This is a genomic window from Nocardioides coralli, from assembly GCF_019880385.1.
Classification (GTDB): domain Bacteria; phylum Actinomycetota; class Actinomycetes; order Propionibacteriales; family Nocardioidaceae; genus Nocardioides; species Nocardioides coralli.
In genome coordinates this window covers 1,800,972-1,856,427 of record NZ_CP082273.1, presented here as the reverse complement: position 1 = coordinate 1,856,427, position 55,456 = coordinate 1,800,972, and the positions used below count along the sequence as shown (strand labels likewise).

Annotated in this window: 56 protein-coding genes and 1 tRNA gene (2 of these 57 only partly in view); 18 read left to right on the top strand and 39 right to left on the bottom strand. The window is 72.1% G+C overall.

Annotation, left to right across the window (positions count from 1 at the left end; translation table 11 throughout):
* Nucleotides 1-25, top strand: the 3' portion of a protein-coding gene (locus tag K6T13_RS09090) for a hypothetical protein (protein WP_222894278.1). Its footprint begins 317 nt before the window's first position; 25 of the gene's 342 nt are visible here — the last part of the coding sequence; the start codon falls outside the window, past its left edge; it ends in the stop codon at nt 23-25.
* On the opposite strand, the gene K6T13_RS09085 is transcribed toward K6T13_RS09090, so the two are convergent.
* The 13 genes from K6T13_RS09085 to dop all read right to left on the bottom strand — a co-directional run bounded on the left by K6T13_RS09085 (nt 4) and on the right by dop (nt 13,117).
* Nucleotides 4-2,790 carry a DEAD/DEAH box helicase gene (locus K6T13_RS09085; RefSeq protein WP_222894277.1) on the bottom strand — a complete coding sequence of 929 codons (2,787 nt, stop codon included), beginning with the start codon at nt 2,788-2,790 and terminating at the stop codon, nt 4-6. The two genes, K6T13_RS09090 and K6T13_RS09085, sit on opposite strands and share 22 nt — an antisense overlap.
* Complete coding sequence (locus K6T13_RS09080; RefSeq protein ID WP_222894276.1) at nt 2,783-3,655, bottom strand: diacylglycerol/lipid kinase family protein; 873 nt, start codon at nt 3,653-3,655, stop codon at nt 2,783-2,785. The genes K6T13_RS09085 and K6T13_RS09080 overlap by 8 nt, the downstream gene beginning before the upstream one ends.
* Nucleotides 3,656-3,664: 9 nt before the next feature.
* Nucleotides 3,665-4,063: a hypothetical protein gene (locus K6T13_RS09075; RefSeq protein WP_222894275.1), complete on the bottom strand. Its 399-nt coding sequence runs from the start codon at nt 4,061-4,063 to the stop codon at nt 3,665-3,667.
* A complete protein-coding gene (gene tatC, locus K6T13_RS09070; RefSeq protein ID WP_222894274.1) occupies nt 4,060-4,896 on the bottom strand; it encodes a twin-arginine translocase subunit TatC in 837 nt (278 codons plus the stop codon). Before tatC ends, K6T13_RS09075 begins: the two co-directional genes overlap by 4 nt.
* Nucleotides 4,897-4,905: 9 nt before the next feature.
* Nucleotides 4,906-5,178, bottom strand: a complete 273-nt coding sequence (gene tatA / locus K6T13_RS09065) for a twin-arginine translocase TatA/TatE family subunit (protein ID WP_222894273.1) — start codon at nt 5,176-5,178, stop codon at nt 4,906-4,908.
* Nucleotides 5,179-5,213: 35 nt separating this feature from the next.
* Nucleotides 5,214-6,212, bottom strand: a complete 999-nt coding sequence (locus K6T13_RS09060) for a helix-turn-helix transcriptional regulator (protein WP_222894272.1) — start codon at nt 6,210-6,212, stop codon at nt 5,214-5,216.
* Nucleotides 6,209-7,180, bottom strand: coding sequence for a helix-turn-helix transcriptional regulator (locus tag K6T13_RS09055; protein ID WP_222894271.1), 972 nt, complete (start codon nt 7,178-7,180; stop codon nt 6,209-6,211). The genes K6T13_RS09060 and K6T13_RS09055 overlap by 4 nt, the downstream gene beginning before the upstream one ends.
* 27 nt (nt 7,181-7,207) lie before the next feature.
* On the bottom strand, nt 7,208-8,134 hold the full coding sequence (locus K6T13_RS09050) for an FKBP-type peptidyl-prolyl cis-trans isomerase (protein ID WP_222894270.1): 927 nt from the start codon (nt 8,132-8,134) through the stop codon (nt 7,208-7,210).
* Nucleotides 8,135-8,208: 74 nt separating this feature from the next.
* Nucleotides 8,209-9,570 (bottom strand): Pup--protein ligase, encoded by a 1,362-nt coding sequence (gene pafA, locus K6T13_RS09045; protein ID WP_222894269.1) that lies wholly within the window; start codon nt 9,568-9,570, stop codon nt 8,209-8,211.
* Between the two features lie 58 nt (nt 9,571-9,628).
* Nucleotides 9,629-10,531, bottom strand: a complete 903-nt coding sequence (prcA, locus tag K6T13_RS09040; protein WP_222894268.1) for a proteasome subunit alpha — start codon at nt 10,529-10,531, stop codon at nt 9,629-9,631.
* Nucleotides 10,528-11,382, bottom strand: coding sequence for a proteasome subunit beta (gene prcB, locus K6T13_RS09035; RefSeq protein ID WP_222894267.1), 855 nt, complete (start codon nt 11,380-11,382; stop codon nt 10,528-10,530). The genes prcA and prcB overlap by 4 nt, the downstream gene beginning before the upstream one ends.
* A complete protein-coding gene (locus K6T13_RS09030; protein ID WP_222894266.1) occupies nt 11,379-11,582 on the bottom strand; it encodes a ubiquitin-like protein Pup in 204 nt (67 codons plus the stop codon). Before K6T13_RS09030 ends, prcB begins: the two co-directional genes overlap by 4 nt.
* A gap of 26 nt (nt 11,583-11,608) precedes the next feature.
* Nucleotides 11,609-13,117, bottom strand: coding sequence for a depupylase/deamidase Dop (gene dop, locus K6T13_RS09025; RefSeq protein ID WP_222894265.1), 1,509 nt, complete (start codon nt 13,115-13,117; stop codon nt 11,609-11,611).
* A 145-nt stretch (nt 13,118-13,262) separates the two neighbouring features.
* On the opposite strand from dop, the gene K6T13_RS09020 reads away from it, so the two are divergent.
* On the top strand, nt 13,263-14,009 hold the full coding sequence (locus K6T13_RS09020; protein ID WP_222894264.1) for a sulfotransferase: 747 nt from the start codon (nt 13,263-13,265) through the stop codon (nt 14,007-14,009).
* A gap of 83 nt (nt 14,010-14,092) precedes the next feature.
* Here the strand turns inward: K6T13_RS09020 and K6T13_RS09015 are convergent, their stop codons facing one another.
* The 4 genes from K6T13_RS09015 to K6T13_RS09000 form a co-directional block, all read right to left on the bottom strand.
* The gene (locus K6T13_RS09015; RefSeq protein WP_222894263.1) at nt 14,093-14,458 is read right to left on the bottom strand and encodes a hypothetical protein; all 366 of its coding nucleotides are present in this window, start codon (nt 14,456-14,458) and stop codon (nt 14,093-14,095) included.
* A gap of 7 nt (nt 14,459-14,465) precedes the next feature.
* Nucleotides 14,466-16,232 (bottom strand): proteasome ATPase, encoded by a 1,767-nt coding sequence (arc, locus tag K6T13_RS09010; RefSeq protein WP_222894262.1) that lies wholly within the window; start codon nt 16,230-16,232, stop codon nt 14,466-14,468.
* Nucleotides 16,233-16,327: 95 nt separating this feature from the next.
* Complete coding sequence (locus K6T13_RS09005) at nt 16,328-17,296, bottom strand: tRNA (adenine-N1)-methyltransferase (protein WP_283247915.1); 969 nt, start codon at nt 17,294-17,296, stop codon at nt 16,328-16,330.
* Nucleotides 17,289-18,458: a site-2 protease family protein gene (locus K6T13_RS09000; protein WP_249423688.1), complete on the bottom strand. Its 1,170-nt coding sequence runs from the start codon at nt 18,456-18,458 to the stop codon at nt 17,289-17,291. Before K6T13_RS09000 ends, K6T13_RS09005 begins: the two co-directional genes overlap by 8 nt.
* A 70-nt stretch (nt 18,459-18,528) precedes the next feature.
* Here K6T13_RS09000 and K6T13_RS08995 point away from each other — a divergent pair, with 70 nt between their 5' ends.
* Entirely contained in the window at nt 18,529-19,416 is an 888-nt protein-coding gene (locus K6T13_RS08995) for a RecB family exonuclease (RefSeq protein WP_222894261.1), read from the top strand.
* Between the two features lie 8 nt (nt 19,417-19,424).
* On the opposite strand, the gene K6T13_RS08990 is transcribed toward K6T13_RS08995, so the two are convergent.
* Nucleotides 19,425-20,051 (bottom strand): HAD family hydrolase, encoded by a 627-nt coding sequence (locus tag K6T13_RS08990; protein WP_283247959.1) that lies wholly within the window; start codon nt 20,049-20,051, stop codon nt 19,425-19,427.
* Between the two features lie 44 nt (nt 20,052-20,095).
* The gene (gene metH / locus K6T13_RS08985) at nt 20,096-23,839 is read right to left on the bottom strand and encodes a methionine synthase (protein WP_222894259.1); all 3,744 of its coding nucleotides are present in this window, start codon (nt 23,837-23,839) and stop codon (nt 20,096-20,098) included.
* Between the two features lie 193 nt (nt 23,840-24,032).
* On the opposite strand from metH, the gene K6T13_RS08980 reads away from it, so the two are divergent.
* Nucleotides 24,033-24,884, top strand: a complete 852-nt coding sequence (locus K6T13_RS08980) for a PAC2 family protein (RefSeq protein ID WP_222894258.1) — start codon at nt 24,033-24,035, stop codon at nt 24,882-24,884.
* Nucleotides 24,885-25,032: 148 nt separating this feature from the next.
* On the opposite strand, the gene mshC is transcribed toward K6T13_RS08980, so the two are convergent.
* From mshC to K6T13_RS08960, 4 genes are read right to left on the bottom strand one after another with little or no spacing between them, the layout of a single operon-like run.
* Nucleotides 25,033-26,274 (bottom strand): cysteine--1-D-myo-inosityl 2-amino-2-deoxy-alpha-D-glucopyranoside ligase, encoded by a 1,242-nt coding sequence (mshC, locus tag K6T13_RS08975; protein WP_222894257.1) that lies wholly within the window; start codon nt 26,272-26,274, stop codon nt 25,033-25,035.
* A 23-nt stretch (nt 26,275-26,297) separates the two neighbouring features.
* Complete coding sequence (locus tag K6T13_RS08970; protein WP_249423687.1) at nt 26,298-27,053, bottom strand: SCO1664 family protein; 756 nt, start codon at nt 27,051-27,053, stop codon at nt 26,298-26,300.
* Nucleotides 27,050-27,622 carry a DUF3090 domain-containing protein gene (locus tag K6T13_RS08965; protein WP_222894256.1) on the bottom strand — a complete coding sequence of 191 codons (573 nt, stop codon included), beginning with the start codon at nt 27,620-27,622 and terminating at the stop codon, nt 27,050-27,052. The genes K6T13_RS08970 and K6T13_RS08965 overlap by 4 nt, the downstream gene beginning before the upstream one ends.
* Before the next feature lie 9 nt (nt 27,623-27,631).
* Nucleotides 27,632-28,342 carry an MSMEG_4193 family putative phosphomutase gene (locus K6T13_RS08960; protein WP_222894255.1) on the bottom strand — a complete coding sequence of 237 codons (711 nt, stop codon included), beginning with the start codon at nt 28,340-28,342 and terminating at the stop codon, nt 27,632-27,634.
* A gap of 32 nt (nt 28,343-28,374) precedes the next feature.
* Between K6T13_RS08960 and corA the strand changes: the two genes are divergently transcribed.
* Nucleotides 28,375-29,355, top strand: a complete 981-nt coding sequence (gene corA / locus K6T13_RS08955) for a magnesium/cobalt transporter CorA (protein WP_222894254.1) — start codon at nt 28,375-28,377, stop codon at nt 29,353-29,355.
* A gap of 3 nt (nt 29,356-29,358) precedes the next feature.
* Here corA and K6T13_RS08950 read toward each other — a convergent pair whose 3' ends face one another.
* Nucleotides 29,359-30,183, bottom strand: a complete 825-nt coding sequence (locus K6T13_RS08950) for an undecaprenyl-diphosphate phosphatase (RefSeq protein ID WP_222894253.1) — start codon at nt 30,181-30,183, stop codon at nt 29,359-29,361.
* A 31-nt stretch (nt 30,184-30,214) separates the two neighbouring features.
* Between K6T13_RS08950 and K6T13_RS08945 the strand changes: the two genes are divergently transcribed.
* Together K6T13_RS08945 and K6T13_RS08940 are read left to right on the top strand one after the other, a co-directional pair.
* The gene (locus K6T13_RS08945; protein WP_222894252.1) at nt 30,215-31,168 is read left to right on the top strand and encodes an aldo/keto reductase; all 954 of its coding nucleotides are present in this window, start codon (nt 30,215-30,217) and stop codon (nt 31,166-31,168) included.
* A 35-nt stretch (nt 31,169-31,203) separates the two neighbouring features.
* Complete coding sequence (locus tag K6T13_RS08940) at nt 31,204-31,404, top strand: DUF5703 family protein (RefSeq protein WP_222894251.1); 201 nt, start codon at nt 31,204-31,206, stop codon at nt 31,402-31,404.
* Nucleotides 31,405-31,414: 10 nt separating this feature from the next.
* Here K6T13_RS08940 and K6T13_RS08935 read toward each other — a convergent pair whose 3' ends face one another.
* Complete coding sequence (locus K6T13_RS08935) at nt 31,415-32,746, bottom strand: M20/M25/M40 family metallo-hydrolase (protein ID WP_222894250.1); 1,332 nt, start codon at nt 32,744-32,746, stop codon at nt 31,415-31,417.
* Between the two features lie 79 nt (nt 32,747-32,825).
* On the opposite strand from K6T13_RS08935, the gene K6T13_RS08930 reads away from it, so the two are divergent.
* From K6T13_RS08930 to K6T13_RS17435, 3 genes are all read left to right on the top strand, one after another.
* Nucleotides 32,826-32,915 (top strand) — tRNA-Leu (locus K6T13_RS08930).
* Between the two features lie 161 nt (nt 32,916-33,076).
* Nucleotides 33,077-34,102 carry a sodium:calcium antiporter gene (locus tag K6T13_RS08925; protein WP_222894249.1) on the top strand — a complete coding sequence of 342 codons (1,026 nt, stop codon included), beginning with the start codon at nt 33,077-33,079 and terminating at the stop codon, nt 34,100-34,102.
* Between the two features lie 31 nt (nt 34,103-34,133).
* On the top strand, nt 34,134-34,928 hold the full coding sequence (locus K6T13_RS17435; RefSeq protein ID WP_249423686.1) for a hypothetical protein: 795 nt from the start codon (nt 34,134-34,136) through the stop codon (nt 34,926-34,928).
* 18 nt (nt 34,929-34,946) lie between these two features.
* Here the strand turns inward: K6T13_RS17435 and K6T13_RS08915 are convergent, their stop codons facing one another.
* From K6T13_RS08915 to K6T13_RS08905, 3 genes are all read right to left on the bottom strand, one after another.
* Complete coding sequence (locus K6T13_RS08915) at nt 34,947-36,269, bottom strand: DUF2254 domain-containing protein (protein WP_222894248.1); 1,323 nt, start codon at nt 36,267-36,269, stop codon at nt 34,947-34,949.
* A 65-nt stretch (nt 36,270-36,334) separates the two neighbouring features.
* Entirely contained in the window at nt 36,335-38,017 is a 1,683-nt protein-coding gene (locus K6T13_RS08910) for a sulfatase family protein (protein WP_222894247.1), read from the bottom strand.
* Nucleotides 38,018-38,082: 65 nt separating this feature from the next.
* Nucleotides 38,083-39,780: a sulfatase family protein gene (locus K6T13_RS08905; RefSeq protein WP_222894246.1), complete on the bottom strand. Its 1,698-nt coding sequence runs from the start codon at nt 39,778-39,780 to the stop codon at nt 38,083-38,085.
* 106 nt (nt 39,781-39,886) lie between these two features.
* Between K6T13_RS08905 and K6T13_RS08900 the strand changes: the two genes are divergently transcribed.
* Complete coding sequence (locus K6T13_RS08900) at nt 39,887-40,465, top strand: LysR substrate-binding domain-containing protein (RefSeq protein ID WP_222894245.1); 579 nt, start codon at nt 39,887-39,889, stop codon at nt 40,463-40,465.
* Between the two features lie 10 nt (nt 40,466-40,475).
* Here the strand turns inward: K6T13_RS08900 and K6T13_RS08895 are convergent, their stop codons facing one another.
* Nucleotides 40,476-41,789, bottom strand: coding sequence for a DUF2252 domain-containing protein (locus K6T13_RS08895; protein WP_222894244.1), 1,314 nt, complete (start codon nt 41,787-41,789; stop codon nt 40,476-40,478).
* A 98-nt stretch (nt 41,790-41,887) separates the two neighbouring features.
* On the opposite strand from K6T13_RS08895, the gene K6T13_RS08890 reads away from it, so the two are divergent.
* Entirely contained in the window at nt 41,888-42,175 is a 288-nt protein-coding gene (locus K6T13_RS08890; protein ID WP_222894243.1) for a YiaA/YiaB family inner membrane protein, read from the top strand.
* A 104-nt stretch (nt 42,176-42,279) separates the two neighbouring features.
* Nucleotides 42,280-42,669, top strand: coding sequence for a hypothetical protein (locus K6T13_RS08885; RefSeq protein WP_222894242.1), 390 nt, complete (start codon nt 42,280-42,282; stop codon nt 42,667-42,669).
* A 7-nt stretch (nt 42,670-42,676) separates the two neighbouring features.
* On the opposite strand, the gene K6T13_RS08880 is transcribed toward K6T13_RS08885, so the two are convergent.
* Both K6T13_RS08880 and K6T13_RS08875 read right to left on the bottom strand, forming a co-directional pair.
* Nucleotides 42,677-43,891, bottom strand: coding sequence for an acyl-CoA dehydrogenase family protein (locus tag K6T13_RS08880; RefSeq protein ID WP_222894241.1), 1,215 nt, complete (start codon nt 43,889-43,891; stop codon nt 42,677-42,679).
* Nucleotides 43,891-45,255 (bottom strand): acyl-CoA dehydrogenase family protein, encoded by a 1,365-nt coding sequence (locus K6T13_RS08875; protein WP_222894240.1) that lies wholly within the window; start codon nt 45,253-45,255, stop codon nt 43,891-43,893. Before K6T13_RS08875 ends, K6T13_RS08880 begins: the two co-directional genes overlap by 1 nt.
* A gap of 91 nt (nt 45,256-45,346) precedes the next feature.
* On the opposite strand from K6T13_RS08875, the gene def reads away from it, so the two are divergent.
* Complete coding sequence (def, locus tag K6T13_RS08870) at nt 45,347-45,946, top strand: peptide deformylase (RefSeq protein WP_222894239.1); 600 nt, start codon at nt 45,347-45,349, stop codon at nt 45,944-45,946.
* Here def and K6T13_RS08865 read toward each other — a convergent pair.
* Genes K6T13_RS08865 through cobA form a run of 3 tightly spaced genes read right to left on the bottom strand, consistent with a single transcriptional unit; the run spans nt 45,922 to nt 48,607 of the window.
* The gene (locus K6T13_RS08865) at nt 45,922-46,560 is read right to left on the bottom strand and encodes a hypothetical protein (protein ID WP_222894238.1); all 639 of its coding nucleotides are present in this window, start codon (nt 46,558-46,560) and stop codon (nt 45,922-45,924) included. The two genes, def and K6T13_RS08865, sit on opposite strands and share 25 nt — an antisense overlap.
* Before the next feature lie 10 nt (nt 46,561-46,570).
* Nucleotides 46,571-47,374 (bottom strand): TrmH family RNA methyltransferase, encoded by an 804-nt coding sequence (locus tag K6T13_RS08860; RefSeq protein WP_222894237.1) that lies wholly within the window; start codon nt 47,372-47,374, stop codon nt 46,571-46,573.
* Complete coding sequence (gene cobA, locus K6T13_RS08855; protein ID WP_249423685.1) at nt 47,375-48,607, bottom strand: uroporphyrinogen-III C-methyltransferase; 1,233 nt, start codon at nt 48,605-48,607, stop codon at nt 47,375-47,377.
* A gap of 44 nt (nt 48,608-48,651) precedes the next feature.
* Between cobA and K6T13_RS08850 the strand changes: the two genes are divergently transcribed.
* Complete coding sequence (locus tag K6T13_RS08850) at nt 48,652-49,191, top strand: YbhB/YbcL family Raf kinase inhibitor-like protein (RefSeq protein ID WP_222894235.1); 540 nt, start codon at nt 48,652-48,654, stop codon at nt 49,189-49,191.
* Nucleotides 49,192-49,209: 18 nt separating this feature from the next.
* Here K6T13_RS08850 and K6T13_RS08845 read toward each other — a convergent pair whose 3' ends face one another.
* Nucleotides 49,210-49,845 carry a class F sortase gene (locus tag K6T13_RS08845; RefSeq protein WP_222894234.1) on the bottom strand — a complete coding sequence of 212 codons (636 nt, stop codon included), beginning with the start codon at nt 49,843-49,845 and terminating at the stop codon, nt 49,210-49,212.
* A 279-nt stretch (nt 49,846-50,124) separates the two neighbouring features.
* Here K6T13_RS08845 and K6T13_RS08840 point away from each other — a divergent pair, with 279 nt between their 5' ends.
* Entirely contained in the window at nt 50,125-50,634 is a 510-nt protein-coding gene (locus K6T13_RS08840; protein ID WP_222894233.1) for a CAP domain-containing protein, read from the top strand.
* A gap of 188 nt (nt 50,635-50,822) precedes the next feature.
* Nucleotides 50,823-51,794 (top strand): alpha/beta hydrolase, encoded by a 972-nt coding sequence (locus tag K6T13_RS08835; RefSeq protein ID WP_222894232.1) that lies wholly within the window; start codon nt 50,823-50,825, stop codon nt 51,792-51,794.
* A 12-nt stretch (nt 51,795-51,806) separates the two neighbouring features.
* Here the strand turns inward: K6T13_RS08835 and K6T13_RS08830 are convergent, their stop codons facing one another.
* From K6T13_RS08830 to K6T13_RS08815, 4 genes are read right to left on the bottom strand one after another with little or no spacing between them, the layout of a single operon-like run.
* Complete coding sequence (locus K6T13_RS08830) at nt 51,807-52,571, bottom strand: sulfite exporter TauE/SafE family protein (RefSeq protein ID WP_222894231.1); 765 nt, start codon at nt 52,569-52,571, stop codon at nt 51,807-51,809.
* Nucleotides 52,568-53,686 (bottom strand): SPFH domain-containing protein, encoded by a 1,119-nt coding sequence (locus tag K6T13_RS08825; protein ID WP_222894230.1) that lies wholly within the window; start codon nt 53,684-53,686, stop codon nt 52,568-52,570. Before K6T13_RS08825 ends, K6T13_RS08830 begins: the two co-directional genes overlap by 4 nt.
* 31 nt (nt 53,687-53,717) lie before the next feature.
* Entirely contained in the window at nt 53,718-54,179 is a 462-nt protein-coding gene (locus K6T13_RS08820) for an NfeD family protein (RefSeq protein ID WP_222894229.1), read from the bottom strand.
* Nucleotides 54,180-54,220: 41 nt separating this feature from the next.
* The gene (locus tag K6T13_RS08815) at nt 54,221-55,021 is read right to left on the bottom strand and encodes an ABC transporter ATP-binding protein (RefSeq protein WP_222894228.1); all 801 of its coding nucleotides are present in this window, start codon (nt 55,019-55,021) and stop codon (nt 54,221-54,223) included.
* Between the two features lie 54 nt (nt 55,022-55,075).
* On the opposite strand from K6T13_RS08815, the gene K6T13_RS08810 reads away from it, so the two are divergent.
* Nucleotides 55,076-55,456: the 5' portion of a hypothetical protein gene (locus K6T13_RS08810; RefSeq protein ID WP_222894227.1), read on the top strand. 333 nt of this gene lie beyond the right edge of the window; the window shows 381 of its 714 coding nt (coding positions 1-381); its start codon is at nt 55,076-55,078; the stop codon falls past the right edge of the window.

The window sequence follows — 55,456 nt, the reverse complement described above, 5'->3', positions numbered from 1 at the left end:
GCTTCAGTCGTTGACGCTCGAGTAGGCCACGACGCCCCGCTTCAGGCGCCGCCCCGCCTCACGGGCGGTCTCGCGCAGCGGCCCCGGACCGGCGGCGTCCGCCACCTGCCCCGTCAGGTCGAGCAGCTGCTTCATCCACCGCACGAAGTCACCCGCGGCCAGGTCGGTCACCGTGAGGATGCCGTCGAGCTCGTCGCCCTCGGCCCACCGGTGCGCGGCCCACGCGAACCCGAGGTCGGGCTGCCGCAGCAGGTCGAGCCGGTGGTCGCGCTCGAGGCTGTCGAGCTCGCCCCAGAGCCGGACCATGCCGCCGATGGCCTCGCGGGTGCGGCCACCCGGCAGTCGCGGTGAGCTGGCGTCGTCCGGGCGTCGGGCCTCGAAGGCCAGCACGGACAGCGCGGCCGCGAGCTCGGAGGCGTCGAGGTCGTCCCAGAGGCCGCGACGCAGCGACTCGGCGGCCAGCAGGTCGGTGTCGGAGTAGAGGACGCGCAGGTGGGAGCCGCGCTCGGTGACGGTGTCGCCGTCCAGGTAGCCCAGGGCCGTGAGCACCTCGCAGACCCGGTCGAACTGCCGGGCCACGGTGTTGGTGCGCCGCTCGATGCGTTGGCGCAGGGTGGCGGCGTCGCGGTCGAGCTTGAACCACCGCTCCGCCCACCGGGCGTGGTCCTCCCGTTCCGGACAGTCGTGGCACGGGTGCTCCCGGAGCCGCTGCCGGAGCTCGGCGACCCGGTCGTCGACGTCCTCGGGACGCGCGCCCTTGCCGCGCTTGGAGGGGGGCGGGGGCGCCAGGTCGTGGGTCCGGGTCCGGAGCGCGGAGGCGAGGTCGCGCCGCATCTGCGGGTTGCGCCCGTTGAAGCCGCGGGGCACCTTGAGGCGGGCCGCCGGCTCCACCGGTTGCGGGAAGTCGATCATCGCCAGTCGACGTGCCTGCCGCTCCGCGGTCACGACGTAGGGGCGGGGCTCCTCGGTCGGCGACCCGGGGTCGACCACCACCGCCCAGCCGGCGAACTTGCCGGCCGGCACCCGGATCACGTCGCCGGGCCGCAGCCGCCGCACCGACTCGGCCGCCTCTGCGCGCTGGTCGGCCTTCCGCTCCCGGGCGGCTGCCTTCTCGACCTCGGAGATCCGGCGGCGCAGCCCGGCGTACTCCATGAAGTCGCCGAGGTGGCAGGTGGCGGCCTCGGCGTAGCCGCTGAGGGCGTCGTCGCTCTTCCTCAGCTTGCGGGCGAGCCCCACCACGGCGCGGTCGGCCTGGAACTGGGCGAACGACTGCTCCAGCAGCTCCCGCGACCGCTCCCGGCCGAACTGGTGCACGAGATTGGCGGCCATGTTGTAGGACGGCGCGAAGCTCGACCGGAGCGGGTAGGTGCGGGTGGAGGCGAGCCCGGCGAGCTCTCGGGGGTTCATGCCCGGCTGCCACAGCACGACCGCGTGCCCCTCGACGTCGAGCCCACGCCGGCCGGCACGTCCGGTGAGCTGGGTGTACTGCCCCGGCGTGATGTCGGCGTGGGTCTCGCCGTCCCACTTCGTCAGCTTCTCGATCACGACGGTGCGGGCGGGCATGTTGATGCCCAGCGCCAGGGTCTCGGTCGCGAACACCACTTTGCACAGCCCCCGCACGAAGAGCTGCTCGACGATCTCCTTGAACGTCGGCAGCAGCCCGGCGTGGTGGGCCGCCACGCCACGGGTGAGCCCGTCGAGGAAGTCGTGGTAGCCGAGGACGTGGAGGTCCTCCTCCGGCAGGTGCCGGCAGGAATCCTCGACGAACGCGAAGATGGCGTCGCGCTCCTCGGGCGTGGTGAGCCTGACCCCCGCCGCGAGGCACTGGGTCACTGCCGCGTCGCAGCCGACCCGGCTGAAGATGAAGTTGATGGCCGGCAGCAGTCCCTCGCGCTCGAGGCGGTCGACGACGTCCACCCGACTCGGCACCCAGACCCGGCGGCCGTTGCCGACCGGGCGGCGGTTGTCGCTCCCGCGGCCCCGCGACTGCTTGGGCGAGCGCCGGTCGCGCACCCGGTGGCTGGCCCAGTCGTCGCGAGCGAGCCGTTCCAGCTCCCGGTTGACCGGCGTGCCCTCCCGCACGAAGCCGGCCGCGGCGTCGACGTCGGAGGCGGCAAACAGGTCGAGCAGCTTCCGACCCGCCATCACGTGCTGGTAGAGCGGGACCGGCCGCCGCTCCTCGACGATGGTCGTGACCTCGCCGCGGACCTCGGTCAGCCACTCCCCGAACTCCTCGGCGTTGGAGACCGTGGCGGACAGCGACACCAGGGCCACCGACTCGGGGACGTGGATGATGATCTCCTCCCACACCGCTCCCCGGGCCCGGTCGGCGAGGTAGTGCACCTCGTCCATCACCACGAACCCGAGGCCCAGCAAGGTGCGGGAGCCGGCGTAGATCATGTTGCGCAGCACCTCGGTCGTCATCACGACCACCGGCGCCTCCCCGTTGACGGTGTGGTCACCGGTGAGCAGCCCGACCTGGTCCTCGCCGTAGCGCGCGACGAGGTCGTGGAACTTCTGGTTGGACAGCGCCTTGATCGGGGTCGTGTAGAAGCACTTGCGCCCGGTCGCGAGCGCCAGGTGGATGGCGAACTCGCCGACGATGGTCTTGCCCGACCCGGTCGGAGCCGCGACGAGGACGCCGCGGCCGTCCTCGATCTCGTGGCAGGCGCGGACCTGGAAGTCGTCGAGGCCGAAGGAGTAGAGGCCGGAGAACTCGTGGAAGACCGGGTAGGCCCGGCGGCGCCGGTCGGCGGCGTACGCCGCGGCCGGTCCGTGGTCGTCAGGCAAGGACGCTCAGTGCTCCTGGTTCGCAGGTGATGGTCAGCGGCAGCGCCCCGAAGCGCTCGCCGTCGGCGTAGGACACGATGCCCGGGGCCGCGACGGTGACGGTGCGCACCCGGTGGTGCTCGTACTGCGGGTGGGTCACGTGGGTGCCCCGGAACAGCTTGGGATAGGTGCGCACCAGGGCCGGTTTGCTCATGGGCTTGATGATCACGACGTCGAGGAGCCCGTCGTCGAGCAGCGCCCCCTCGGTGATCCGCAGGCCGCCGCCGAAGGACGGTCCGTTGCCGACGGCGACCAGCATCGCGTCCGTACGCCGCGACTGGCCGTCGAGCTCGATCTCGTAGGGCAGCGGCTCAAAGGTGCGCAGCTCTGCCAGCGTGGCCAGGTTGTAGCGCATCTGCCCCTTGGGCCACGTCATCCGGTTGGCACGCTCGTTGACGATCGCGTCGAAGCCGGCCGCCAGGACGGTCACGAAGTAGCGCGAACCGCTGCGCGCCAGGTCGATCCGTCGCGGCGTCGCGGCGACGACCCGGTCAGCGGCCGCCGCCGGGTCCTTGCGCGGCAGGTCGAGGTAGCGAGCGACGTCGTTGCCGGTGCCGGTCGGCACGATGCCGAGGTGGGTGTCGGTCCCGGCCACCGCCTGCACGCCCAGGTGGACCATCCCGTCGCCGCCGCACACCACGAGCGCCCACACCCCGTCGGCGACCGCGGACCGGGCGAGGTCGAGGGCCACGTCGACATCGGTCCCCTGCAGGTCGCGGACCCGGAAGCCGGCGGCCTCCAGCCGCGGCAGCACCACGCCGCGCGCCGCGGCTCCCCTCCCCTTGCCCGCGGTGGGGTTGGTGAGGAGGGCGATCTCGCGGGGCACACCCGGAGCCTAGCGGCGGTCGCGTCCGATCCGGAGGCGCGCCGCGTAGTGCTCCGGAGAAGCGCCCACCGCCTTGGCGAGCCGCTCGAGGGCGTCGAGCACCAGCTCGGCGTCGAAGTCGCGGGCGGGTACGGCGAGGGTGAGCCGGTCGCCCTCGGCCACCAGCAGGATCTGGCCGTGCTGCCACGCCTGGTGGGCCCGGCTGCGCACGTCGTCGGCGGCGACCGGCGCGGGGTAGGCCTCGTCGATGGCGAGCAGGTCGCACGGCACCTCCTGCCCGGCGCCGCAGAGCCGGCCCGTCACGTGGTGCCCGCTGCGCAGGCCCGCCGTGGTCTCCCACGTGACATCGCCCTCGCCCAGCCACTCGGGCAGGTCGAAGGGGTCGACGTCGGTGAGGTCGTGGGTCACAGCGGCGACATCTCGTCGTCGGCGAGGCCCGCGGCCGGGTCGGCCTGGGCACGACGCCGGTCGAGCATCCGGGCGATCACCTCGGAGATGAAGAACAGCAGCACCATGGGGATCGCGAGGAACAGCATCGTGAAGGGGTCGGTCGACGGGGTCGCCACGGCGGCGAAGACGAAGGACCCGATGACGATCCAAGGGCGGTAGCGGCCCAGGGCGGCGCCCCGCAGGACGCCCGCGAGGTTGAGCAGGATGACGAAGACCGGGATCTCGAAGGCGATGCCGAAGACCAGCAAGGTGCGGATCAGGAAGCTGAGGTAGTCGCCGAACTCGACGAGGTTGGTGAGGTCACCGGGGGTCAGCCCGATGAGGAGCTCCAGCCCCTTCGGCAGGGTGTAGTAGCCCAGCACGACACCGGCAAGGAACAGCGGGCCGGCGATGGCCGCGAAGACCCGCGTCCAGCGCTTCTCCTTGTCGTGGAGCCCGGGCAGGATGAAGGCCCAGACCTGGTAGAGCCAGAACGGGCTCGTCGCGATCACCGACACCAGCGAGCACAGCTTGAGGTAGAGCAGCAGCGGCCCACCCGCGCCGGCGATGGTCGCCTGGGTGTCGACGTCCGGCAGTCCCGTCTGGGCCTCCCGGTAGGGCGTCAGGACGAGCTGGAAGATCGGGTCGAAGAAGAACAGTGAGACGACGAGCGCGACCAGGAAGACGGCTGCGATCTTGAGGATGCGGGCGCGCAGCTCCCGGAGGTGGTCCGAGAGCGCCATCCGACCGTCGGGTCCGACGGGGTGGTGCGGCCTGCCGGCGAAGAGGCCGAGGACGCCGGAGAACGACACCGCCGTCGGTCAGCTGGTGGTGCCGTCGTGCCGCTCGCGCACGATCGGGTCGTCGGTGGTCGTCGGCTCCTGCTCGGGCGCGCGGGACTCGATCTCCTTCTGCTCCGGAGTCGTCGCCTCGTCGTCGTCGCCGAGACCCTTGGTCTCGGCCTTGAAGATGCGCAGCGCCCGGCCGCTCCCCCGAGCGAGCTCCGGCAGCTTGGCCGCGCCGAAGAAGAGCACGATCACGAGCACGATGAGGATGAGCTCCCAGCCGCCCGGGACGGCGATGTCTGCGTGCATGGTGGATTCCTCACATCCTGCTTCGGGGTCGGTTCCTACTGTACGTCGTCGGCGCCGTAGAGGCGCATCGTCTCCCGCGCGGTATCGGCCAGCTCGGCCTGCCACGCAGCGGGCGACACGATCCGGGCGTGGGGCGCCAGCCGCAGCAGCAGCCGCTGCAGCCACCGACGGTCGGCCACGTCGAGATCCACCTCGAGGCTGCCGTCGGGCTGCCGGCGTACGTCGCCGACCTGGTAGTACTCCACGACCCAGCTCGCCCCGGGCGCCAGGCGGAGGGTGACCCGCTCGGCCTGGTCGCCGAAGTCGAAGAGGTCGCGTCCCAGGTCACGGGGCTCCTGCTGCCGGGTCACGGGCGCGTCGAGCACCTCGGCGGCGTGGATCCGGTCGAGGCGGAACATCCGGCCGTCCTCGGCGCTGTGGCACCAGGCGTCGAGGTAGGTGGCGCCCCGCACGTCGACCACCGCCCGCGGGTCCACCACGCGCTCGGTCTCCTCGTCCCGGGCCGGCACCCAGTAGGTCAGCCGCACCTGCCGCCCCTCGTGGACCGCCCGGTCGAGGTCGGCCCGGAGACCCGCGAGCGAGTCCGGGTCGTCCGCGCCGCCCGGCTCGACGGCCACCGGTGCCGTGCCCGCAGCGGCCGCCTGCAGCTTGCCGAGCACCCGGTCGACGATGGCCCGGGTCTCGTCGGAGGCACCCCCGCGGACGGCCAGCAGCGCGACCATCACGGCCGTGGCCTCGGCTGCCGTGAGCCGCAGCGGGCGAGCCAGGTAGTCGGCGTTGGACACCCGGATGACCCCGTCGGCCTCGGGCCCCTCCAGGGCGTCGAGGTCCACGTCGATCAGGTCGTCGGGGTAGCCGCCGGGCAGCCCGCACATGAAGAGCACCTTGAGGTCCTTCACCACCTGCTGCGGGCTCACCCCGAGCACGGCCGCGGCCTCGTCGACCCGGGCCTCGCCCCGGGCGTGGAGGTAGGGCACGAGCGTCAGCAACCGGCCCAGCTGCTCGCGCGCGCCGCCCTGCACCGGTGCACTCACGGTGACGGCTCCCCGACCAGGGAACGCAGCCGCGCCACGACCTCGGACCGCAGCTCCGGCGGGGACTCGAGCACGGCGTCCGCGCCGTGCGCGAGCACCGCCGACACCACGTCGGGGCCGCCGCGGTCGAGCACCACCCGGTCCCACTCGTCAGCACCGTCGGGGCCGACCACGCCCGTCTCGCGCAGCTCGCCGGCCCGGCGCAGGGAGTGGCCGGTGCCGGCTCGCAGCAGCAGCGTGACCACCGTGGCGGGCGGGGCCGGCACCAGTCGCCGGGCGACCTCGCGGATGTCGACACCCGCCGGCACGTCGTACGCCGCCGCCTCCCCCACCGCCTGGGCCTCCCCCTCGACCCGGGAGAGCCGGAAGACCCGCTCGTCGTCGCGGTCGAGATCGTGGCCCACGACGTACCACCGCCCGGAGTAGCGGACCACTCCCCACGGCTGCAGCCGCCGCAGCGCGGGCTCTCCCCCGGGTCGCCGGTAGGCGAACTCGACGACCCGCCGTTCGCGCACGGCCTCCCAGAACACGTCGAAGGCGGGTTCGTCGGCGTTGAGGCGCGGCGCCACGAGGTCGAGCGCACCCACGTCGATGGGGACACCGGCCGCGGTGAGCTTGCGCACCGCCCCCGTGGTCGCCTCCGCGAGCCGCGCGTGCTCCCAGACCTTGCTCGCGAGGCCGATGACCTGCGCCTCGTCCGCGCTCAGCTCGATGTCGGGCAGCTGCAGCTCGTCGGACCGAACCCGGTAGCCGGGCTCGTCGTCGAAGTAGGCGTCGAGCTGGCCGACCTCGATGGGGACGCCGAGCGAGCGCAGGTCGTCCTTGTCGCGCTCGAACATCCGCTCGAAGGCCTCGTCGGAGGAGTCCGGGTAGAGGAGCGCCCGCACCCGGTCCTTGGCGATGTAGCGGCGCTGGATGAGCAGCATGATGAGCAGGTTGAGCAGCCGCTCGGTCTTCTCCGCCGCCATGCGCCTCCCCTCGGTCCGCGGGCCACCCTACTTCGCGGAGACGATGTCGATCACGAAGTAGAGGGTGCTGTCGGCGGGGATGCCCGGCTGCTTCTGGCCGCCGTAGCCGAGGTCAGGCGGGATCTGCAGCAGGACCCGGCTGCCGACCGGCACTCCCTCCAGCCCGTAGGTCCAGCCGTCGACCACGCTGGTCAGCTCGAACGGCACCGGCTTGGCCGAGAAGCTCTCGTCGAAGGGCTTCTTGCCGCCGTACACGGCGCCCAGGTAGTCGGCCGTGACCTTCATGTCCGTGGTCACCGGCTCGCCGTCGCCCTCGTCCAGCACGGCGCGCAGCAGCTCGCCGTCGGCCGCCGGCTTGGGGACGCCCGAGAAGTCGAGGCCGACCGGGTCGCCCTTCTCCTCCACGACGCTCGGCAGCTGCGAGGCCGGCACGTCCTTGGGCTTCGGCGGGGTGTACATCTCCATCAGGTCGAGGACGAGGACCACCGCGTCCTGGTTGCCGATGCCCAGCTGGGGGTTGCCGGTCTCGCCGAAGAACTCGTCGGCACGCGCCACGACGGCCACCCGGGAACCGATCGTGCGCCCCTCCAGCCCCTCGAGGAAGGGCTCGCCGAGCTGCTTCTCGTTCACCGTCAGCTGCTGCGGCTGCGTCTCGTAGGAGCTGTAGGCCTCCTCCTGGGTGAAGCCGTTGCCGAGCCAGATGTGGGCCAGGACCTGGTCCCCGCTCCCCACCTGCTCGCCGTCGCCCTCCTCGAGCACCTCGCTGGTGATCTTGCCGGCCTCGAGCCGGCCGTCCCACGTCACCTCGGGCTTCTCCCCGAACTCGCCCTCGATCTGGATCTCCTCCAGCGGGGCCGAGGCCCCAGACGACGAGTCGTCGGACTCCTCGCCGCACGCGACCAGGACGGCGCCGAGCAGCGGCACCAGGAGCAGCACGATCAGACGACGCAACACAGGGGGGATCCTCCGGGCTCGTGGATGGGCCGCGGACACCCTAGCCGGGGACCCTGAGAGTCCCCGGCACCGGCTCACATCCCGTCGATCAGTCGCTGCACCCGCTCGTCGTAGGCACGGAAGGGGTCCTTGCACAGGACCGTGCGCTGCGCCTGGTCGTTGAGCTTGAGGTGCACCCAGTCGACGGTGAAGTCGCGCCGCCGCTCCTGCGCCTTGCGGATGAACTCGCCGCGCAAGCGGGCCCGCGTCGTCTGGGGCGGGACGGACTTGGCCTGGAAGACGGTCAGGTCGTTGGTCACGCGGGCGACCGCTCCCCGCTTCTCCAGCAGGTAGTAGAGGCCGCGGTCGCGGTGGATGTCGTGGTAGGCGAGGTCCAGCTGGGCGATGCGCGGGTGGCCGAGCGGCAGCCCGTGCTTTGCGCGGTAGCGCTCGATCAGCTTCCACTTGATGACCCAGTCGATCTCGCGGTCGACCAGTCCGAGGTCGTCGGCCTCGATCGCCTTCAGGCCCCGTTCCCACAGGTCGAGGGTGCGCTCGATCACCGGCGTGGAGATCTGGCGGCGGTCGACGAAGTCACGGGCCTTGCCGAGGTACTCCTGCTGGATGTCGAGGGCGCTCGCCTCCCGCCCGTTGGCCAGACGCACCTTGCGCCGACCGGTCACGTCGTGGCTGATCTCGCGGATCGCGCGGATCGGGTTCTCGAGGGTGAGGTCGCGCATGACCACGCCCTCCTCGATCATCCGCAGCACGAGGTCGCAGCTCGCGACCTTGAGCAGCGTCGTGGTCTCACTCATGTTGGAGTCGCCGACGATGACGTGGAGCCGCCGGTAGCGCTCGGCGTCGGCGTGCGGCTCGTCGCGGGTGTTGATGATCGGCCGGCTCCGGGTGGTCGCGCTGCTGACCCCCTCCCAGATGTGCTCGGCACGCTGGCTGACCGCGTAGGAGGCGCCCCGCGGGGTCTGGGTGACCTTGCCCGCCCCTACGACGACCTGCCGCGTCACCAGGAACGGGATGAGCACGTCGGCGAGCCGCCCGAACTCCCCGGCCCGGCTCACCAGGTAGTTCTCGTGGCAGCCGTAGGAGTTGCCGGCGGAGTCGGTGTTGTTCTTGAACAAGTAGATCTCGCCAGCGATCCCCTCGTCGTGGAGCCGCTGCTCGGCGTCGAGCAGCAGTCCCTCGAGGACCCGCTCCCCCGCCTTGTCGTGCGCCACGAGCTCGGCGACGTCGTCGCACTCAGGGGTGGCGTACTCCGGGTGGCTGCCCACGTCGAGGTAGAGCCGCGCCCCGTTGCGGAGGAAGACGTTGCTGGAGCGACCCCAGCTCACGACCTTGCGGAACAGGTAGCGGGCGACCTCGTCGGGGCTCAGGCGGCGCTGACCGCGGAACGTGCACGTGACGCCGTACTCGTTCTCGATGCCGAAGATCCGCCGGTCCACCCCCTCAGCCTAGTGGCGCAGGCAACGCCCCCACCGGCAATCGACCGGTGTGGGGCCGTCAGCTCAGCGGGTCGCCCGGATCGGTCGGTGGCCCGTCGGGGTCGGGCGGCGCGATCGGCGGCTCGGCGTCGTCGCGGGGCGGCGCGACCGGTGCGTCGTCGCCGGACGGGCCCAGCGGGGGCGGCGCGACCGCCTCACCCGGCGCCGCACCAGCCGCCTCACCGCCAGTGTCGGGACTCGTCGGCGGCCGCTGCTCCTCGGGACCGCGGTCGGCGAGGAGGGAGCGGAGTCGGTCCGGTCGCAGCCGCGAGAACTTCCGCGGCTGGCTGCGGGTGCGGTCGAGCACCGCGACCTCCAGGTCGTCGACCGGCACCACCCGGTCGCCGGACTCGGAGTGGCCCAGCGCCGCGACGGCGGCGTGCAGGGCGTCGTCGAGCGAGGCACCGTCGCGGTAGTGGTCGGCGAGGTAGCCAGCCACCGTCTCGGCGTCGCCACCCATGACGGCGTAGCCGTGCTCGTCGGCGACCTGGCCGTCGTAGGTGAGCCGGTAGATCTGGTCGTCGGCGGGGCCCTCCCCCACCTCCGCGACGAAGATCTCTACCTCGTAGGGCTTCTCGCCCCCGCTGGAGAAGATCGTGCCGAGCGTCTGCGCGTAGGCGTTGGCCAGCCCCCGACCCGTGACGTCGCGCCGGTCGTAGGCGTAGCCGCGCATGTCGGCGAGGCGGACCCCGGCGATCCGCAGGTTCTCGAACTCGTTGTAGCGGCCCACCGCGGCGAAGGCGATGCGGTCGTAGATCTCCGAGACCTTGTGGAGCGCCTGGGAGGGGTTCTCGGAGGCGAACAGGACACCGTCGGCGTACTGCACCGCCACGACGGAGCGGCCCCGGCCGATGCCCTTCCGAGCGAAGTCGGCGCGGTCCTTCATCAGCTGCTCGGGCGAGACGTAGAAGGGCATGCTCATCGGGCGTCACCTCCCTGGGTCAGCGGCGGTGCCGCCGGACCGTCGGGCCGGGTCATCCGGCCGGCGATCATGCGGTCGGCGATCTCGGCCACCTCGTCGTCGGGCATCCGGCGACCGCCGTCGGCGGTGATCACGTGGACCACCGGGAAGATCCGACGGGTCAGGTCCGGCCCGCCGGTCGCGGAGTCGTCGTCGGCGGCGTCGTAGAGCGCCTGGACGACGACCGTGACCGCGTCGGTCTCGGAGAGGTCGTCGCGGTAGAGCTTCTTCAGCGAGCCGCGGGCGAACAGCGAGCCCGAGCCGACCGCGTGGAACGCGGTCTCCTCGTAGCGGCCGCCGGTCAGGTCGTAGCTGAAGATCCGGCCCTGCTCACCGGTCAGGTCGAAGCCGGCGAAGAGCGGGACGACCGCCAGCCCCTGCATGGCGAGGCCGAGGTTGGAGCGGATCAGCGCCGCGAGCCGGTTGGCCTTGCCGTCCATCGACAGCGTGGTGCCCTCGATCTTCTCGTAGTGCTCGAGCTCGGTCTGGAACAGGCGGACGAGCTCCACGGCGAGGCCGGCGGTCCCGGCGATGCCGACAGCGGAGAACTCGTCGGCCGGGAAGACCTTCTCGATGTCGCGCTGGGCGATGACGTTGCCCATGGTGGCGCGTCGGTCGCCCGCCATCACGACCCCGCCGGGGTAGGTGGCGGCGACGATCGTGGTGGCGTGGGGCGCCAGGTCACCGGCGTGGCCCTGGGGCACGGAGCGACGCGACGGGAGCAGGTCCGGGGCGGCGGTGGAGAGGAAGTCGGCGAACGAGGAGGTGCCCGGCTGCAGGTAGGCGGCCGGGAGGCGGGGGTCGAGGCTCATTCGCCGCCCTTCTGGATGAACGACTTCACGAAGTCCTCGGCGTTGGTCTCGAGCAGGTCGTCGATCTCGTCGAGGATCGCGTCGACGTCGTCGTCGAGTGCCTCCTTGCGCTCGCTGACGTCGGACTCGAGCTCCGGAGCCTCCTGGTTGTCCTTGGACTCCGCGGACTTCCGGGACGGGGTCTTTCGCTCCTGTGCCATGGGTCGACCTTATCCACTCCAGCCCATCAGCTGGTGAGAGCGGCGAACAAAGCCTCGGCGGTGTCGCAGCCGTCGATCAGGTCCCCGACACTGGCGCGGGTGCCGCGCAGGGGGTCGATGGTCGGAACCCGCTGGAGCGACTCGCGTCCCGGCAGGTCGAAGATGACCGAGTCCCACGACGCCGCGGCGACGTGCTCGGCGTACTTCTCCAGGCAGCGGCCGCGGAAGTAGGCGCGGGTGTCGTGGGGCGGGTCGTGCATCGCGCGCTCCACCGAGCCGCCGTCGAGCAGGCGCTCGATCCGCCCCATGTCCACCAGCTTGTGGTAGAGCCCCTTCTCGGGGCGCACGTCGGAGTACTGGACGTCGATGAGCTGCAGCTTGGCGTCCTCCCAGCCGAGGCCGTCGCGGTCGCGGTAGTGCTCCAGCAGGCGCAGCTTGGCCACCCAGTCAAGCTCGGTCGAGCACTCCATGGGGTCGCGCTCGAGCCGGTCGAGCACCGACTCCCAGCGCTCGAGGACGTCCAGGGTCTGCGGGTCGGCGTCGCTGCCCAGCCGGTCCTCGACGAACTTGCGGGCCAGGTCGAGGTACTCGAGCTGCAGCTGCACGGCGGTCAGCTTGCGGCCGTCGGTCAGCGTGACGTGGTGACGAAGTGTGGGGTCGTGGGAGACCGCCCGCAGGGCCGAGACCGAGCCCTCGACGGTGAGCTCCCGGTCGATGAACCCGTCCTCGATCATGGCCAGCACCAGCGCCGTGGTGCCGACCTTGAGGTAGGTCGAGATCTCGGCGAGGTTGGCGTCGCCGAGGATCACGTGGAGCCGCCGGTAGCGCTCGGGGTCGGCGTGCGGCTCGTCACGGGTGTTGATGATCGGCCGCTTGAGGGTCGTCTCGAGACCGACCTCCACCTCGAAGTAGTCGGCGCGCTGGCTGATCTGGAAGCCGTGCTCCCGGCCGTCCTGGCCGATGCCGACCCGACCGGCGCCGCACACGACCTGGCGGGAGACGAAGAACGGTGTCAGGTGTCGCACGATGTCGCCGAACGGGGTGCTCCGGCGCATCAGGTAGTTCTCGTGGGCGCCGTAGGACGCTCCCTTGTTGTCGGTGTTGTTCTTGTAGAGGTTGATCTGGTTCCCGCCAGGCAGCTGGGCGGCCCGGCGGGCGGCGTCGAGCATGACCAGCTCCCCCGCCTTGTCCCACCGCACCAGGTCGAGCGGGGTCGTGACCTCGGGGGTGGAGTACTCCGGGTGGGCGTGGTCGACGTAGAGCCGGGCGCCGTTGGTCAGGATGACGTTGGCGAGGCCGAGGTCCTCGTCGGTCAGCTGCGAGGGGTCCGCCACCTGACGGGACATGTCGAAGCCGCGGGCGTCGCGCAACGGCGACTCCTCCTCGAAGTCCCAGCGCGCCCGCCGGGCCTTGGCCGTGGCCGAGGCGTAGGCGTTGACCACCTGCGAGGAGGCCACCATCGGGTTGGCCAGGGGCTGGCCCTGCACCGAGATGCCGTACTCGACCTCGGTTCCCATCACGCGGCGGACGCTCATGCCACGAGCGTACGCGGGCGGCGGGAGCCCTGTCCCCGCCCCGCCCATGCCATCCGGCCCCCACGCAGGGGCGGGCCGGTGTGGGTACGCCGGCCGGCTCGCCCGTGCTTGAATGGCGCGCCGCCAGCCCCTCCAGGAGGTCTCCATGTCCGACCGACCGTCGCCCCGCCGCGTCGCCGGCCGGCTGCTGCGGCGTCTCGGGCTCGAGCGGTCGAGGCCACAGCCCGACTACCGCTACGTCTTCATCGTCACCTACGGGCGCTCGGGGTCGACGCTGCTCCAGGGCGTGCTCAACTCCCTGCCCGGCTACCTCGTGCGGGGCGAGAACCGGCAGGCGATGCGCCACCTGTGGGAGTTCCACCGCACCGCCGTCCGGGAGCGCGACCGGCAGCGGACCGGCCGCGAGCGTCGGGGGCTGCCGCCTGGCGGTCACCCGCCGACCGACGCCTACTACGGCATCGACGAGTTCCCGGTGCGGCGCAGCCTCGCCGGGATCCGGGCGCTGGCTCTCGACACCCTGTTGCGACCCGAGCCCGGCACTCGCGTCACCGGCTTCAAGGAGATCCGCTGGGACGACGAGGACGTCGCGGCGTACGTGACGTGGCTGCGCAAGGTCTTCCCGGGCGCCCGCTTCGTCGTCAACACCCGCTCCCTCGACGACGTCGCGCAGAGCCGGTGGTGGGCCGACGACCCGGGAGCGCGGGAGCGGCTCGAGGCCGTCGAGGCACGGCTGCTGGAGCTGCGGGAGTCCCTGGGCGAGGCCGCCTTCCACGTCCGGTACGACGACTACGTGGCGGACCCCGCCGCCCTGCGTCCGCTGATGGACTGGCTGGGCGAGGCCTACGACGAGGAGCGGCTCCGCGAGGTCCTGGCCACGCGGCACTCCTACTGACTCAACGCCGGCTGGCCCACCAGGCCAGGAGCAGCAGGAGCCCGATGACGGCGGCGGCGATGGCGAGCTGGACGAGTGGCACGTCAGCCGCTCCGGCGCGTCTGGACGGCGTGAGCGACGTTGATCCCGACCAGCCCGGCCCAGCCGACGACCATGGCCAGCAGGCCGGTCGCCTCGCCCTCGGGGACCGCCAGGCTGATCGCGGTCACGGGGATGCCGAAGGCGCCGGTGACGATGCCCAGGGCGAGCTGCCGCGAGCCCGCGGAGCCGTGGGTCGGCGCCTCCGCCGGGCGTGAGGAGACCTGCTGGGCCACGCGGGTCGCGACGACCGCCTCCACCCGGTCCGCGAAGGAGTCGACGAGCGCGGCGTCGTAGGCCGGTCCGAGCTCGGCACGCGTCTCCAGCACCGCCTCGAGCTCGGTGCGCTCGAGCTCCGACTCCCCGGCCACGACGGCCTCAGAGGTACTGGCCGGTGCTGGCGACGGTGTCGATGGAGCGGCCCGGCTGCGTGCCCTGCTTGCCGGTGATCAGCGTGCGGATGAACACGATCCGCTCGCCCTTCTTGCCGGCGATCTGCGCCCAGTCGTCGGGGTTGGTGGTGTTGGGCAGGTCCTCGTTCTCCTTGAACTCGTCGAGGCATGCCTGGGTCAGGTGGTTGACCGAGATGCCCCGCCGGCCGTGCTCGAGGAAGTCCTTGATGGCCATCTTCTTGGCGCGGTCGACGATGTTCTGGATCATCGCGCCGGAGTTGAAGTCCTTGAAGTAGAGGATCTCCTTGTCGCCGTTGGCGTAGGTGACCTCGAGGAACTGGTTCTCCTCCGACTCCGCGTAGATCCGCTCCACGGTGCGCTGGATCATCGCGCCCGAGGTGGCCACCGGATCGCCGCCGAACTCGGACAGGTCGTCGGCGTCCAGCGGCAGGTCGGGGACGAGGTACTTGGAGAAGATGTCGCGCGCGGACTCGGCGTCGGGCCGCTCGATCTTGATCTTCACGTCGAGGCGTCCCGGGCGCAGGATCGCAGGGTCGATCATGTCGGGCCGGTTGGAGGCGCCGATGACCAGCACGTTCTCCAGCGCCTCGACGCCGTCGATCTCGCTGAGCAGCTGCGGGACGATGGTGTTCTCGACGTCGGAGGACACCCCGGAGCCGCGGGTGCGGAACAGGGAGTCCATCTCGTCGAAGAACACGATGACGGGGGTGCCGTGGCTGGCCTTCTCGCGGGCCCGCTGGAAGACCAGCCGGATGTGGCGCTCGGTCTCACCGACGTACTTGTTGAGCAGCTCGGGGCCCTTGATGTTGAGGAAGTAGGACTTGCCGGCCTCGCCGCCGTTGGCCCCGGTCTTGGCCGCGACCTGCTTGGCCAGCGAGTTGGCGACCGCCTTGGCGATCAGGGTCTTGCCGCACCCCGGCGGGCCGTAGAGCAGCACACCCTTGGGGGCCTTGAGCTGGTGCTCGAGGAACAGCTCGGGATGGAGGTAGGGCAGCTCGACGGCGTCGCGGATCTGGTCGATCTGACCCATGAGCCCGCCGATCGAGCCGTACTCGATGTCGGGGACCTCCTCGAGGACCAGCTCCTCGACCTCCGACTTGGGCACCCGCTCATAGGCGTACGCCGCCCGGCCGTCGAGCAGCAAGGAGTCGCCGGCGCGCAGGGTGATGTCGCGCAGCGGCTCGGCCAGGCGCACCACCCGCTCCTCGTCGGCGTTGGCGATCACCAGGGCACGGTCGCCGTCGGCGAGCAGCTCCTTGAACATCACGACCTCGCCGACCTCCTCGAAGTCGAGCGCGGCCACGACGTTGAGGGCCTCGTTGAGCATGACCTCCTGGCCCCGCACCAGCTCGTCGAGCTCGACGTTGGGGCTGGCTGTCACCCGGAGCTTGCGACCGCCGGTGAACACGTCGACGGTGTCGTCGTCGTTGCGGGTGAGGAAGGTGCCGAACCCGGCAGGCGGCTGGGCGAGCCGGTCGACCTCCTCCTTGAGCTTGGTGATCTGGTCACGGGCCTCGCGCAACGTCTGGGCGAGGCGCTCGTTCTGCGCGGTGACCGCGGCCAGGGACCGCTGGGTGTCGGCGAGCCTCAGCTCGAGCCCGCGGGAGTGGCCCGGGGCGTCTCCGAGGCGGCGGCGGAGGTCGGTGACCTCGGCCTCCAGGAAGCGCACCTGGTTGGCCAGCTCCTCGGGCGTACGACCGCCGGGGCTGGGAACTCCTTCGGTGGACGACATCGACGTCACCTCCCGCAGATGACACTACCCGCGGCCGTGCAGCAGGGAAGGCGGGACACCAGCACAGGTGGTCACAAATTCGGAACGGCCTGTCCTCAGTCCTCCGACGCCTCCGTCGGGTCCGGCGGGGGCACGTCGGCCGGGCGGGGACCGGTGTAGTCGGGACCGTAGGCGCCCGGCGCCGGACGCCTCTTCCGGGCCGGTGGGCGCTCGCCGGGAGCCATGCGTCGCGCGGTCACCAGGAAGGCGGTGTGACCCTGCATCTTGTGCCCGGGACGCACCGCGAGGCCCTCCACGTGCCAGTCGCGGACGAGCGACTCCCAGACCGCAGGCTCCGTGAAGGTGCCGTGGGCCCGCAGGGTCTCGACGAGACGCGAGAGCTGGGTCGTGGTGGCGACGTAGCCGCAGATGATGCCGCCCGGTCGGAGGGCGTCGGCCGCCGCCTCGACGCACTCCCACGGCGCGAGCATGTCGAGGATCACGCGGTCGACCCGCTCCCCCGAGGCGGGCAGCTCCTCGGCGAGGTCGCCCAGGGTGAGCTGCCACGCAGGGTGGTCGCCGGAGAAGAACTGCCGCACGTTGGCCCGGGCGACGTCGGCGAACTCCTCGCGCCGCTCGTAGGAGAGGACTCGACCGTGGGGACCGACGGCGCGCAGCAGCGAGCAGGTCAGGGCCCCCGAGCCGACACCCGCCTCGACGACGTCCGCCCCGGGGAAGATGTCGGCCATGGCGACGATCTGGGCGGCGTCCTTGGGGTAGACGACCGCGGCCCCACGCGGCATCGACACCACGAACTCCGAGAGCAGGGGCCGGAAGACGAGGTACTGACCGCCGGCCGACGAGGTCACGGCGAACCCCTCCTCGCGCCCGATCAGGGCGTCGTGCTCGAGGTGGCCCTTGTTCGAGAAGAAGCGCCTGCCTGCCTCGAGGCAGATGTTGTGGCGTCGGCCCTTCGCGTCGGTGAGCCTGACCCACTCCCCCTCGCGCAGCGGCCCGCGGTGGACCCCCGACCAGGCCTCGGCGGGGACGTCGGGTGCCGGGCCCGTGGCCGTCTCGTCAGCCACGGGCGCCCGCCTCGCGGAAGGCGCGGTCGACGTCGGCGGTCACGAGGACGCCGTAGATGCGGCCGTCGTCCTCCTCGAGGAGGTACTCGTCGGCCCGGGTCTGCGTCAGCGCGCGGACCAGCTCCTCGCCGTGGAGGGTCACGGGCAGCCGCAACCCCTCGTCGAGGGTGCGGCTGACGGTGGAGACCGAGACCCAGGGACGCCGCTCCTCCGGCGTCGCCACGAGGGCGGTCTCGCTGACCAGGCCCACGGGCCGTCCTGAGGACGTGACCGTCACGATGCTGCCGGCCTGCGCCTGCTGCGCCCGGCGTACGGCCTCGGCGAGCGGCAGGTCGTCGGGCACGGCGATCGTGCGGCGGGCCAGGTCACGGGCGACCAGGGCGGGCAACCGGCGACGCAGGCGCGTGGAGGTCAGGGCGGCGCTGGCACCGGTCCACAGGAACAGCGCGATCACGAACACCAGCACCAGGTCGATGACGTCCGGCTCGAAGCCGAGCAGCGGCATCGCCAGCGGCCAGCACAGGACGAGGAGCGCCACGACGCGACCGCCCCACCCCGCGGCGAGCGTGCCGCGGTGGGGGTCCCCGGTGAGCTTCCAGACGCCCGCCTTGAGCACGCGACCGCCGTCCAGCGGCAGCCCGGGCACGAGGTTGAGCACGCCCACGAGCAGGTTGGCCACCACGAGACCGCCCGTGGCCAGCTTGAGCAGCCCGTCGGGGACGACGAACCACAGGGCCAGGGCTCCCGCGCCGACGCCGATGGAGGTCAACGGCCCCACCACGGCGATCATGAACTCCTCGCGGGGGCGGCGGGCCTCTCCCTCGATGGCGGTCATGCCGCCCAGGAAGTGGAGCGTGATGGAGCTGACGGGGAACCCGTAGTGACGCGCCATGACGGCGTGCGAGGCCTCGTGCATCAGCACCGAGAGATAGAGGAGCACGGCGAACGCCAGCCCGGCGACGTACTTCCAGACCCCGAGTCCCGGCACCTCGCGCTCGACGCCCGGCGCGATGAGGACCGCGATCAGTGCGGCGACCAGGAACCAGGAGGAGGTGACCAGCACGTCGCTGCCCGCGATCGTGCCGATCCGCAGCGTGCCCGGCGGACGCTCGGGCGCCGGGCCCGAACGGTGACCGGGACGCGGGCCGGGGCTGTCGTTCACACCATCGAGGCTATCCGACCCCTGCGCGTCGCCCGGCACCGCTGTCGGCGCCCTCACCTAGGCTGAGGACATGCCCGTGAAGGACTCTCCCGCGACCCCGTTGTCGACGCCCGTCGACGGCGTGGACGTGCTCGGTGCGCTCTCACCGAGCCGGGCCGGCGACTTCATGACCTGTCCGCTGCTCTACCGCTACCGCACCCTCGACCGGCTGCCGGAGCCGTCGAGCCCGCTGGCGGTCCGGGGGACGCTCGTCCACAAGGTCCTCGAGGACCTCTTCGACCTCCCGGCGGGGCAGCGCACCCCAGAGCGGGCGGCCGACATGCTCGCGCCGGCCTGGGAGCAGCTGCTCGCGGCCGAGCCCGAGCTCGCCGAGATGTTCCCCGAGGGCGGTGACGACGTCGTCGACTGGCTGGCCGGCTCCCGCAGCGTGCTCGAGCGCTACTTCTCCCTGGAGGACCCGCGCCGCCTCGAGCCCGCCGAGCGCGAGCTCTACGTCGAGGCGCTCCTCGACTCCCGGCTCCTGCTCCGGGGCTTCGTCGACCGTCTCGACATCGCCCCCGACGGCCGGATGCGCGTCGTCGACTACAAGTCGGGGCGAGCCCCCGCTCCGGGCTGGGAGGCGAAGGCGCTCTTCCAGATGAAGTTCTACGCCCTCGCGCTCTGGCGCACGCAGGGCGTCGTGCCGACGGTGCTGCAGCTGGTCTACCTCGGCAGCGGGGAGCTGGTGCGCTACGAGCCCGACGAGCAGGACCTGCTGGCCACCGAGCGCAAGGTCGAGGCCATCTGGGCTGCGATCCAGCGCGCCACCGAGACCGGCGACTGGCGGCCGCGGCGGTCGAAGCTGTGTGACTGGTGCTCCTTCCAGTCGCTGTGCCCCGAGTTCGGGGGTACGCCGCCTCCGCTGCCGTCCGCGGCGCCCGCGGACCCGGGCGAGCTGACCGCCGACGACGTGGACTGAGCGACTCCTCAGAGCCGTGCGAGGTCGGCCACGGTGACGTCGGCCAGCGTCGTGCGGAAGGTCCGGCGCGGCCCGTCGAGCACCGGAACGTGGTTCGGGACCACGAGCACCCGGCAGCCGGCGGTCTCCGCCGACCTGGCCCCCGTGTTGGAGTCCTCGATCGCGACACAGCTGTCCGGCTCGACGCCGAGCGCCCTCGCGGCTCGCAGGTAGGGCTCGGGGTGCGGCTTGCCGTGGGAGACCGCGTCGCCGGTCACCACCTCGGCGAAGGTCGCCTCGGGCAGCGCTGCCAGGACAGGGTCCACGAAGCGGCGGTACGACATGGTGACGAGCGCGCACGGGACTCCGGCCGCCGCCAGCCGCGAGAGGAGCTCCCGCGCGCCGGGCCGCCACGGGACCGCCTTCTCGACCCGCTGCACGACGCCGTCGAGCAACCGCTCCACGATCTCCGCGGGTTCGAGGTCGATGCCCATGTGCTCGCGGATGTAGCGGCCCGAGTCGAGCAGGTCGTTGCCCACGAGCTCGAGGGCGTGCTCCCGCGACCACGTCCCGCCGTGGTGCTCGGCGAGCTCGAACTCCGCCTCGATCCAGTAGGGCTCGGTGTCGACGAGTGTGCCGTCCATGTCCCACAACACGGCGGCAGGCACGGACGCACCGGGCCTGAGGGTTCCGGGCACGGTCAGTCCTCCGGGTCGTAGCCGAGGTTGGGCGAGAGCCAGCGCTCCGCCTCGCGGAGGCTCCAGCCCTTGCGCTCGGCGTAGTCGGCGACCTGGTCGCGCCCGAGACGGCCGACCACGAAGTACTGCGAGTCCGGGTGGGAGAAGTACCAGCCCGAGACCGAGGCGCCTGGCGACATCGCCATCGACTCGGTCAGCCGCATGCCAGTCGTGGCCTCGACGTCGAGGAGCTCCCACAACCGCAGCTTCTCGGTGTGGTCGGGGCAGGCCGGGTAACCGGGTGCGGGTCGGATGCCGCGGTAGCGCTCGCGGATCAGCGCCGCGTTGTCGAGCCGCTCGTCGGGGGCGTAGCCCCACAGCTCGGTCCGGATGCGCTCGTGCATCCGCTCGGCGAACGCCTCGGCCAGCCGGTCGGCGAGCGCCTCGAGCAGGATGGCGTCGTAGTCGTCGAGGGCTTCCTTGAACTCGGCGATCTTCTCGGCAGTGCCGTGTCCCGAGGTGACGGCGAAGGCGCCGACGTAGTCACGGATCCCGGTGTGGAGCGGGGCCACGTAGTCGCTCAGGGACCGGTTGGGGACCCCCTCGCGGTGGCGACCCTGCTGCCGGAGCATGTGCAGCACCAGGCGGCGCTCGGTCCGCTCCTCGTCGCGGAAGACATGGACGTCGTCACCGACACTGTTGGCCGGGAACAGCCCGACGACTCCATGGCCGGTGAGCCAGCCCTCGGCCGCCACCCGGTCCAGCATCGTCTGGGCGTCGTCGTGGAGCTTGCGGGCCTCCGGCCCGGTGTGCGGGTTGTTGAGGATGTCGGGGTAGGCCCCCTTCATCTCCCACGCCTGGAAGAAGGGTGTCCAGTCGATGTAGTCCCGCAGCTCGCTCAGGTCGTAGTCACGGAAGACCCGGACCCCGTCGGGGTGCTCGTCCAGCAACCGCGGCCGCGCGGGCTCGTAGCCCTCCCACGCGATCGGCGTCGCCGCCTCCCGGGCCTCCGCGAGGGAGACCATCGGCCGGTCGTTCCTCGCCGCGTGCCGGGCCCGCAGCGCGTCGTAGTCAGCCTGGACGTCGGCCAGCAGCTTGCGACGAGGCTCATCGCCGAGCAGCGCGGCGACGGTGGGCACCGAGCGCGACGCATCCTTGACCCAGACCACCGGGCCGTCGTACCGCCCGTCGACCTTGACCGCCGTGTGCGCACGCGACGTGGTCGCCCCGCCGACGAGCAGCGGCACCTCGAAGCCCTGCCGCTGCATCTCGCTCGCCACGTTGACCATCTCGTCCAGCGAGGGGGTGATCAGGCCGGACAGCCCGATGATGTCCGCGCCGACCTCCCGGGCCGTCTCCAGGATCCTGGTGGCCGGCACCATCACCCCGAGGTCGACGACCTCGTAGTTGTTGCACTGCAGCACGACGCCGACGATGTTCTTGCCGATGTCGTGCACGTCGCCCTTGACGGTGGCCATGACGACGGTCCCGTTGGTGTCGCGCTGGGTGGCGAGCTCGGGGTCGCGGGCCTTCTCCTCCTCGATGAAGGGGATCAGGTAGGCCACGGCCTTCTTCATGACCCGGGCGCTCTTGACCACCTGCGGAAGGAACATCTTGCCGGCACCGAACAGGTCGCCGACGACGTTCATGCCGTCCATGAGCGGACCCTCGATGACCTCGATGGTGCGCCCCTCCCGATCGACGATCTCGGCGCGCAGCTGCTCGGTGTCGCTCTCGATGTGGGCGTCGATCCCCTTGACCAGCGAGTGGGTGATCCGCTCGGCCACCGGGAGCGATCGCCACTCCTCCTCGGCGACGTCGTCCTCCCCGCTCACCGTGTTGTAGCGCTCGGCGATCTCGAGCAACCGCTCGCCGGCGTCGGGACGCCGGTTGAGCACGACGTCCTCGATCCGCTCGCGGAGCTCCGCGTCGACCTGGTCGTAGACCACCAGGGCGCCGGCGTTGACGATGCCCATGTCGAGCCCCGCCTCGATCGCGTGGAACAGGAAGACGGCGTGGATCGCCTCGCGGACCGGGTTGTTGCCGCGGAACGAAAAGCTCACGTTGGAGATCCCGCCGGACACCTTGGCCCCGGGGAGGTTCTGCTTGATCCAGCGCGTCGCCTCGATGAAGTCCCGACCGTACGCCGCGTGCTCCTCGATCCCGGTGGCGACCGCGAAGACGTTGGGGTCGAAGATGATGTCCTCGGGCGGGAAGCCCACCTGCTCGACGAGGATCCGGTAGGCGCGCGCGCAGATCTCCTGGCGGCGCTGCAGGTTGTCGGCCTGCCCGTCCTCGTCGAAGGCCATCACGACCGCGGCGGCACCGTAGCGCCGGCACCGGCGCGCCTGCTCGACGAAGGCCGCCTCGCCCTCCTTGAGGGAGATCGAGTTGACGATCGGCTTGCCCTGCACGCACTTGAGGCCCGCCTCGATGACCTCCCACTTGGAGGAGTCCACCATCACCGGCACGCGGCAGATGTCGGGCTCGCTGGCGACGAGCTTGAGGAACCGCTCCATCGCCGCGACACCGTCGATCATCCCCTCGTCCATGTTGACGTCGATGAGCTGCGCGCCGTTGTCGACCTGCTGCACGGCGACCGACAGGGCCGTGTCGTAGTCACCGTCCTTGATGAGCTTGCGGAAGCGGGCCGAGCCGGTGATGTTGGTGCGCTCCCCGACGTTGACGAAGAGGCTGCTCCCGTCGATGGCGAACGGCTCGAGGCCCGAGAGCCGGAGGGCGGGCTCGGGCTCGGCCGGCGTCCGCGGGTCGGCGCCCTTCGCCGCTGTCGCGATCGCCGCTATGTGGTCGGGGGTGGTGCCGCAGCAGCCCCCCACCAGGTTGACCAACCCGGACGTGGCGAACTCGCCGAGCACGGCAGCCATCTGGTCCGGGGTCTCGTCGTACTCGCCGAACTCGTTGGGGAGGCCGGCGTTGGGGTGTGCCGAGACGAAGCAGTCGGCGATCCGGGCGAGCTCCGCGACGTAGGGCCGCAGGTCGGCAGCCCCGAGCGCGCAGTTGAGTCCCACCACGAGGGGCTGCACGTGGCGGACGCTGTTCCAGAACGCCTCGGTGGTCTGGCCCGACAGCGTGCGGCCGCTCGCGTCGGTGATGGTCCCCGACAGCCACACGGGCCACCGGCGCCCCTGCTCCTCGAACAGGCTCTCGAGGGCGAAGACCGCAGCCTTGGCGTTGAGGGTGTCGAAGATCGTCTCGACGAGGAGGAGGTCGGCCCCGCCGTCGACGAGCCCCCGGGCCGCCTCCACGTACGTCGCGACCAGGTCGTCGAAGGAGACGTTGCGTGCTCCCGGGTCGTTGACGTCGGGGCTGATCGACGCCGTGCGGTTGGTCGGGCCGAGGGACCCGGCCACGAACCGCGGCTCGGCGGACGCGTCGAGCTCGTCGACCGCCTCCCGGGCGAGGACGGCCGCCGCGCGGTTGAGCTCGTAGCAGTGGTCCTCCAGGCCGTAGTCGGCCTGGGAGATGCTCGACGCCGTGAAGGTGTTGGTGCACACCAGGTCCGCCCCGGCCGCGAGGTAGGTGCGGTGGATGTCGCGCACGATCCCGGGCTGGGTCAACGAGAGCACGTCGGCGTTGCCGCGGAGGTCGCGCCCGTGGTCAGCGAAGAGCTCTCCCCGGTAGTCCGACTCCTCGAGCCGGTGGCCCTGGATCAGGGTCCCCATGGCGCCGTCGATCACGAGGATCCGCTCCCGGAGGACCCGGGTGAGGGCCTCGGTCGCGTCGGGGCGATGCTGCGGAGCGGGCACCGGTCTCCTCTCGGGTGCGGGCGTCGTCCCAGCCTAGGCGTGGCGTCCGGTGACCGGACACGGCTCCCGGATGGTGACACCGGTCGCCAGCGTGGCACCCGCTCCGCCGGGTCGTGAAATCGCCGCTCGCGGACCGCGGACCGGCGGTTCGTCGCAGCCAGCGAGACCCCCGGCGAACCCGTAGGGTGGCCGGGTGATCGAGATCGAGGAGACGCCCGAGCTGGTCGACCCCGTGGTCATCGCGGCGTTCGAGGGCTGGAACGACGCGGCCGAGTCGGCGAGCTCGGTGGTCGACCACCTGCTGCGCGTCTGGGACGCCCGCGTCGTGGGCGCGATCGATCCGGAGGAGTTCTACGACTTCCAGGTCAACCGGCCGACCGTGGGCACCGACGAGAAGGGCCACCGTCGACTGACCTGGCCGACGACCCAGATCGCGGTGGCCTCTCCCCCGGACCTCGAGCGCGACATCATCCTGGTCCGCGGCATCGAGCCCAACATGCGGTGGCGGCAGTTCTGCGCGGAGGTGCTGGCGGCGTGCGACGACCTGGGGGGTCTGATGGTCGTGACGCTGGGCGCCCTCCTCGCCGACACGCCCCACACCCGACCGATCCCCGTCACGGGCACGGCCACCGAGCCGGACCTCGTCGACCGTCTCAAGCTGGAGCAGTCGACCTACGAGGGCCCGACCGGGATCGTGGGCGTGGTCCAGGACGCCTGCGTCCGTCTCGACATCCCCGCGGTCTCCTACTGGGCGGCCGTCCCGCACTACGTCGCCCAGCCACCCTGCCCCAAGGCGACGCTCGCGCTGCTCGGGCAGCTCGAGGACCTGCTGCAGACCAGCATCCCGCTCGGCGACCTCCCGGAGGAGGCGCGGGCCTGGGAGCGGGGCGTCGACGAGCTCGCCGAGGAGGACGAGGACGTCGCCGACTACGTCCGAGCCCTCGAGGAGACGCGCGACACGACGGACCTGCCCGAGGCATCGGGTGAGGCGATCGCCCGCGAGTTCGAGCGCTACCTCAAGCGCAACCGCAACGAGGATGGCTGAGCAGCCGGGCGCGAGGCACGAGCGCGCGGCGTGGGCGAAGCCAGATCGAGCGAGCCCCGCGACCGAGCCTGCGAGGTCGCGACCGGCGCGTCGAGACCACGCTGAGCAGCAGGGCGCGAGGCACGAGCGCCGACTCGGGCGGGGGTAGTCAGAGCGCGAGCCCGAGAGCGGCGTCGAGCAGCTGGTGCACCGTGGCCGCCGCGTGCGGGTCGCTGGTGTCGGCCGGACCGTCGTGCCCGAGCGTGGCGTCCACCCAGGCCTGCACGGCCGCGACGGCCCTCGGCGCGTCGAGGTCGTCGGCGAGCGCGTCGAGCACGGCTGGGACCACGGGGGCGGCTGGTGCACCGGCACCGAGCGACAGCGCACCGCGCCACTCGGCGAGGGTGTCGACCGCACCGAGCAGCTCGTCGTCGGTCCACTCCCAGTCCGCCCGGTAGTGGTGGCGCAGCAGGGCCAACCGGATCGCCATCGGGTCGACGTCGCTGTTGCGCAGCGCACTGACGAAGACCAGGTTGCCGCGGGACTTCGACATCTTCTCGCCGTCGAAGCCCACCATCCCCGCGTGGGCGTAGGTGCGGGCGAAGGGTTGGCCGGGCACGGCGACCTGGGCCTCGGCGGCGCACATCTCGTGGTGGGGGAAGACCAGGTCGCTGCCGCCGGCCTGCACGTCGAAGGCGGTACCGAGGTGCTCCAGCGCGATCGCCGTGCACTCCACGTGCCACCCGGGCCGGCCCCGGCCGTACGGCGAGTCCCAGGCCGGCTCGCCGGGGCGCTCAGCCCGCCACAGCACGCAGTCGAGCGGGTCCTTCTTGCCCGGCCGGTCGGGGTCGCCGCCCCGGTCACCCACGACGGCCAGCATCTGGTCGCGGGTCCATCCGGACAGCTCCCCGAAGGCCGGGTCCGCCGTCACGGAGAAGTAGAGGTCGTCGTCGACCCGGTAGACCGACCCGGTCTCCTCCAGCCGACGCACCAGCTCGATGACCAGCGGGATCGACTCGACCGCGCCGAGGTAGACCTCGGGCGGGAGCACCCGCAGGGCGGCCATGTCCTGGCCGAACAGCTCCGTCTCCCGCTGGGCGAGCTCCTGCCAGTCGACGCCGACCTCGGTCGCCCGTTCGAGCAACGGGTCGTCGACGTCCGTGACGTTCTGCACGTAGGTGACGGCGTGGCCGGCGTTGCGCCAGGCACGGTTGAGCAGGTCGAAGCCGACGTACGTCGCGGCGTGACCCAGGTGGGTGGCGTCGTACGGCGTGATGCCGCAGACGTAGAGGCGGGCCGGTCCTGATTCCGGGGTGACCTCGCGGCGCTCCCCCGTCGCGGTGTCGTGGAGCCGCACCTCGGGTCCGGACACCTCGAGGCGGGGGATGGCGACGGGGGTCCACGCACGCATGCGGGAAGCGTATCCGGGCGCTGTCAGAACGGGGGCCACGGGATCGCGGGCCAGTCCCCACCCGGCTGGGGGAAGCAGCGCTCGCCGCTCAGCTCCGCGCACCGGCGACGGAGCTGGTCCACCTCGCGCTCGGACAGCAGCCCTGCGAGCCGGTCGGCGAGGTCACCGTCGAGGGCGGCCTGCAGGCGCTCCAGGCCGGTCACCTCGTCCTCGTCCAGCGGCTCCCCCGCCCAGCCCCACAGCACCGTCCGCAGCTTGGGGTCGACGTGGAAGGTGACGCCGTGGTCGACGCCGTACCGGTGGCCGTCCACCATCTCCAGGACGTGGCCCCCCTTGCGGTCGGCGTTGTTGACCACCACGTCGAAGACCGCCATCCGCCGCAAGGGCACGCTGTCCTCGTGGACCAGCGCGATCGGCTGGTCGTGCTGGTCGAGGCCGTCGAACACGTGCCGGAAGCCGGGCGGGATCGCGCCCTCCGGCACCAGGGTGACCGCGGCCTGGGTCGCGTCGGGCTCCTGCCACACCTGGACCATCCCGGGGCCGTGGGGACCCTCCCGGATGACCGTGTGGGGGACGACCCGCCAGCCGATGGCCTCGGAGACGAGGTAGGCCGCCACCTCGCGACGGGCCAGGGAGCCGTCGGGGAAGTCCCAGAGCGGCCGCTCCCCCGCCACCGGCTTGTAGACGACCCGGGTGCCGCCGATCTCGCCCACGAACGTCGCGTTGGAGGCGGGCATGATCCGCCCGTGGAGCGTGAGGTCGCCGTCGAGGGGCGTCACGGGTCGCGGCGCTTGAAGCCGTTCGCCCGGACGCAGAGGTGGCCCTGGGGGTCCATCGGCTCGCCGCAGAACGGACAGCTGGGCCGTCCGGCCTCCACGACCTGCCCGGCCCGCTTGACGAACGACCGCGCCGCGGCCGCCGGCAACCGGACCAGCAGCAGCTCCTCCGGCTCGGGCTCCTCGAAGTCCTCGTCGACCTGGTCGGGCGAGACCACCGCCGCCTCGCTGTAAGGGAAGACCTCGATGACGACCCGCTCGTCGGCGGGATCCCAGGAGAGGGTCATCGTCCCGGCGCGGAACTCCTCCTCGATCGGCTGGTCGAGCGGCTCGCTGTCGTCGAGGTCGAGGGGCGCGACCGCCGGCACGACGCCTTGCGTGTCAGCCTGCATCAGCTCGTCGAGCAGCTGGTCCATGCGCTCCGCGAGCGCGACGACCTGCTGCTTCTCGAGAGCCACGCTCACCAGCCGGTTGCCCGCCCGTGCCTGGAGGAAGAAGGTGCGCTCGCCGGGCTCACCGACGGTGCCGGCGATGAACCGCTCGGGGGGGTCGAAGCTGTGAACGATGGGCACGGCCCCACCCTAGTGACCGCTGCCAGTGGCGGGCCCGGCGCCGCCGCCCACCACACCGGTCCGGGGCGCGCGCCGACGGCCCTTCGGAGCCAGCCAGGCCAGGTCGCCCTCGTGGGTGTTCGACTGGACGACGACGGCACCGTCGCCGGTGTAGTGCACCACCGACACCGAGCCCGGATCGACATGGATCCGCTGGAACAGGTCGAGGTGCAGCCCGAGCGCGTCGGCGAGCACGGCCTTGACGATGTCACCGTGCGTCACGGCCGCCCAGACCGCCCGTGGGCCGGCGTCGGCCTCCACCCGGCTGTCGTGGCGGCGTACGGCGGCGACCGCCCGGGCCGACATCGCGGCGAGCGACTCCCCACCCGGGAAGGTCACGGACGCGGGCTGCCGCTGGACGGCCTTCCACAGCTTTTCGCGGGCGAGGTCCTTGAGCGGCCGACCCTGCCAGTCGCCGTAGTCGCACTCGACCAGGCCACGCTCCGTGGTGACCCGCAAGGCCCGGGGCTGCGCCGCCCGGATCGCGGCCGCGGTCTCCCGGCAGCGATCCAGCGGGCTGGTGACCAGTCCGGTCAGGGGAACCGCGGCCAGCCGGCGGGCGACACGCTCGGCCTGCTCGCGCCCGGTCTCGTCGAGGGAGACCCCGGGCAGCCGTCCGGTGAGGACTCCCTGCGCGTTGGCGGTGGAGCGCGCATGCCGGACCAGCAGCAGGGTTGCCATGCCGGGGACTGTACTGGCGTTAGCCTCGGAGGGTGATCGTCGACGCCGCCCTCTACCGCGGGGGCGAGCGCGTCCCGGTGGAGGGCTCGGTCGACGACCTACGTGCGATCCGGCGTCAGCTGCACGGCGACGGTGACTTCATGTGGGTCGGGCTCCACGAACCGGGACAGGCGGAGCTCGACCAGCTGGCCGAGGTGTTCGGGCTCCACGAGCTCGCGATCGAGGACGCCGTCAAGGCCCACCAGCGCCCCAAGCTCGAGCTCTACGACGACACGCTCTTCATGATCCTCAAGACCCTGTGGTACGTCGACGAGCGCGACGCCGTCGAGACCGGGGAGATCAGCATCTTCCAGGGTCACGACTTCGTGGTCACCGTCCGGCACGGCGAGGGCGCCGGGCTCCGCGAGGCCCGCGCCCAGCTGGAGGACCAGCACGCGCTGCTGGCCCACGGGCCCTCGGCCGTCCTGCACGCGGTGTGCGACGCCGTCGTCGACGGCTACGAGCGGGTGGCCGCCGAGCTCGAGATCGACGTCGACGAGGTCGAGCTGTCCGTGTTCTCCCAGGAGCTCACCCGCGACTCGGCCCGGATCTACGTGCTCAAGCGGGAGCTCGCCGAGGTCCGCCGGGCGGTGCAGCCACTGCGCGAGCCCATGCGCCGGTTCCTCAGCGGTCAGGTCGAGCTCGTCCCCGAGGAGACGCAAGTCTACTTCCGCGACGTCGCCGACCACCTCACCCGCGTCTCCGAGACGACCGAGACCCTCGACGGGCTGCTGTCCACGGCGTTCGAGGCCCACCTGGCGCAGATCTCCGTCCGCCAGAACGAGGACCTGCGCAAGATCTCTGCTGCCGCCGCCCTGATCGTGGTGCCCACCCTGATCGCCGGGATCTACGGGATGAACTTCGACCACATGCCCGAGCTCGGGTGGAGCCTCGGCTACGCCTGGGCCCTGCTGCTCATGGTCGGCGCCTCGGGCGGCCTGCTCTGGATCTTCAAGCGGTCGGGCTGGCTGTGACGCTCACGGGCTGAGCACCCCGGTGGCGACCAGCAGCAGCGTCGCGGAGCCGAGCACCACGCGGTAGAGCACGAACGGGGTGTAGGAGTGCGTCGAGATGTAGCGGAGCAGCCACGCGATCGCGGCGTACCCCACGACGAACGAGACGACGGTCGCCACGACCGTCGGGCCCCAGCCGTAGGCGTTGTCGCCGTTCGGGATCTCCCGCAGCTCGAAGAGGCCGGCGCCCACGACCGCCGGGACCGCCAGCAGGAAGGCGTAGCGGGTGGCTGCCTCGCGCTCGTAGCCGAGGAAGCGGCCCATCGAGATGGTGGCGCCGGAGCGCGAGACGCCGGGGACGAGGGCACACGCCTGTGCGCACCCCATGAGGATCGCGTCCCGCAGCGTGAGGTTCTTGATCTTCTTGCGGTCGGCGCTGACCCGGTCGGCCACGCCCAGGATGATGCCGAGCACGACCAGGGTGGTGCCGATGATCCAGAGGTTGCGGAACTGCCCCTCGATGACGTCCTTGAGCAGGATCCCGAGCACCACGATCGGTAGCGAGCCGATGATGATGAACCACCCGAGCCGCGAGTCGAGATGACCGCGGTACTCGGGCTGGAACAGCGACCGCACCCATGTCGAACCGATCCGCCACAGGTCCTTGCGGAAGTAGAGCAGCACCGCCAGCTCGGTCCCGATCTGGATGACGGCGGTGAACGCCGCGCCCGGGTCGCCCCAGCCGAAGAGCTCCGGGAAGATCCGGAGGTGGGCACTGCTCGAGATCGGGAGGAACTCGGTGAGGCCCTGGAGGGTGCCGAGCACGACGGCCTTGAGGAGATCCCACACGACGGGCAAGCGTACGGATAGCCTTCACGGCATGCAGCAACGCGTCCTGGGCAACACCGGCCTGAAGGTGTCCCGGCTGGGCCTCGGCACGTTGACCTGGGGGCGTGACACCGACGAGCACGAGGCTCGCGACCAGCTGGTCGCCTTCGCGGAGGCGGGCGGCACCCTGCTCGACACCGCGGCCGGCTACGGCGACGGCGCCTCGGAGGAGCTGATCGCCAAGCTGGTGCGCGACGTCGTCTCCCGCGACGAGGTGGTCATCGCGACCAAGGCCGGCATCTCCCGCCGGACCGGGCAGCGGGTCACCAACGCGTCCCGCGGCCACCTGCTGACCACCCTCGACGAGTCGCTGCGACGGCTGGGGGTCGACCACGTGGACCTGTGGCAGGTGCACACCTGGGTCGACGACACCCCGCTCGAGGAGACCTTGAGCGCGCTCGACATCGCGGTGACCAGCGGTCGGGCCTCCTACGTCGGCATCTCCAACTACACCGGCTGGCAGACCGCCTGGGCCGGCGCCTGGCAGCGCGCAGTGCCAGGCCGGGCGACGCTCGCCTCGACCCAGGTCGAGTACTCCCTGCTCAACCGCGACGTCGAGGCCGAGGTCCTTCCCGCCGCCCAGGCGCTGGGCCTGGGCGTGCTGCCCTGGTCCCCGCTCGGCCGGGGTGTGCTGACCGGGAAGTACCGGCACTCGACTCCCGCGGACTCGCGGGCGGCGTCACCGCACTTCGCCGGGTTCGTTGAGAACTACCTCGGCCCCCACGCCTCGGGGGTCGTCGAGGCGGTGTGCCGGGCGGCCGACGGCCTCGGCTGGACGCCGCTGCAGGTGGCCCTGGTGTGGGTGCGCGACCGGCCTGGCGTCACGGCACCCCTCGTGGGTGCCAGGACCGCGGCCCAGCTGCGCGACGCCCTCGCGGTCGAGGACCTCTCGCTGCCTCCCGAGATCGCCACCGCGCTCGACGACGTGTCGGGTGACGGCCCGTGACCACCCGCCCGACCCATCGACCGCTCGGGCCAGGCGTGGAGTGGCAGTTCGAGAAGCTGCTCATCTCACGCGACTTCTCCCGCAACGCGGTGACCCGGATGCTGGTCGAGCGAGCCGAGCACGGCGGGTGGGAGCTCGACCGCGTGCGCGTGGCCCCCGACGGCACCCGCCGGGTGATCCTGCGTCGCAAGATCATCCGCCAGCGTCCGACCGTCTCCTTCGGGATGTCGGCCTGAGGTCGACCGCTCAGACGTCGTCGAGGAAGCGGTCGAAGACGCGGGCGCCGAACTCCAGCGCGTCGACCGGCACCCGCTCGTCCACACCGTGGAAGAGGGCGGTGAAGTCGAGGTCGGCGGGGAGCCGCAGCGGCGCGAACCCGTAGGAGCGCATGCCGAGCTTCCGGAAGTGCTTGGCGTCGGTGCCGCCGCTCATGAGGAAGGGGGCGACCCGGGCGTCGGGATCCTCGGCCAGCAGCGAGCGGTGCATGGCGTCGACCAGCGCTCCGTCGTACGGCGTCTCCCAGGGCTGCTGCCGGCTGACGTAGTCGACCTCGATGTCGTCGCCGACCAGCTCGGCCACCGTGCGGAAGAACTCGTCCTCGTAACCCGGCAGGAAGCGTCCGTCGACGGTGGCCGACGCCTCGGTCGGGATCACGTTGGCCTTGTAGCCAGCCTCGAGCATCGTCGGGTTGGTGGTGTGCCGGATCACCGCGCCGAGCATCCGGGCGGCGCCGCCGAACTCCTCCACCAGGGCCTCGGCGTTGTCAGGCGTGGCCTCGGTGCCTGCCAGGTCGGCGACGGTCGCGAGCAGCACCTCCATCGCCGGCGTGAGCCGGACGGGCCACTCGTGGGCCCCCAGTCGCGCCACGGCGGCCGAGATCCGGGTGACGGCGTTGTCGGGATTGATCATCGATCCGTGGCCGGCCCGTCCCCGCGCCGTCAGCCTCATCCAGGCCATCCCCTTCTCGGCCGCCTCGACGAGGTAGATCCGCTGCCCGCGGACCGTGGTGCTGAAACCGCCGACCTCGCCGACCGCATCGGTGACCCCGTCGAAGTGCTCGGCGTGGGTGTCGACCATGACCTTTGCGCCGTGGGCGCCCCCCGCCTCCTCGTCCGCGGTGAACGCCAGCACGATCGGCCGGTCGGGCAGTCGCCCGGCCCGGGTCCGCGCGCGCACGACCGAGAGCAGCATGGCGTCGAAGTCCTTCATGTCGACCGCCCCCCGCCCCCAGACGTAGCCGTCCTGCACCTCTCCCGAGAAGGGGTCGACCTGCCAGTCCTCGGCGGCGGCCGGGACGACGTCGAGGTGACCGTGGAGGAGCAGGCCGGGACGGTCCGACGGCACCCCCCAGTGGGCGATCAGGCTGGTCCGACCTGCCGTCTCCTCGACCACCGTGGTCTCGATACCGACCTCGTCGAGCAGTGTCGCGACGTGCTCGGCGGCCTTCCGCTCCCCCGGTCCGCTGTGGTCGCCGTAGTTGCTGGTGTCGATCCGGATCAGGTCGCGGCAGAGGTCGACGACCTCCCCGGCAGGGTCGTAGGGGCGCTCGTCCGTCGCGTCGTCGCGGTCCTCAACCATGCGCTCCATACTGGCACCTCGAGCAGCCCTCCCCGATGCGGGAGTCGACCTCCGGTTTTGCTACTGTTCCACCGCACTCGTCCGGGTGGCGGAATTGGCAGACGCGCTAGCTTGAGGTGCTAGTGCCCTATTAACGGGCGTGGGGGTTCAAGTCCCCCCTCGGACACCAGCAGCACCTCCCTTGGCCCCTGACATCCAGCGATGTCAGGGGCCTTCGTTCATCTCCGCTTCTCCGCAGGCTCGTCCGTCCCCATCAGGGCACCTCCGGGACCGCCGGTACGGTCGGGGTGGGCCGTGCGCCCGTACGCGACCGGGGAGGAGGGTGTGCCGATGCTGGACCAGCTGTCCCTCGGCACCGCCATCGCGCTCTTCCTCGCCTGCACCCTCGCCATCGGCGTCGCCGGCACCCGCCTGGCCGGTGTCGTGGACCGTCTCGCGGACCGCACGGGGCTCGGCGAGGCGGTCACGGGCGCCGTCCTGATGGGACTGGCCACCTCCCTCAGCGGGAGCGTGCTCTCGGTGTCGGCCGCCAGCTCCGGCCGGGCCGACCTCGCCGTCTCCAACGCCGTGGGTGGGATCGCCGTCCAGACGCTCTTCCTCGCGGTCGCCGACATCACCTACCGCCGCGCCAACCTCGAGCACGCCGCGGCGTCCCTCGGCAACCTGATCCAGGGCGCGCTGCTGATGGCCCAGCTGTCCTGGCTGCTGGTGGCCTTCGCGATGCCGGAGTGGACGATCGGCCACGTCCACGTCGTCACCCCGCTGCTCCTGGCCTCCTACCTCTACGGTCTTCGCCTGGTCCGCCAGACGAGGTCGGAGCGGATGTGGCGACCCGCCCGGACCCACGAGACCCGGGTGGACGAGCCGGAGGAGGACAACGAGCGGGAGCCGCTGCGACGCCAGCTCGGCGTGTTCGCCGTCCTGGCAGCGACCATCGGCGTCGCCGGCTACCTGCTGGAGCAGGCGGCGTCGAGCATCGTGGCGACCACGGGGATCCGGGAGGCGCTCGTGGGGACGCTGTTCACGGCCGTGGCCACATCGCTGCCGGAGCTGGTCACGACGCTCGCGGCCGTGCGCAACGGCGCCCTGACGCTCGCGGTGGCCGGCATCATCGGCGGCAACGCGTTCGACACCCTCTTCGCCGCCTTCTCCGACGTCGCCTACACCGAGGGCTCGATCTACCACGCGGTCTCCGGCGAGGTGACGTTCTGGACCGCTCTGGGCGCGTTGATGACCGCCGTGCTGCTGATGGGCCTCATCCGCCGCGAGAAGCGCGGCCCCGCCGGGATCGGCTTCGAGAGCCTCGCCCTCTTCGTCCTCTACGGCCTGGGCGTGGCGGTCGTCGTCGCCGGGTGACGTCGCGTCCGCCGCATGGTGGACTGCGGGTGTGCTGATCCGCCCCGACGAGCTGTCGGCCATCAAGCGCGGCGACGTCGACCTCGCCTTCCGGCGCTGGGACCGGCCACGGGTCCGGGTCGGAACCCGGATGCGCACGAGCATCGGACTCGTCGAGGTCACGTCCCTCGACCGGGTCGCGCTGAGCGCGATCCGGGCCGCCGAGGCCAGCCGGGCCGGTGCGCCCTCACTCGCCGCCCTGCGCCGGGCGCTGGCCCACCGCACCGACCGCCCCGTGTGGCGGGTCGGGCTGCGGTACGCCGGTCCGGACCCACGCGAGGCACTGCGGGAGCAGGTGCCCGACGAGTCCGGGCTCGCGGCGATCACCGCCCGTCTCGACCGCCTCGACCGCGCGTCGGCGGTGGGGGCATGGACCAGGCCCACCCTGGCGCTCATCGACCGCTCTCCCGGCGTACGGGCGCCCGACCTGGCCGCCCAGCTCGGCCGGCCCACCCCCGACCTCAAGCGTGACGTGCGCAAGCTCAAGGAGCTCGGGCTCACCGAGTCGCTGGCGATCGGCTACCGGCTCTCCCCCCGCGGCGAGGCGGTCGTCGACCACGAGGGCACGCCACGCGTGCGGGAGCCGCGCCCGAGTGGCACGCCGCTCCCTCGGAGCATCGGCGCACCGGCCACGGCGGCCCTTCGCGATGTCGGGGTCACCACGCTCGAGCAGCTGGCCGCGTGGCCCGAGGCCGACGTGCAGCGGCTCCACGGTGTGGGTCCTGTGGCGCTGCGACGGCTGCGCGAGGCGCTGGTCGAGAGCCGTGGCGCCGCAGCCGACTCGTGACGGCCTAACCGGTCGAGGTCACTGTGACGCGGGCGAACCGAAGTGCCGGTCGTGGGTCTCCCGCACCAGCTGCCGGTCGGCGTCGAGCGCCGCCGCCCGCTCGCCGAGCTCCCGGACGAGCGCTGCCTGTCGGTGCAGGGCACGCTCGGCCTCCGGCCGCTCGAGATCGTCGAGAGCCCTGAGGACCTGGGCGATGAGGTCCATGATCCGGACCAGCGTGACCGGGTGGTCCGCCGAGGCCAGCCGCACCTCGTCGAAGGCGACCGCGACCAGCTCCTCGTGGGTGGTGGCGAGCGGCAGCCGGAGCTCGCGTCCGTCCTCCCCGGTGAGCACCGAGCTGGGCGGGACCCGTCGGAGCAGCTCGGTGAGAACCGTCGCCGCGTGACAGAGGGCGTCGTGGGCGGTCGTCGGGTCGTTGACCCCCGGCGACATCCCGCGGAGCGCCACGTCGACGAGCTGGCGTACGCCGTGGGAGACGTCCTGGTCGAGGGTCCTGGTCCGGCCCACCGTCACGGCGTCGCGCACCGCGTCGGTGACCGTCTCGTCCGGGCGGTCGCCGGGCACCCACAGCTCGCAGAGGATCGAGCTCCGCAACGCGTAGTAGCCAGCGGCGGTCCGCAGGACGGCCGCACCGCCCCGCGGCAGAGCCGCGAGGATGCCGTGGTGGTCGACGTGCTGGACCCAGCCGTCGCCACGGGACCGCACCGCGGTGACGTCACCGCTGCCGGGGTCCGGCGTCAAGGGCCCGGACAAGGTAGCCGGGGCCTCCGGCCCCTCCTCCGGCCAGGCACGACGCACCTGGTCTAGGGCTTCGCGGGTCACCCGGTGCAGGATCTGTGAGGCATCCATCGAGTGGGCGCTGTGGTTGATGAAGCCCACGATGGCCAGCACCGACACGATGCCCAGCACGAGCGCCACCCAGATCGAGATGCTGGGCACGACCGGGGAGACGCCCTGCTCGGCAGGGCTGCGGACGGCGCGCAGCACCACCAGGCAGTAGGTGAACGTCCCGATGACCAGGCCCATGACCCGTTTGTTGAAGGGATCGCGGAAGAGTCCGTGCACCACCCGAGGGCTGTACTGGTTGGACGCCATCGAGATCACGAGCAGGCTGACGGAGAACGCCACGCCGGCGAAGGCGAGCGTGGCGCCGGCGACCGTGGTGAGCACCGTGCGGGCGCTGTCGACGGTCGCCCCGAGGCGCGCGTCCAGGTCGATGGCCCACTCGTCGACGAGCAGGAGGACCTGTGCGAGCACCACGCCCCCGAGCACGCAGAGCATGGGGACGAGGAACAGGCTGGACCTGACCCGGTTGCTCAGGGTGCGGGCGGCAGGGGGCATGCCCCGACCCTAGCGTCGGGCCGGCGTCGGCCCGGCCCGACGAGCGGTCGGCGAGCCGCGCCGGGTCACCAGCCGTAGACGCGGTCGACCTGGCGCCAGTAGCTGCGGGTCAGGGAGCGGGTCTGGGCCGGGTCGGTCGCCAGGCTGTCCGGCAGTGGCTGCTGGCACTCGTCGGCGACGCAGTCCTTGAGCCGCCGCCACACGGCGAGGAGCTCCCGCTTCACCGGCCGGTAGTCCTCGTCCTTCCACACGCTCTGGTTCTGGACGGCGTCGACGCTGAGGTCGTACAGCTCACCACCACGTCGGTAGCGCAGCAGCGCGTAGCGGGCGGTGCGTACCCCGATGGAGGTCCGCACGTCGGTGAAGCCGTTCACGCGGGCACCGCCGCCCCAGCCCGACTCGTGCAGCACCGGCACCGACCAGCCCTGGTCGCCGCGGCGCAGCGTGGTGAGGCGACTGCTGCCGTCGGGACGGTACGGCGGCTTGGCGTTGGCCAGGTCGAGGATGGTCGCGCTCAGGTCGAGCAGGGTCGCCGGGTCGTCACGCAGCCGGCCGTGGGGCCGGCCGCCCCGGAACCCGGGACCGGTCATGAGCAGCGGCACCCGCAGCGAGGGCTCGTGGCCGAGCACCTTGCCCTGTCGCGTGCGGTGCTCGCCCTGGAAGTACCCGTTGTCGGAGGTGAAGACGAACACCGTGTTCGACCACTCCCCGGTCCGCTTGAGAGTGCGGACGAGGCGCCCGATCTGCTGGTCCATCACGAACACCGACTCCGCGCGCTGGCGGCTGACCTCGCGGAGGGCACGGCGCTCCTGCCTGGTCGGCTCGAGTCGTGTGCGGAAGCGGGGCTTGTCGCTGACGTCGCGCTCCGACGGGCCGCCGCCCCGTGGCAGACCCGCCGCACGGGTCACGACGCGGTCGAACTTTCCGCGGACCCATCGCGGGCGGGCCGGCGTCGAGTAGTAGTCCCGACGTCCACGCCGGTCGGCCACGGAACCCGGGTCGTCGGGCTCCCGGGGCGCCCCGTGGTGGGGTGCGACGTAGTTGACGTACATGAAGAACGGGTTGCGCTGGCGCCCGAAGCGGCGCGCCATGCCCACGGAGAAGTCGCCGAGAACGGTCGTCTGGTAGCGCCCGCGGTAGCGGTTGTCGACGCGGCCGTTCACGTTGTAGGGCGTGTTGAAGTAGTAGTAGGTCCCGCCGTGGATTCCCTTGACCCCCGGGTTCTCCAGCGAGGCGCGCCAGTCGCTCCAGCCACGCGGCACGTACCGGTAGGACGGACCCCCGGACACCTGTGAGCGCTGCCGGCCGTACCCGTTGAGGTACTTGCCGACGAAGCCGGTGCGGTACCCCGCCCGACGGAGGGAGGTGGCGATGGTGCGGGAGTCGTCGAAGGCCTGGTACCCCCACGGGCGCTCGTGGGACCACACCCGGTGCCGGTGGGCGTGCACCCCGGTCAGGAAGGAGGCCCGAGCCGGGCAGCACAGCGGGTTGGGCGAGAACGCGTTCTGGAACGTCACGCCACGACGGGCGACCAGTCGCCGCAGCCTCGGGGCGAACCGCAGGTCGTCGACGCGCATGTCGTCGGCCATCACCACGACGATGTTGGGCCGCTGCGACTCAGCGGCGCTCGCCACCCGCTCCGCCGCGCTGGCCGGGGTGCCTCCAGGGGGCCCCGGCGGCGCCACGAGCACGACCAACGACGACACGAGGACACCGAGGGCCACCCAGAGCCCCGTCACTTTCGCCACGGGCAGGATGTATCACGGCGGAGGCCTCGTGCGCGGGAGGTCCCACGAACCGGTCGCGCGTCGGCTCAGCCGCTCGCGCCGTAGCGGCGCTTGATCTCGCGCCAGTAGTCACGCCCGAGCTCACGCGTGCGAGCCGTGTCGGTGGCGAGCGAGGCGGGGAGCGACGCGCGGCACGTGTCGCCCGCGCAGTCCCGCAGCTGCGACCACACCTCGACGAGGTCGGAGCGGACGTCGCGGTAGCGCGCCGAGCCCCAGACGTTCCGGTTCTGGGCGGGGTCACGGGCGAGGTCGTAGAGCTCGTTGTCACCGCCCTCGTAGCGGAGCAGCGCGTAGCGGGCGGTGCGCACGCCGATCACGCGGTGCGGCCCGGCGAAGGCGCCACTGCCACCACGGCGGGCCGAGCCGACCTCGTGGAGCACGGGCACCGTCCAGCCCGTGTCGCCCCCGGTGAAGAGCCCGGCACGGCTCGTGCCGTCGGAGCGGACCGGGGGCTGGGCTCCCGCCAGCTCCAGGATCGAGGCGGTGGCGTCGATGGTCGTGATCGGCGCGTAGCGGTCGGTCCCGCTCCGCATGCCGGGCCCGGTCACGAGGAACGGCACCCGCAGCGAGGGCTCGTGGCCGGTGATCTTCCCCTGCCGCTGCCGGTGCTCACCCTGGTAGTAGCCGTTGTCGGAGGTGAACATGAAGACCGTGTTGGCCCACTCCCCGGTCCGCTTGAGGTGGCGCACCGTCTTCTGGAGCTGGCGGTCGACCAGGAAGAGGGACTCCCCGCGCTGACGGGTGAGCTCGCGCATCGCGAGCCGCTCGCGCTTGCTGGGCTCGGGCAGCTTGCGCCACTGTCGCGGCTTGTCGGACACGTCGGCCTCGGAGGGCCCACCACCACGGGGCATCCCGGCAGCGTGGCGGACCTTGTCGTCGAAGCGGCCGCGGACGGGACGCGGGCGCGCGGGGGTCACGAACTTCCACTCCTTGCCCCGTGCGTCGACGATGGGCTGCGGATCGTCCTTCTCCCGGGGTCCCCCGTGGTGAGGCGCGACGTAGTTCACGACCATGAAGAAGGGCGCCGCCCGGTCGGAGAAGCGGCCGGCCATGTCACGGCTCATCCGCCCGACGACGTTGGTCTGGTAGGTGCCGTAGTGCCGGGTCACGACGCGTCCGTTCACGTTGAACGGTGTCCGGTAGTAGCTGTAGGTGCCCCCCTGGAGGTCGGGCTTGCCGGGGTTGTCGAGAGCAGCCCTCCAGTCGTCCCACCCCGGCGGCACGAAGCGGTGGGAGGGCTCGCCGCTGATGCGGGAGCGGTGCTGGCCGTACCCGTTGAGGTACTTCCCGATGAAGCCCGTCTGGTAGCCGGCGGCCTTCAGCGAGGTGCCGAGGGTGGCCGAGTCGTCGAAGGCGCCGTAGCCGTGCGGGGCCTTGACCGTCCAGACGCCGTGGTTGTGCGGGTAGACACCGGTCAGGAACGACGCGCGGGCGGGACAGCACAGTGGCAGGGGCGAGAAGGAGTTCTTGAACGTCACGCCCTGACGGTTCATCAGTCGCCGCAGCGACGGCATGAACCGCAGGTCGTCCGCGCGCATGTCGTCGGTCATCACGACCACGATGTTGGGCCTCCCAGCGGCCCGCTCTGCCGCAGCCGTGGGGGTCGCCTCCTGGCGCGGGTCCCCGTCGCGGTCGGAGCCGGGGAGCAGCCAGACCAGCCCCGCCACGAGAGCGACGACGGGGAGCAGCAGGAGGGGCGCGTCTGAGCGCGTGATTCGCAGCATGGGTGACTCGGTCGCTCGATTCATCGGGGGCCGGGAGACCTCACCAGTGTGTCAGACAGCACCGGTCCGAACCGATTCCTCCGGCAACGCCGCCTACGCTGCCGCCATGGACGGCGGACTGCGGCTCGGCTTCGTCACAGGGACCACGCCGGACAAGTGGGCACGTACGTGGCGGGACTACCGTCCGGAGCCACTCCAGCTGGTTCCCGTGACGGAGTCCGAGCAGGAGAAGCTGCTGAGGGAGCACGGGCTCGACATGTGCCTGGTCCGGCTCCCGGTGGACCGGGAGGGTCTTCACCTGGTCCGGCTCTACGAGGAGGTCGCCGTCGTCGTGGTCCCTCGCGACCACTTCGTGACGGCGGCGACCGAGGTGGAGCTCGCCGACCTCGGCGACGAGCAGCTCGTCCGCCCCCACGCCTCCGGCTGGAGGCCGACCGCCGAGCAGCTCGACTGGCCGGCCATGACCGAGCGTGAGGCCGTCGAGGTGGTCGCCGGCGGGAACGGCATCGTGATCCTGCCGATGTCGGTGGCGCGGCTGCTGCACCGCAAGGATGTCGTCGCGCGGCCCGTGACCGACCTGGCGCCGACCACCGTGGGCCTGGCGTGGCTCGTGGAGCGCGACGACGAGACCACGCAGGCCTTCGTGGGGGTCGTCCGGGGGCGCACGCCCCGGAGCTCCCGCTGACGGACCGGTGTCAGGTGGCCGAGACGCCGATCTGACCGTCGCGAAACGCCGCCACGAAGTGGGCGTGGTCATCGCGTACCCGGTCGGCGTAGGACATGCCCCAGTCGGTCAGCCACGACGTGAACTCGCGGCGGCGTCGGTCGAGGGAGTCGGCGATGGCGTCCTCGACCTGGAAGTCGACGAGGTCCTGCTCGCTGTCCTCGTCGGAGGCGCAGTGGATCTTGGCCGTGGCGCGGCCGAGCAGGTCGACCACCTCGGCGATGGCGTCCGGCTCGGTGAGGTCGCTCCAGTCCAGGTCGACCTCGTACGGCGACACCTCCGCGACGACGTACCCGACGCCGTCGAGCTTCGTGTGCCCGAGGAGCGGGTCGGTGTGCACCTGGAGCGCCCGCTGGCTGACGACCGTGCGTTGGCCCTCGTCGTCGAAGTAGTCGGCGACCTGGCGGGTGTCCACGAACCGGCTCACCGCAGGCACGTTGGCCTGCTTCATGGACAGCACGACGTCGTTGTCGAGCGACTGGCTGTATCCCTCGACGAGCAGGTTGTAGGCGGGTAGCCCGGCGCTACCGATGCCGAACCCGGACTTCCCGACGACGTCGCGCAGCTCGTAGAAGAGGTCGCGGTCGAAGCGCTTGTCCTCCGGGATCGTCTCCAGGTAACGCTCGAACGCCGTCACCACCGAGGCGCGCTCACGCTTGCCGAGGGAGCGGACGGTGCCGTCGTCGGCGAAGCGTCGCACGCCGTCGCGCAGCTCCGTGGTCCGGTCCAGCAGGTCGGCGCGTCGACGGAGCCTGGCCGAGCGCAGGGCGTCCAGGATCGGCCCGCTGGTGTTGTCGAGGCGGAGGGCGAAGTCGTGGTCGTCCTCGCTGCGGCGGTACTCGTCGACCTGGCTGAGGTAGGACCGGACGAACTTGCCGATCAGCCGCCGGACGTCATCCTCTGGCAGCGCCTTGTGCCACCCCACCAGGGCGAGCGAGGCCGCGAAGCGCTGGAGGTCCCACGTGAAGTGGCCGAGATAGGCCTCGTCGAAGTCGTTGACGTCGAAGATCAGGACGCCGTCGGAGTTGAGGTAGGTGCCGAAGTTCTCCACGTGCAGGTCCCCGTGGATCCAGATCCGGCTCGCGGACTCGTCGGCGAACGGGTCGTCCTCGCGCGTCACGTCGGCGTAGAAGAGACACGCGGACCCGCGATAGAAGGCGTGCGGGTCCGCGGCCATCTTGCGGTACTTGCCCCGGAAGGCCACCGGGTCGGCCCGCATCAGCGGGGCGAAGGCGTCGTCGAGGACCTCGACGATGAGGTCACGGCGATCCGAGTCGGCACCCATGGGCCCTCACTATGCACGACGGTCTGGGTACGCCGACTCAGCCGCATCCGGGTAGCAGGCCCGGTGTCCGGGTCGAGGACCGCCGCCACCGTTGACCCATGAACTCCTCACAGCCGTCCAAGAACACCCCCGCCTTCTTCCTGCAGGCCGGCATCTCGTTCGCCGTCGCCCTGCTCGCCATGGTCTTCGCCGTCCTCTACCTGCCGGTCGACGGGTGGATCCGCGCCTTCCTCGGGCTGGGCATCATGTACCTCACGACATCGACCTTCACGCTGGCCAAGTGCGTGCGTGACGCCCAGGAGAACCAGAGCGTCCACGCCCGCCTCGACCAGGCTCGGGTCGACCGGCTCCTCGCCGAGCACGACCCCTTCAAGGCCGTCTCCTGACCGCGACCACGATCCAAGACCGGCCCGGCGCCACCGTTGACCACGGTGGCGCCGTCGCCTTGACTGGGCCGACTGCCAGACACCCGACGCGAAGGGAGTCCCTCGTGGACCGTCGTACCGCGCTCGCCACCGCCCGCACCGTTGCCCGCAAGGCCGGCAGGATCAGCAGCAAGGTCGCGCTGCGCGTCGGTGAGGAGATCCGCGAGCGGCTGGAGGCACGGCGGCTGGCGAGTGCCGGCACTCCTGCTCGCACGGACGAGCCTCGGCGCCACGCGGCGGCCACACCGGCCGCACCGGACGCACCGGGCGCGCCGGAGCCGGTGCCACCGGCTCCGAGCCGGGGCCCCTCCCCTGCTGACGTCGCCCGCGCGGTCCAGCGCAATGCCGCGGGTCTCACCCGCGCGGCTCCCCAAGCGCCGAGGGGAACCCGCCGTCGTACCGGCCCCGGGGCCAAGCTTCCCGCCCGCGCAGGCCAGGGCATCGTGGGGGTCTGAGGTCCCGCTACCTCAGCTGGGCGCTGGTCAGTCCGAGCACCCGCCGGGCGATGATCAGCTGCTGGATCTGCTGGGTTCCCTCGAAGATGTCGAGGATCTTGGAGTCACGGGCCCACTTCTCGAGCAGCTCGGTCTCGGCGTACCCGACCGACGAGCACAGCTCCACGCAGGACAGCGTCACGTCCGACCCGACCCGACCCGCCTTCGCCTTCGCCATCGAGGCCTCGAGCGAGTTGGGTGTGCGGTTGTCGGCGAGCCACGCCGCCTTGAGCATCAGCAGCCGCGCCCCCTCCCAGTCCGCCTCGAGCCGGAGAAGCGTGGCAGCGGCAGCGTGCTGCACCTGGGCCGGGCGGTCGTAGTCGACCTCCACCCCGGCCTGCGCCAGCAGGTCGCGGGTGAGGTCGAGGGACGCGCGTGCCACGCCCACCGCCATCGCGGCCACGAGCGGCCTGGTGTTGTCGAAGGTGGCCATCGCACCCGCGAAACCCTGCTTCACGTCGACCTCGGGCGAGCCGAGCAGGTTCTCCTTCGGCACCCGGCAGTCGGTGAACGTGATGGCGGCCGTGTCCGAGGCCCGGATCCCGAGCTTCTTCTCCAGCCGCTCGACCGTCATGCCGGGCGTGCCCTTCTCCACGACGAAGCTCTTGATGGCGGCGCGGCCGCGTGTCCGGTCGAGGGTCGCCCAGACCACGACGCTGTCGGCCCGCTCCCCCGAGGTCACGTAGATCTTCTCGCCGTTGAGCACGTAGTGGTCACCGTCGAGCACGGCCGTGGTGGCGATGGCGGCCGAGTCGGACCCCGCACCGGGCTCGGTGATCGCCATCGCGGCCCAGGTGTCCCGGAACCGCTTGGCCTGCTCGTCGTCGGCCACGGAGGCGATGGCGGAGTTGCCGAGGCCCTGACGAGGCATCGACAGGAGCAGTCCCACGTCGCCCCAGCACATCTCCGCGATGGACATCACCGAGGCGAGGTTGGCGCCGTTGCGCACTCCCGGGTGCTCGTCGGGCTCCTCCTCGCGGCGTACGCCGGCGGCACCGGCTCCCTCGCTGGCCCCCGACTCGGCGAGCCCGTCGATCATGGCCGCGAGCATGTCGAGCTCCTTGGGGTACTCGTGCTCGGCGCGGTCGTACTTGCGGGAGATCGGCCGCAGCATGTTCATGGCGACCTGGTGCGCCTGGTCGCGCAGCGTCCGGAACCTCTTCGGGTCGTCGAGATGGATCATCAGACCAGCACGCTCCCTTCCATGACGCCGACGGCTCGCAGGTCGCGGTACCACCGCTCGACGGGGTGCTCCTTGACGTAGCCGTGGCCTCCCAGCAGCTGGACGCCGTCGAGGCCGATCTGCATCCCCTTGTCGGCGCAGAGCTGCCGGGCCAGTGCCACCTCGCGGGCGTGAGCCTTGCCGGCGGCGACCCGGGCGGCGGCCTTCCACGTCGTCAGCCGCATCGCCTCCAGCTCGGTGGCCATCGTGGCGACCATGAACGCGACGGACTGCCGGTGGGCGACGGGTTCGCCGAAGGCCTCCCGCTCCTTCACGTAGGGGACGACGTGGTCGAGCACGGCCTGCCCCGTGCCGACCGCGAGCGCGCACCAGGCCAGGCGGGAGAGCCTCACGCACTCGGTGTAGGTCGAGCCGTCGTCGGCGCCGAGGACCGCCTCGGCCGGGACCCTCACGCGGTCGAGGGAGACCCGGGCCAGGGAGGCGGCGCGGATGCCCATGGCCGGGTCGCCCTCGACGGTCAGCCCCTCGGCCCCCGACTCGACGACCACCAGGACCGGGCTGCCCTCGAGTCGGGCCCCGACCACGAACAGCTCGGCCTCCCGGGCCCGCGGCACGAGCGACTTCACGCCGGTGAGGACCAGCTCGTCACCGTCGCGCTCCGCCGTGGTGGCCGGGTTCAGGACGTCGAAGAGCGGCGTGGGCTCGTTGAGCGCCAGCGCCGCTGCGGGGACGTCGTCGCCGGTGAAGGCGGGGAGGTAGGTCGCCTGATGCTGCTCGGTCCCCCACAGCGACAGCGCCGTCGCGACCGCGCCGGGGGCCAGGACCGCGACGGCCTGGCCCATGTCGCCGCGGGACAGCGCCTCGGCCACCAGGGTCCCGGCGACCGCGGACCGCTCCTCGGAGATGCCGCCCAGCGACTCGGGGACGCCGAGCAGCGGCAGGCCGATCTCCAGGCTGCTCCCGAGCACCTCGGCCGGGGTCGCGCACGCCTCGTCGGCCGCGGTCGCGGCAGGCCTGACGACCTCCTGGGCGAACTCGGTGACGACGTCGACGAGCATCTGCTCGTCCTCGCTCGGCGTGAGGTCGAAGACACCCTGGTCAGCGGTGCTCGGCACCCGGACGCCATCCCGGTCGCGGGACCCGGCCCGGGCGAAGGTCCGGCTGGCCGCGGTGACGGTCCGGAAGCCGCTGCGGGTGACGGTGAAGACGGCCTGCTCCGCGTGCTTGCGCAGGCCGACCCGGTCGAGCAGCTCGCTCTGGGCGACCCGGTTGAGAGCCGCCACGGCATAGCCGATGGGGTCGCGGCTCTCCATGGCGGGAAGGCCGAAGCGACCTCCGGGCCTGAGGTTCCTCGTGAGGGACATGGCGCCAATGTAACTCCGAGTTACACATCGGGCTACAGGTGCGTCCGTGTCCCCTGCCACACCGGTGCGGGCCACCACCTACGATGCCCGCATGCCTGAGGATCCCGGCTCCGACCCGACGGTGCACGCCCCCCACGGCCCGCTCCCCGACGGCGGGACGGTCCGGCCGATCACCCGGTGGGGCACCGCTGTGATGCACCGGCCCCAGCAGCGGGTGACGGCGTACGACGAGGAGCTGCGGACCCTGGTCGCCGACATGGTGGCCACGATGTACGCCGCCGACGGCGTGGGACTGGCGGCGTGCCAGATCGGGGTCGACCGGGCGGTGTTCGTGTTCGACTGCCCGGACGACAACCACCGCCGCACGGTCGGCGTCGTGTGCAACCCCGAGCTGACCCTGCCCGACGTGGGTGCCCGCCAGCTCGACGTCAGCGACGAGGGCTGCCTGTCGCTGCCGGGCGCGTTCGTCGAGTGCGGACGTCCCGACCAGGCGACGGTGACCGGGACCGGCCTCGACGGCGAGCCCGTGTCCTTCAGCGGCGACGGCCTGCTCGCCCGGTGCCTCCAGCACGAGACCGACCACACGCAGGGAACGGTCTTCGGCGACCGCATCCCGACCAAGCTGCGCAAGCGGCTGGAGAAGGAGTCGGCGAAGGCAGCGGAGGACTACCCGCCGGAGTGGCCGGCCTGATCCACGACCGGGAAGGCGTGGCCGCCGCGTGCGGCCAGCGACTCGGCCACGACCCGCAGGTGGTCGTGGACCATCTCCTTGGGCATCGCCGGCAGCACGTCGTCCCAGAAGGCGAGCATGGGACCCCGCCCCTGCATCATCCCCGCGGGACGCGCGAGCGCCCAGAGGTGGAAGTGCTCCGCCCCGTCACCCCAGCGCGAGAAGTGGCACCGGGCCACCCCCGGGATCGACTTCACCGCAGCACTCAGGCGTTGGAGGAGCGGCCCGAGCCCCGCGAGCAGCTCCGGCTCGGCGTCCTCGAGCCTGACGTGGCGGCGCGGGGCGATGCCCCCGACGAATGGCAGGCCCATCCGGTCCCAGCCGGCCCGGACCTGCCAGTGGGCGTCGTGCCAGATCGTGTGCTCGGACGGCCGGCACAGACCGCACTCCGCGCGGTCCACGGCCCCGGCACGCGGCGCCTCCGGCACCAGCATGGGCTCGAGGGGCCGGAGCGTCGCTGCCTCGAAGCTCGACAGCGGGTCGTCGACGAGCGGGTCGGCCGGCAGGCGTTCCCCGATGGGCAGCCGGCGGTGGTAGGGCGAGTCGGCCGGTCGAGCTCCCGAGACGTCACTCATGGCCCTGAGCCTACCGACGAGCCGCCACGTAGCACGCGACCGCCGAGGCGGCCGCCACGTTGAGGGAGTCGATCCCGGCCCGCATCGGGATCACCGCGCGGCGGTCCGCGGTCTCCTCCCACCGCTTCGACAGGCCGTGGCCCTCGGACCCCAGGACCAGCGCGATCCGGTCGACCCCGGCCACCGCGTCCTCGATCGCCACGGCGTCGTCGGCCAGGGTGAGCGCCACGGTGGTCCAGCCGCGCGCCGACAGGTCCGGGAGGGCGTCGTACCAGTCCGGGAGTCGCGTCCACGGGGTGCTGAAGACCGCGCCCATGCCGACCTTGATCGCGCGACGGTAGAGCGGGTCGGCGCAGCGCGGGGACAGCAGCACGCCCTCGAAGCCCAGGGCCGCTCCCGACCGGAAGACCGCGCCGACGTTGGTGTGGTCGACCAGGTCCTCGAGCACCAGCACCGACCGGGCGCCGGCCAGCACGTCCGCGACCTCGGGCAGGGGCCGGCGGTGCAGCGCGGCCAGCGCCCCGCGGTGGACGTGGAACCCGGTCACCTGCTCGGCCAGTGCCTCCGGGACGACGTAGCAGGGCGCGTCGGTCGTGCCCAGCACGTCGGCGAGCCCGTCCAGCCAGCGGGGTGCCATGAGGAAGGAGCGGGCGGCGAAGCCGGCCTCGAGGGCGCGGCGCACCACCTTCTCGCCCTCGGCCAGGAACAGCCCCCGCTCGGCCACCAGGTGCTGGCGGAGCTGGACGTCGCGCAGGTCGCGGTAGTCGCCCAGCCGCGGGTCGGCGGGATCGGCGACCTCGATGAGCGTCGCCACTCACGGCCCCCCGAACGCCGCGGGGTGGGCCACCGCGACGACCTCACCCACCACGATGATCGCCGGCGGTCGGACCCGCTCGGCAACCAGCACGTCCGGCAGGGTCCCCAGGGTGGCCAGCACGGTGCGCTCGGCGGGCATCGTCCCGTCGCAGACCACGGCCACAGGGGTGTCGGGCTTGCGGCCGTGGGCCACCAGCGCCTCGGCGATCGCGGGCGCGTTCTCCACGGCCATCATGAGCAGCAGCGTGCCCTCGATGGAGGCCGCGGCCTGCCAGTTGACCAACGAGTCGGGATGTCCCGGCGGCAGGTGCCCGGAGAGGACCGTGAAGCCGTGGGCGACACCCCGGTGGGTGACGGGGATGCCGGCGACGGCCGGCACCCCGATGGGGCTGGGCAGCCCGGGGACCACGGTGACGGGGACGCCGTGCTCGCGGCACGCCTGCACCTCCTCGTAGCCGCGCCCGAACACGAAGCTGTCGCCTCCCTTGAACCGCACCACCCGTTTCCCGGCCCGCGCCCGGTCGACCAGCAGCCGGTTGATCTCCTCCTGCAGGGCCGAGCGGCCGCGCGGGAGCTTGGCCACGTCGACCAGCTCGACGTGGGGACCGAGGCCGTCGAGCAGCTCGCGGGGGGCGAGACGGTCGGCCACCACGACGTCGGCCGAGGCCAGGGCGTGCCGGGCGGCCACCGAGACCAGCTCGGGGTCCCCGGGCCCCCCGCCGACCAGCACCACGCCCGGCGACCGGTCGAGAGCCCCGGACGTCGGGAGCGTGCCGTCGCCGAGGGCGTTGACGATGGCGTCGCGCAGGGCGGCGGACTGGCGCGGCTCCCGGTTGCCCAGCACGGCGACCGTCACGCTGCCGTGGCGGCCCGACGCGGCCGTCCACGCCGAGGCCTCGCGGGCGTCGTCGCTGCGGACGCAGAAGATCCGCCGCTCGTCGGCGCCCGCGAGCACGCGGGCGTTGACGTCGGGGTCGTCGGTCGCCGCCACGACGTACCAGGCGCCCTCGAGGTCGGCGTCCTCGAACTCGCGCAGGACGAGGGTCACCTCGTGGGCCATCCCCTCCAGGGCGGGCGTCACCACGGGGGACACCACGACCACGTCGGCCCCCGCCGCCAGCAGCGCCGGCACCCGGCGCTGTGCGACGTGCCCACCCCCGACCACCAGCACTCGTCGCCCGGTCAGGCGGAGGCCCACCGGGTACGGAGGGTGGTCGGCGACGGGGGTCACGCACGTCATTCTCCCCGAGTCGGGCGCTCGCTAGGGTCGGTGTCATGAGTGTGGACACCACCATCCAGCGACCGGTCTCCCCCAACCCCTACGACCTGCTGCCGCCGCGGCCGTCCTTCACCGTGACCAGCGACGACGTCATCGACGGTCAGCCGCTCAAGGGCGACCAGGTCGCGGCCGAGGGCAACCGCTCCCCCCAGCTGTCGTGGTCCGGCGCACCGGAGGACACGAAGTCCTACGTCGTCACCTGCTTCGACCCGGACGCCCCCACCCCGAGCGGCTTCTGGCACTGGGCGGTCGTCGACATCCCGGCGGGCACCACCTCGCTGGACGGCGGCGCAGGCTCGGCCGGCGGCACGCTGCCGGAGGGCGCCTTCATGCTGCGCAACGACGGCGGCGGCGCCGAGTTCATGGGGGCAGCCCCGCCGCCGAACGACCAGCCGCACCGCTACTACTTCGTCGTGCACGCGGTCGGGGAGGAGTCGCTGGGCATCGACGCCGACGCCTCCAACGCCGTCATGAGCTTCAACCTCGCGTTCAAGACGCTGGCGCGAGCCGTCATCCACGGCACCTACGAGCACTGACGACTGCGCCCCGCGGGCTCAGGCGATCGGCGTCGCGGTCACGACGACGTTGCTGAGGTACTCCTCGCCGTTCCAGTCCTCGCACGTGATGAGGACCAGTCGGCCGTCGACCTCCTGGTCGAAGAGCGTGGCCGCGCGTCGCGCCAGCTCTCCCTTGCCGAGCACGACCGTGCTGCGCACCTCGTAGTCCACGCGGCCGCCCTCGTTGCGCAGCCACACCCGGTCGCCTGCCTCGAGCTCCTCGAGGTCGTCGAGCGCCCCTCCCCCGGAGCTCACGGTGTGGCCGGTCACCAGCGCCGAGCCTCGGTCCGCACCCGGCTCTGCTCCGTCGGCCCACCAGCCGAGGACCTGGGCGTCCGCCGGCGGCGTCAGGACGCCGCCCGGGGCCGCGACCGGGACGACCGGCGCCCTCACCCCGAGCCTCGGCAGCACGAGCTCCTCGGGCGCACCGGGCTCCCGCGGCACGCGCTGCTCGCGGGGGACCACGGCACCCCCCTCGGCTCCGACCGTGGGCGTCGTGGCCGCGGCGGGCGCCTCCCGCTCGGCCGGTCCCGTCCAGGCCACCACCCCGACGACGACCAGGGCGGCGCCGGCGAGCGCCAGCAGCAGCGTGAGCACGCCACCTGCTCTCCGGGATCGGACGTCGTCGTTCATGGTGCCTGCATTATCCCGGCGGGTCCGATCGACCCCGGGGGAACCGCCCGGTCGGGGCGTCCGCAAATGACCCGAGGTGACTATTGCCGTCGACCCCGCGTTGTTACCAAACTGTTCCTGTGACGCCCCCCAGCGTTACCAACGCAACACCCCGGTTACGCACCGGATCCACTTCGACACCCCTCCCGGTGGCCGACGGAACCGTCGGCCACCACCGGGGTCGCTCCCCCCGCGGCCCCCGCCCACCAGGCCGCGCCCGCCGGCCGGAAATGAGCTGCGATGCCCCCCGTCGCCCGACTGGTCACCACCGCCGTCCTGGCCGTGGTCCTGGCCGTCGTGCTGGGGGCGACCACCACCCTGTCGGCGAACGCCGCTCCTGGACCCCACTCCGGCAAGGCCGAGGCCACGGTCGAGCCGGAACGCTTCGAGAAGCGGGTCGTCGCACGCATCAACCGGGCCCGCGCCCGGCACGGGTTGCCCCGCATCCAGCGGCGGGGCGGCTGCGTCGACGGCATCGCGGAACGCTGGGCCAGTCGCATCGTGCGGACCGGACACCTCGTCCACCGCGACCAGCGCACGACGCTGGCTCGGTGCCGACTGGCGTGGACCGGAGAGACGTTGGTCCGTGGCAGTGGCCTCACACCTGCCATGGCCGTGAGGGCGTGGCTGGGCTCCCCCAGCCATCGCGCAGTGCTGTTGAAGAGACGTGCCCGCTGGGCCGGGTTGGGAGTACGCGTCGACGGGGAGGGCCGGGTCATCGGCGTCCTCAACGTCGGCGACCCGACCTGACCTGACGGGCCAGGAGGACGGCGAGGCTCGCCGGACCGCCCTCCGGTCAGCCGGTGTGTGGGCCACCGGCTGACCCCGGTCCCCGCTGACGTGGGAGGCGGGGACCGGGCGCGGGTCAGGTGCGGCGGATCGATGCACGTGGGCGACATCGGTCCGCCGCACCGTCACGTGACTGGCAGAATCCGCGCATGCCTGTCGGCCGTGCAGAGACCCGCCCCGACGTCCTCGGGGAGCCGTGGACCGCCGAGACGATCGGCCTGCCCCCCGACGACGAGGGCCCGGTCGTGGCGACGCTGGTGCACCACCCGGCCCCCCACCACACGGGTCGCGCCGTCCTCCACGTGCACGGCTTCGCCGACTACTTCTTCCAGACCGAGTACGCCGCGTGGTGGCTCGACCGCGGCTACGACTTCTACGCCCTCGACCTCCGCAAGTACGGCCGCTCGCTGCGACCGCACCAGACCCCGACGTACATCACCGACCTCCACGACTACTTCGCCGAGCTCGACCTGGCCTGGTGGCGCATCGTCGAGCGTGACGACCACCCGTCGGTCGTCATGTCGGCCCACTCGACCGGCGGACTCACGACGGCGCTCTGGGCGCACCACCGTCGACCGGCGGAGCTCGCCGGCATGGTGCTCAACTCGCCCTGGCTCGACCTCCAGGGAAAGGCGTGGCTGCGCACGCGCGCCGCACGGCTGATGCTCGAGCAGGTCGGCCGTCGCTCGCCGATGCGGGAGATCCCCCGCGAGGTCACCGGCTTCTACACCCGCAGCCTCCACCGGGACCACGACGGCGAGTGGGACTTCGACCTCACCTGGAAGCCCGTGGAGTCCTTCCCGGTCAGAGCCGGCTGGCTGCGGGCCGTCCGGCGCGGCCACGCCGAGCTCCACCGCGGACTGTCCGTCCCGTGCCCGGTGCTGGTGCTCTCCTCCGGCGCGACCGCCGCCCCGCTGGAGATGGGCGACGACGTCCACAGCCACGACATCGTGCTGGAGGTGCCCCACATCCGCCGTTGGGCGTCCTCGGTCGGCCCGCACGTGACCTACGTGGCCGTGCCGGGTGCCCGGCACGACGTGGTCCTCTCCCGGCCCGGACCCCGGGGGGTCGTCTACGACGAGATCGAGCGGTGGGTCGCCACCTACACGGCCGGCGACTGACGGACGCCGGACTCAGCCGGCCACGAACGCCACGATGGCGGTGACCCCGACCACCACGATGACGCCGCGCAGCACCGACGGAGGCAGCCGTCGCCCCACGGTCGCCCCAAGCTGGCCCCCCACCACCGCACCCGCGCCGATGAGTGCCGCGAGTGCCCAGTCGACGTCGGCGGCGACGACGAAGACGACGGCTGCGACAGCGTTCACGATGCCCGCGAGCACGTTCTTGGTCGCGTTGTGCCGCTGCAGGGTGTCGGTCACCCCGATCCCGAGGACCGCCATCAGCAGGACGCCCTGCGCGGCACCGAAGTAGCCGCCGTAGACGCCGGCCAGCGCCACGGCCGGCCACACCCAGGCAGCGCCGTGCTCAGGGAGGCCGCCGTTGAGCGCCGCACGCTCGGCGACCCTCCGGGCCACGGTCGGGCCGAGGACGACGAGCACCACCCCGAGCCCGATGAGCCCCGGGACGATGGCGTCGAAGGCGGCCGAGGGCAGCACGAGCAGCAGCACCGCGCCCGCCGTACCCCCGACGAGGGAGGCCGAGCCGAGCCGCAGCAGCCGCTCACGCTGGCCCCGGAGCTCCGCCCGGTAGCCGATCGCCCCCGAGACCGACCCCGGCACCAGGCCCACGTTGTTGGACACGTTGGCCGTGACCGGTGGGACGCCGAACGCCAGCAGGGTCGGGAACGTGATCAGCGTTCCCGACCCCACCACGGTGTTGATGGTCCCGGCGGCGACCCCGGCGAGCAGGACCACCACCGCCTCGGCGACGGTCACTCCGAGGGCGGCTCCTCCGGCGCCGGGCCCTCGTCGGCCGTCGGTGCCGACTTGGCGCTCGACCCGGGGTTGGCAGCGCTCTCGGCGGCGGCGATCGCCTCCTGCACGGCCTTGCTCGCCTCGCTGTGACCCTCGGCGATCGAGGCCGCCAGCTGGGGCTCGGACGGGCCCATGTCGACCCGCTTGCGGGGCGTCGCGTCCTGCGGGATGCCGGCGATCTCGTGGATCGAGGAACCGAGGCCCTCCAGGGCCTTGGTGATCTCGGACGGGATGACCCACACCTTGTTGGCGTCGCCCTCGGCGATCTTGGGCATCATCTGGAGGTACTGGTAGGCGAGCAGCTTCTGGTCGGGCTGCCCGTCGTGGATCGCCTGGAAGACGGTCTGGATGGCCTGGCCCTCACCCTGGGCACGCAGGATCGAGGCCTCCCGGTCGGCCTGGGCGCGCAGGATCTGCGACTCCCGATCGCCCTCGGCGTTCAGGATGGCGGACTGCTTGTTGCCCTCCGCGGTGAGGATCGCGGACTGCCGCTCACCCTCGGCGCTCAGGATCATGGCGCGCTTGTCGCGGTCGGCCCGCATCTGCTTCTCCATGGCGTCCTTGATGGACGGCGGCGGGTCGATCCCCTTGATCTCCACCCGGTTGACCTTGATGCCCCACTTGCCGGTGGCCTCGTCGAGCACCCCACGCAGGCCGACGTTGATCTCCTCGCGGCTGGTCAGGGTCTGCTCGAGGTCCATGCCGCCGACGATGTTGCGCAGCGTCGTCATGGTGAGCTGCTCGACGGCCTGGATGTAGTTGGCGATCTCGTAGGTCGCCGACACCGGGTCGGTGACCTGGAAGTAGATGACGGTGTCGATCGAGACCGTGAGGTTGTCCTCGGTGATCACCGGCTGGGGCGGGAAGCTGACGACCTGCTCACGCAGGTCGATCAGGTAGCGCACCCGGTCGATGAAGGGGACGATCAGCTTCAGGCCGGCATCCAGCGTCTGCTGGTACTTGCCGAAGCGCTCGACGACGCCGGCACGGGCCTGCGGGATGATCTTGACGGTCTTCGCGAGCAGCACGATCGCGAACAGCGCGACCAGTGCCATCACGATGAGCAGGACGGGCATGACTCTCCTCTTCTCGGCTGTGCGCTCGGGCTCAGAGCTCGAGCCGCGGCACCGGGTGGACGTAGGCGGTGGCGCCGCGGATCTCGAGGATGTCCACGGTCTCCCCCGCCTCGATCGTCAGGGTCTCGTCGTAGGGCTTGGCGGTCCAGATCTCACCCGAGGCCTTGATCTCCCCCGGGTCCATCGCCGTCACCGCCCGGGTCACCGTGCCCTGCGTCCCGATCAGCCGGGTGTGGCCGATCCGGAGCTCCGGGCCCGTGTGGAGGCGCCGCGCCAGGCCCGGCCGCACGATCGCGAGCATCCCCACGGACACCGCGATCGCCACCAGGAACTGCACGAGGACCAGCTCGGTGAAGAGGCTCGTGACCAGCCCGCCCGCGGCGCCGGCCGCCAGCATGATCAGGACCAGGTCGAGGCTGAACATCTCGGCCACGCCGAGCAGGATCGCGAGACCGAGCCAGGCCTCGGTCGCGTACTCGCGGATCCACTCCATGCCGTCAGCCTATAAGGGGGCCGGATGCGGAGGGGCCCCTTTCAGCCCGCGTGGCGGCGTGTACGGCGGCGCGCGGTGTAGCGGCCGCCCTCGCGGCGCACGACCAGCGGCATGCCGAAGGTCAGGGCCAGGTTGGCCTCGGTGACGACGTCGGCCATCGGACCGGCAGCCACCACGGACCCGGCGCGGAGCAGCAGCGCGTGGGTGAAGCCCGGCGGGATCTCCTCGACGTGGTGGGACACGAGGACCGTCGCCGGCGCAGCGGGGTCCGAGGCGAGCACGGACATCGTGTTGACCAGGTCCTCCCGGCCCCCCAGGTCCAGCCCGGCCGCCGGCTCGTCGAGCAGCAGCAGCTCCGGGTCGGCCATGAGCGCGCGAGCGATCTGCACCCGCTTCCGCTCGCCCTCGCTGAGGGTGCCGAAGGTCCGGTCGGCCAGGTGGCTCACCCCGACCTCGACGAGCAGGTCCCGGGCGCGCTGGTGGTCGAGGTCGTCGTAGGTCTCGCGCCAGCGGCCGACGACGGCGTACGACGCGGAGACCACCACGTCGTGCACCCGCTCGTCGCGCGGCAGCCGCTCGGCGAGCGCGGCACTGGTGAGGCCCACGCGTGGCCGGAGCTCGAAGACGTCGACGGTGCCGAGGACCTCGTCGAGGATCCCCGCGACGCCCCCGGACGGGTGGATCTGGGCGGACGCGACCTGGAGCAGGGTGGTCTTGCCGGCACCGTTCGGTCCGAGGACCACCCACCGCTCGTCCGCGCACACCCGCCAGTCGACGGAGTCGAGGAGCACGGCGTCCCCGCGGCGCACGGTGACACCGGCGAACTCGAGGACGGCTGACATGGGCGTCACCCTATCCACCGGTCCGAGGGCGGGCGCGGCGTATCCTCGCGCGCCGTGACCTCCTCGCTGCCGCTCTCCGCCCGGCTCGCCTGGTGGGGCACGGCGTGGCTGCGCGGCCTGGTCGCCACCGACCTCGTCCTCGACGCGGTCGCGGCCGACGGCCGGCTGCACCAGGGTCCCGACGGCGAGTCGCTGGTGGGCACGCTGGGGCTGCTCCGGGTGGCAGGAGCGACCGGCTGCGGCATCGCCCTGCCCGTCGCCGGCGACCCACTCGGCCTGGGCGGACCGGCCGAGCTCAACGACCTGGCCCTCGAGCTGGGCGAGGCGATGGTCTGCGCGGAGGCCGGGCTCGCCCTCGTGCCCGAGGCCGGGCCCGAGGTGGTCACCTGGCACGTGCGGCCGGCGTCGCATCGTCAGCTTCCCGACGTCGGAGAG

What these genes read in the sequence shown, in the direction of transcription:
- K6T13_RS08820 (WP_222894229.1), bottom strand. Translation starts at nt 54,179, where the DNA reads ATGGAGTGGATCCGCGAGTACGCGACCGAGGCCTGGCTCGGTCTCGCG.
- K6T13_RS08935 (WP_222894250.1), bottom strand. Translation starts at nt 32,746, where the DNA reads ATGGTTGAGGACCGCGACGACGCGACGGACGAGCGCCCCTACGACCCT.
- K6T13_RS08850 (WP_222894235.1), top strand. Translation starts at nt 48,652, where the DNA reads ATGAGTGTGGACACCACCATCCAGCGACCGGTCTCCCCCAACCCCTAC.
- K6T13_RS08960 (WP_222894255.1), bottom strand. Translation starts at nt 28,342, where the DNA reads ATGGCAACCCTGCTGCTGGTCCGGCATGCGCGCTCCACCGCCAACGCG.
- K6T13_RS08875 (WP_222894240.1), bottom strand. Translation starts at nt 45,255, where the DNA reads ATGTCCCTCACGAGGAACCTCAGGCCCGGAGGTCGCTTCGGCCTTCCC.
- K6T13_RS08890 (WP_222894243.1), top strand. Translation starts at nt 41,888, where the DNA reads ATGAACTCCTCACAGCCGTCCAAGAACACCCCCGCCTTCTTCCTGCAG.
- K6T13_RS08900 (WP_222894245.1), top strand. Translation starts at nt 39,887, where the DNA reads ATGGACGGCGGACTGCGGCTCGGCTTCGTCACAGGGACCACGCCGGAC.
- K6T13_RS08895 (WP_222894244.1), bottom strand. Translation starts at nt 41,789, where the DNA reads ATGGGTGCCGACTCGGATCGCCGTGACCTCATCGTCGAGGTCCTCGAC.
- K6T13_RS08845 (WP_222894234.1), bottom strand. Translation starts at nt 49,845, where the DNA reads ATGAACGACGACGTCCGATCCCGGAGAGCAGGTGGCGTGCTCACGCTG.
- prcA (WP_222894268.1), bottom strand. Translation starts at nt 10,531, where the DNA reads ATGAGCATGCCCTTCTACGTCTCGCCCGAGCAGCTGATGAAGGACCGC.
- K6T13_RS08825 (WP_222894230.1), bottom strand. Translation starts at nt 53,686, where the DNA reads ATGCCCGTCCTGCTCATCGTGATGGCACTGGTCGCGCTGTTCGCGATC.
- K6T13_RS09055 (WP_222894271.1), bottom strand. Translation starts at nt 7,180, where the DNA reads ATGGCGGCGGAGAAGACCGAGCGGCTGCTCAACCTGCTCATCATGCTG.
- K6T13_RS08880 (WP_222894241.1), bottom strand. Translation starts at nt 43,891, where the DNA reads ATGATCCATCTCGACGACCCGAAGAGGTTCCGGACGCTGCGCGACCAG.
- K6T13_RS08840 (WP_222894233.1), top strand. Translation starts at nt 50,125, where the DNA reads ATGCCCCCCGTCGCCCGACTGGTCACCACCGCCGTCCTGGCCGTGGTC.
- K6T13_RS08915 (WP_222894248.1), bottom strand. Translation starts at nt 36,269, where the DNA reads ATGCCCCCTGCCGCCCGCACCCTGAGCAACCGGGTCAGGTCCAGCCTG.
- arc (WP_222894262.1), bottom strand. Translation starts at nt 16,232, where the DNA reads ATGTCGTCCACCGAAGGAGTTCCCAGCCCCGGCGGTCGTACGCCCGAG.
- prcB (WP_222894267.1), bottom strand. Translation starts at nt 11,382, where the DNA reads ATGAGCCTCGACCCCCGCCTCCCGGCCGCCTACCTGCAGCCGGGCACC.
- K6T13_RS08925 (WP_222894249.1), top strand. Translation starts at nt 33,077, where the DNA reads ATGCTGGACCAGCTGTCCCTCGGCACCGCCATCGCGCTCTTCCTCGCC.
- tatA (WP_222894273.1), bottom strand. Translation starts at nt 5,178, where the DNA reads ATGCACGCAGACATCGCCGTCCCGGGCGGCTGGGAGCTCATCCTCATC.
- def (WP_222894239.1), top strand. Translation starts at nt 45,347, where the DNA reads ATGCCTGAGGATCCCGGCTCCGACCCGACGGTGCACGCCCCCCACGGC.
- K6T13_RS08815 (WP_222894228.1), bottom strand. Translation starts at nt 55,021, where the DNA reads ATGTCAGCCGTCCTCGAGTTCGCCGGTGTCACCGTGCGCCGCGGGGAC.
- dop (WP_222894265.1), bottom strand. Translation starts at nt 13,117, where the DNA reads ATGAGCGTCCGCCGCGTGATGGGAACCGAGGTCGAGTACGGCATCTCG.
- K6T13_RS08945 (WP_222894252.1), top strand. Translation starts at nt 30,215, where the DNA reads ATGCAGCAACGCGTCCTGGGCAACACCGGCCTGAAGGTGTCCCGGCTG.
- K6T13_RS09030 (WP_222894266.1), bottom strand. Translation starts at nt 11,582, where the DNA reads ATGGCACAGGAGCGAAAGACCCCGTCCCGGAAGTCCGCGGAGTCCAAG.
- K6T13_RS08905 (WP_222894246.1), bottom strand. Translation starts at nt 39,780, where the DNA reads ATGCTGCGAATCACGCGCTCAGACGCGCCCCTCCTGCTGCTCCCCGTC.
- K6T13_RS08835 (WP_222894232.1), top strand. Translation starts at nt 50,823, where the DNA reads ATGCCTGTCGGCCGTGCAGAGACCCGCCCCGACGTCCTCGGGGAGCCG.
- K6T13_RS09020 (WP_222894264.1), top strand. Translation starts at nt 13,263, where the DNA reads ATGTCCGACCGACCGTCGCCCCGCCGCGTCGCCGGCCGGCTGCTGCGG.
- K6T13_RS08995 (WP_222894261.1), top strand. Translation starts at nt 18,529, where the DNA reads ATGCCCGTGAAGGACTCTCCCGCGACCCCGTTGTCGACGCCCGTCGAC.
- mshC (WP_222894257.1), bottom strand. Translation starts at nt 26,274, where the DNA reads ATGCGTGCGTGGACCCCCGTCGCCATCCCCCGCCTCGAGGTGTCCGGA.
- K6T13_RS08865 (WP_222894238.1), bottom strand. Translation starts at nt 46,560, where the DNA reads ATGAGTGACGTCTCGGGAGCTCGACCGGCCGACTCGCCCTACCACCGC.